This is a genomic window from Streptomyces sp. NPDC048636 (assembly GCF_040650655.1).
GTDB lineage: Bacteria > Actinomycetota > Actinomycetes > Streptomycetales > Streptomycetaceae > Streptomyces.
Map to the genome: position 1 here is coordinate 54,471 of NZ_JBEZHR010000022.1, position 43,914 is coordinate 98,384.

General features: G+C 72.0%; 36 protein-coding genes (1 of these 36 cut by a window edge). 19 read left to right on the forward strand and 17 right to left on the reverse strand.

Translation table 11 applies throughout. The features are described from left to right. Together AB0C66_RS34585 and AB0C66_RS34590 are read left to right on the forward strand one after the other, a co-directional pair. Positions 1-423, forward strand: partial view of an ABC transporter ATP-binding protein gene (locus AB0C66_RS34585; RefSeq protein WP_362448043.1) — the 3' end only. Its footprint begins 1,320 nt before the window's first position; only the last 423 of its 1,743 coding nucleotides appear in the window; the start codon falls outside the window, past its left edge; its stop codon occupies positions 421-423. 73 nt (positions 424-496) lie between these two features. Continuing rightward, a complete protein-coding gene (locus AB0C66_RS34590) occupies positions 497-2,464 on the forward strand; it encodes an ABC transporter ATP-binding protein (protein ID WP_362448045.1) in 1,968 nt (655 codons plus the stop codon). A 30-nt stretch (positions 2,465-2,494) separates the two neighbouring features. On the opposite strand, the gene AB0C66_RS34595 is transcribed toward AB0C66_RS34590, so the two are convergent. After that, positions 2,495-3,412, reverse strand: coding sequence for an alpha/beta fold hydrolase (locus tag AB0C66_RS34595; protein ID WP_362448048.1), 918 nt, complete (start codon positions 3,410-3,412; stop codon positions 2,495-2,497). 204 nt (positions 3,413-3,616) lie between these two features. On the opposite strand from AB0C66_RS34595, the gene AB0C66_RS34600 reads away from it, so the two are divergent. The 5 genes from AB0C66_RS34600 (at position 3,617) to AB0C66_RS34620 (ending at position 9,052) form a co-directional block, all read left to right on the forward strand. Further along, positions 3,617-4,435: a response regulator transcription factor gene (locus AB0C66_RS34600; protein WP_362448051.1), complete on the forward strand. Its 819-nt coding sequence runs from the start codon at positions 3,617-3,619 to the stop codon at positions 4,433-4,435. A gap of 24 nt (positions 4,436-4,459) precedes the next feature. Further along, positions 4,460-5,479 (forward strand): LacI family DNA-binding transcriptional regulator, encoded by a 1,020-nt coding sequence (locus AB0C66_RS34605; protein WP_362448054.1) that lies wholly within the window; start codon positions 4,460-4,462, stop codon positions 5,477-5,479. 114 nt (positions 5,480-5,593) lie between these two features. Continuing rightward, positions 5,594-6,733, forward strand: coding sequence for a trypsin-like peptidase domain-containing protein (locus tag AB0C66_RS34610; RefSeq protein WP_362448057.1), 1,140 nt, complete (start codon positions 5,594-5,596; stop codon positions 6,731-6,733). A 151-nt stretch (positions 6,734-6,884) separates the two neighbouring features. Continuing rightward, positions 6,885-7,622 (forward strand): response regulator transcription factor, encoded by a 738-nt coding sequence (locus tag AB0C66_RS34615; protein ID WP_362448060.1) that lies wholly within the window; start codon positions 6,885-6,887, stop codon positions 7,620-7,622. After that, on the forward strand, positions 7,619-9,052 hold the full coding sequence (locus tag AB0C66_RS34620) for a HAMP domain-containing sensor histidine kinase (RefSeq protein ID WP_362448062.1): 1,434 nt from the start codon (positions 7,619-7,621) through the stop codon (positions 9,050-9,052). The genes AB0C66_RS34615 and AB0C66_RS34620 overlap by 4 nt, the downstream gene beginning before the upstream one ends. A 51-nt stretch (positions 9,053-9,103) precedes the next feature. Here the strand turns inward: AB0C66_RS34620 and AB0C66_RS34625 are convergent, their stop codons facing one another. Both AB0C66_RS34625 and AB0C66_RS34630 read right to left on the reverse strand, forming a co-directional pair. Further along, entirely contained in the window at positions 9,104-10,552 is a 1,449-nt protein-coding gene (locus AB0C66_RS34625) for a DUF2993 domain-containing protein (protein WP_362448065.1), read from the reverse strand. Between the two features lie 69 nt (positions 10,553-10,621). Continuing rightward, positions 10,622-10,882, reverse strand: a complete 261-nt coding sequence (locus AB0C66_RS34630) for an RNA-binding protein (protein WP_362448068.1) — start codon at positions 10,880-10,882, stop codon at positions 10,622-10,624. Positions 10,883-11,408: 526 nt separating this feature from the next. Between AB0C66_RS34630 and AB0C66_RS34635 the strand changes: the two genes are divergently transcribed. Beyond that, complete coding sequence (locus tag AB0C66_RS34635) at positions 11,409-12,098, forward strand: M23 family metallopeptidase (protein WP_362448071.1); 690 nt, start codon at positions 11,409-11,411, stop codon at positions 12,096-12,098. Here the strand turns inward: AB0C66_RS34635 and AB0C66_RS34640 are convergent. Further along, positions 12,092-12,685, reverse strand: coding sequence for a helix-turn-helix domain-containing protein (locus AB0C66_RS34640; RefSeq protein ID WP_362448074.1), 594 nt, complete (start codon positions 12,683-12,685; stop codon positions 12,092-12,094). The two genes, AB0C66_RS34635 and AB0C66_RS34640, sit on opposite strands and share 7 nt — an antisense overlap. A gap of 259 nt (positions 12,686-12,944) precedes the next feature. Between AB0C66_RS34640 and AB0C66_RS34645 the strand changes: the two genes are divergently transcribed. The 3 genes from AB0C66_RS34645 to AB0C66_RS34655 all read left to right on the forward strand — a co-directional run bounded on the left by AB0C66_RS34645 (position 12,945) and on the right by AB0C66_RS34655 (position 15,572). Beyond that, complete coding sequence (locus AB0C66_RS34645; RefSeq protein WP_362448146.1) at positions 12,945-14,459, forward strand: MDR family MFS transporter; 1,515 nt, start codon at positions 12,945-12,947, stop codon at positions 14,457-14,459. 178 nt (positions 14,460-14,637) lie between these two features. Continuing rightward, the gene (locus AB0C66_RS34650) at positions 14,638-15,030 is read left to right on the forward strand and encodes a helix-turn-helix transcriptional regulator (RefSeq protein WP_362448149.1); all 393 of its coding nucleotides are present in this window, start codon (positions 14,638-14,640) and stop codon (positions 15,028-15,030) included. A gap of 83 nt (positions 15,031-15,113) precedes the next feature. After that, positions 15,114-15,572 (forward strand): VOC family protein, encoded by a 459-nt coding sequence (locus AB0C66_RS34655; RefSeq protein ID WP_362448077.1) that lies wholly within the window; start codon positions 15,114-15,116, stop codon positions 15,570-15,572. A 54-nt stretch (positions 15,573-15,626) separates the two neighbouring features. On the opposite strand, the gene cseC is transcribed toward AB0C66_RS34655, so the two are convergent. The 5 genes from cseC to AB0C66_RS34680 form a co-directional block, all read right to left on the reverse strand. Beyond that, the gene (gene cseC / locus AB0C66_RS34660) at positions 15,627-16,925 is read right to left on the reverse strand and encodes a two-component system sensor histidine kinase CseC (RefSeq protein ID WP_362448080.1); all 1,299 of its coding nucleotides are present in this window, start codon (positions 16,923-16,925) and stop codon (positions 15,627-15,629) included. A 3-nt stretch (positions 16,926-16,928) separates the two neighbouring features. Then, a complete protein-coding gene (cseB, locus tag AB0C66_RS34665) occupies positions 16,929-17,636 on the reverse strand; it encodes a two-component system response regulator CseB (RefSeq protein WP_362448083.1) in 708 nt (235 codons plus the stop codon). An 8-nt stretch (positions 17,637-17,644) separates the two neighbouring features. Further along, entirely contained in the window at positions 17,645-18,313 is a 669-nt protein-coding gene (locus tag AB0C66_RS34670; RefSeq protein WP_362448086.1) for a hypothetical protein, read from the reverse strand. A gap of 26 nt (positions 18,314-18,339) precedes the next feature. Continuing rightward, a complete protein-coding gene (locus AB0C66_RS34675) occupies positions 18,340-18,951 on the reverse strand; it encodes a SigE family RNA polymerase sigma factor (protein WP_362448089.1) in 612 nt (203 codons plus the stop codon). 225 nt (positions 18,952-19,176) lie between these two features. Then, positions 19,177-20,100 (reverse strand): A/G-specific adenine glycosylase, encoded by a 924-nt coding sequence (locus tag AB0C66_RS34680; RefSeq protein WP_362448092.1) that lies wholly within the window; start codon positions 20,098-20,100, stop codon positions 19,177-19,179. Between the two features lie 237 nt (positions 20,101-20,337). Between AB0C66_RS34680 and AB0C66_RS34685 the strand changes: the two genes are divergently transcribed. Further along, complete coding sequence (locus AB0C66_RS34685) at positions 20,338-21,171, forward strand: hypothetical protein (protein WP_362448095.1); 834 nt, start codon at positions 20,338-20,340, stop codon at positions 21,169-21,171. A gap of 33 nt (positions 21,172-21,204) precedes the next feature. On the opposite strand, the gene disA is transcribed toward AB0C66_RS34685, so the two are convergent. After that, positions 21,205-22,263 carry a DNA integrity scanning diadenylate cyclase DisA gene (disA, locus tag AB0C66_RS34690; RefSeq protein ID WP_362448152.1) on the reverse strand — a complete coding sequence of 353 codons (1,059 nt, stop codon included), beginning with the start codon at positions 22,261-22,263 and terminating at the stop codon, positions 21,205-21,207. 246 nt (positions 22,264-22,509) lie between these two features. Next, positions 22,510-23,937 (reverse strand): DNA repair protein RadA, encoded by a 1,428-nt coding sequence (radA, locus tag AB0C66_RS34695; RefSeq protein ID WP_362448098.1) that lies wholly within the window; start codon positions 23,935-23,937, stop codon positions 22,510-22,512. Between the two features lie 191 nt (positions 23,938-24,128). Between radA and AB0C66_RS34700 the strand changes: the two genes are divergently transcribed. Beyond that, positions 24,129-25,961 carry a sigma-70 family RNA polymerase sigma factor gene (locus AB0C66_RS34700; RefSeq protein ID WP_362448101.1) on the forward strand — a complete coding sequence of 611 codons (1,833 nt, stop codon included), beginning with the start codon at positions 24,129-24,131 and terminating at the stop codon, positions 25,959-25,961. A 102-nt stretch (positions 25,962-26,063) separates the two neighbouring features. Here AB0C66_RS34700 and AB0C66_RS34705 read toward each other — a convergent pair whose 3' ends face one another. Beyond that, complete coding sequence (locus AB0C66_RS34705; RefSeq protein ID WP_362448155.1) at positions 26,064-26,843, reverse strand: hypothetical protein; 780 nt, start codon at positions 26,841-26,843, stop codon at positions 26,064-26,066. Between the two features lie 155 nt (positions 26,844-26,998). Between AB0C66_RS34705 and AB0C66_RS34710 the strand changes: the two genes are divergently transcribed. The 4 genes from AB0C66_RS34710 to ilvD all read left to right on the forward strand — a co-directional run bounded on the left by AB0C66_RS34710 (position 26,999) and on the right by ilvD (position 31,568). Next, a complete protein-coding gene (locus AB0C66_RS34710) occupies positions 26,999-27,928 on the forward strand; it encodes a Ppx/GppA phosphatase family protein (protein WP_362448104.1) in 930 nt (309 codons plus the stop codon). A 162-nt stretch (positions 27,929-28,090) separates the two neighbouring features. Then, the gene (locus AB0C66_RS34715; protein WP_362448107.1) at positions 28,091-28,936 is read left to right on the forward strand and encodes a sugar phosphate isomerase/epimerase; all 846 of its coding nucleotides are present in this window, start codon (positions 28,091-28,093) and stop codon (positions 28,934-28,936) included. Then, positions 28,933-29,547: a TetR family transcriptional regulator gene (locus AB0C66_RS34720; RefSeq protein WP_362448110.1), complete on the forward strand. Its 615-nt coding sequence runs from the start codon at positions 28,933-28,935 to the stop codon at positions 29,545-29,547. The genes AB0C66_RS34715 and AB0C66_RS34720 overlap by 4 nt, the downstream gene beginning before the upstream one ends. Before the next feature lie 170 nt (positions 29,548-29,717). Further along, entirely contained in the window at positions 29,718-31,568 is a 1,851-nt protein-coding gene (ilvD, locus tag AB0C66_RS34725; protein ID WP_362448113.1) for a dihydroxy-acid dehydratase, read from the forward strand. Between the two features lie 20 nt (positions 31,569-31,588). On the opposite strand, the gene AB0C66_RS34730 is transcribed toward ilvD, so the two are convergent. Further along, positions 31,589-33,742, reverse strand: a complete 2,154-nt coding sequence (locus AB0C66_RS34730; RefSeq protein ID WP_362448116.1) for a serine/threonine-protein kinase — start codon at positions 33,740-33,742, stop codon at positions 31,589-31,591. A 92-nt stretch (positions 33,743-33,834) separates the two neighbouring features. Next, entirely contained in the window at positions 33,835-36,132 is a 2,298-nt protein-coding gene (locus AB0C66_RS34735) for a serine/threonine-protein kinase (RefSeq protein ID WP_362448158.1), read from the reverse strand. 145 nt (positions 36,133-36,277) lie between these two features. Here AB0C66_RS34735 and AB0C66_RS34740 point away from each other — a divergent pair, with 145 nt between their 5' ends. Then, a complete protein-coding gene (locus tag AB0C66_RS34740; protein WP_362448119.1) occupies positions 36,278-36,592 on the forward strand; it encodes an SH3 domain-containing protein in 315 nt (104 codons plus the stop codon). 24 nt (positions 36,593-36,616) lie between these two features. Here AB0C66_RS34740 and AB0C66_RS34745 read toward each other — a convergent pair whose 3' ends face one another. After that, positions 36,617-38,902: a PQQ-binding-like beta-propeller repeat protein gene (locus AB0C66_RS34745; protein WP_362448122.1), complete on the reverse strand. Its 2,286-nt coding sequence runs from the start codon at positions 38,900-38,902 to the stop codon at positions 36,617-36,619. 202 nt (positions 38,903-39,104) lie between these two features. Beyond that, complete coding sequence (locus AB0C66_RS34750) at positions 39,105-40,688, reverse strand: SulP family inorganic anion transporter (RefSeq protein ID WP_362448125.1); 1,584 nt, start codon at positions 40,686-40,688, stop codon at positions 39,105-39,107. An 887-nt stretch (positions 40,689-41,575) separates the two neighbouring features. Here AB0C66_RS34750 and proC point away from each other — a divergent pair. Further along, positions 41,576-42,385: a pyrroline-5-carboxylate reductase gene (proC, locus tag AB0C66_RS34755; protein WP_362448128.1), complete on the forward strand. Its 810-nt coding sequence runs from the start codon at positions 41,576-41,578 to the stop codon at positions 42,383-42,385. Between the two features lies 1 nt (position 42,386). On the opposite strand, the gene trpS is transcribed toward proC, so the two are convergent. After that, entirely contained in the window at positions 42,387-43,406 is a 1,020-nt protein-coding gene (gene trpS / locus AB0C66_RS34760) for a tryptophan--tRNA ligase (protein ID WP_362448131.1), read from the reverse strand. Between the last annotated feature and the right edge of the window lie 508 nt (positions 43,407-43,914).

Genomic DNA, 43,914 nt, shown 5'->3' on the forward strand with positions numbered 1-43,914 from the left:
GACGAGGAGCTGTGGCAGGCCCTGGAGACCGCCCAGGCCCGGGACTTCGTGGAGGCCATGGAGGGCGGGCTCGACGCGCCCGTCGCCCAGGGCGGCTCCAATGTCTCCGGCGGCCAGCGGCAGCGGCTGGCCATCGCCCGCGCCCTGGTCCGCAAGCCCTCGGTCTACCTCTTCGACGACTCCTTCTCGGCGCTCGACTACGCCACCGACGCCCGGCTGCGGGCGGCGCTGGTGGACGAGACGCGGGAGGCGACCGTCGTCATCGTCGCCCAGCGGGTTTCCACCATCCGCGGCGCCGACCAGATCGTGGTCCTCGACGCCGGGCGCGTGGTGGGCACCGGCACCCATACCGAGCTGATGGCGCAGAACGAGACCTACCGCGAGATCGTGCTCTCCCAGCTCACCGAGCAGGAAGCCGCGTGAGCGGCCCGGCGCGCCCCTCGCGCCGTAGCTTCTGCCTTCCGTCGTTTCCGCACGCGCATCCCAAGGACCGCCCATGAGTACCCCGGCGCCTCGCAGGGGCCCGGCACCCGCCGCCGGGCCCGCCCGCTTCATGGGCGGCCAGCCCACCGAGCGGTCCATGGACTTCCGCGGCTCCGGCCGGCGGCTGCTGGGCAGGCTGCGCCCCGAGCGCGCGATGGTGCTGGTCGTGCTCGCCCTGTGCGCGGTCAGCGTCGCGCTGTCGGTGCTGGGGCCGCTGATCCTCGGCAGGGCGACCGATCTGATCTTCGCGGGCATCGTCGGGCGCGAGCTGCCCGACGGCGTCACCAAGGGGGAGGCGGTCGAGCGGCTGCGCCGGGACGGCCAGGACACGGTGGCCGACATGGTCGCGTCCATGGACGTCCACCCCGGCCAGGGCATCGACTTCGGCGCGGTCGGCGATGTGCTGCTGTGGGTGCTGGCGATCTATGTGGTCGCCTCGCTGCTGGGTCTGGTCCAGGCGCGGGTGGCCACGGTGGTGGTCCAGCGGGTGGTCTTCCGGCTGCGCGAGGACGTCGAACACAAGCTGGCGCGGCTGCCGTTGTCGTACTTCGACCGCCAGCCGCGCGGTGAGGTGCTCTCCCGCGCCACCAACGACATCGACAACGTCCAGCAGACGCTCCAGCAGACCCTCAGCCAGATCATGGCCTCGCTGCTGACGATCGTCGGGGTGCTGGCGATGATGTTCTGGATCTCACCGCTGCTGGCGCTGGTGGCGCTGCTGACGGTCCCGGTGTCGGTGGTGGTCGCCACCAAGATCGGCAAGCGGGCGCAGCCGCAGTTCGTCAGCCAGTGGAAGACCACGGGCAAGCTCAACGCCCATATCGAGGAGATGTACACCGGTCACTCGCTGGTGAAGGTCTTCGGGCGGGAGAAGGAGTCCGCGGAGCTGTTCCGCGAGCAGAACGACAAGCTGTACGAGGCGGGCTTCCGGGCCCAGTTCATCTCCGGGCTGATCCAGCCCGCGATGATGTTCATCGGCAACCTCAACTATGTGCTGGTCGCGGTCGTCGGCGGGCTGCGGGTGGCCAGCGGCGCCCTGTCGATCGGCGATGTCCAGGCGTTCGTGCAGTACTCCCGGCAGTTCAGCCAGCCGCTGACCCAGGTGGCCTCGATGGCCAATCTGGTGCAGTCCGGGGTGGCGTCGGCCGAGCGCGTCTTCGAGCTGCTGGACGCCGAGGAGCAGAGCCCGGACCCCGAGGCGGCGCCGCGGCCGGGGACCGTGGACGGATCGGTGCGCGGCCGGGTGGAGTTCGAGGAGGTCGCCTTCCGCTACCAGCCGGACAAGCCGCTGATCGACGGTCTCTCGCTGTCCGTACGGCCCGGCCAGACCGTGGCCATCGTCGGGCCGACCGGCGCCGGAAAGACCACCCTGGTCAATCTGCTGATGCGGTTCTACGAGGTCAGCGGCGGGCGGATCACCCTGGACGGGGTGGACATCGCCGCGATGTCGCGCGAGGAACTGCGCACCGACATCGGCATGGTGCTCCAGGACACCTGGCTGTTCGGCGGCACGATCGCGGAGAACATCGCGTACGGCGCGGAGGGCGCGAGCTTCGAGCGGATCGTGGCGGCGGCGAAGGCCACCTATGTGGACCGCTTTGTCCGGACCCTGCCCGACGGCTATGACACGGTGATCGACGAGGAGGGCTCCAACGTCAGCGTCGGTGAGAAACAGCTGATCACCATCGCCCGCGCGTTTCTCTCGGAGCCGTCGATCCTGGTGCTCGACGAGGCGACCAGCTCGGTGGACACCCGCACCGAGGTGCTGATCCAGCGGGCGATGGCCTCGCTGCGGACGGGCCGGACCAGCTTTGTCATCGCCCACCGGCTGTCCACCATCCGCGACGCCGACGTCATCCTGGTGATGGAGGACGGCCGGATCGTGGAACAGGGCACCCATGACGCGCTGCTCGCGGCGCAGGGCGCGTACGCCCGGCTGTACACGGCGCAGTTCGCGGAGGCGGCGGTCGAGGCGGAGTAGGCGGGGAGCCCGCGCGTGAGGGGGCGGCTCTCAGGTGTGAGCCCGCGCCCAGCCCGCCACCCGCTCCAGCAGTCCGTCCGGCGCGGCGGTCTCCGCGTGGCCGAACCCCGGCTCGATCCACAGCTCTGTGGACGACGGATCGGCCGCGCCCGCCAGCATCCGCGGATGGTCGAGCGGGAAGTACGGATCCTGGTCACCGTGCACGATCAGCAGCGGGACCGGCGCGATCAGCGGTACCGCGGCCACCGGCGGCAGCGGTTCGGGGTCCCAGCCGCGGCCGTCGATCCGGGTGCGCAGACCGTAGCGGGAGACCAGCCGTCCGGCGGGGCGGGTGATCGCCCAGTGCACCCGTCGCATCGGGGCGGTCCCCCGGTAGTACCAGCGGGCGGGGGCGCTCACCGAGACCACCGCATCGGCGCGCGCGTCCATGCGCCCCTCGCGCCCGATTCCCACGGACGGCTGATTTTCGCCGTCTGATCCGTCTGATCCGTCTGATCCGTCTGATCCGTCTGATCCATCCGATCCGTACAGCGCGGCATGCCGGAGCACCACCGAGCCGCCCATCGAGAAGCCGACCGTGGCGACCCGCCGATGGCCGAGCCGTCGCGCCCAGCGGACCGCCGCGGCCAGGTCCAGCACCTCCCGGTCGCCCACCGTGGACCGCCCGCCGGACCGGCCGTGGCCCCGGAAGGAGAAGGTGATCACGGCCGTGTGCTGGGCGAACGCCCTGGCCACCCGCCGCAGCGCCGGACGCTCCAGGGCACCGGTGAAGCCGTGCGCGACCACCAGCGCGAGGCTGTCCGAAGGCGCCGCGGCAGGCGGCGGGGACGGTTCGTAACGGGCCTCGATCGGCACCCCGTCGGCCGTCACCAGGGTGGCCCTGCGGTCGCGCGCAGTGACCGACGGCACGGAACGACGAGCAGATCGGGCCTCTCCACCGGGTGTCATGTGCGTTATTCTGCTGGGGAGAGGATCCGGGCAGCGTTGCCCCCGGGTCCTTTTGTGCTTTCAGGGGCACGGTGTGCGCTTCGGCGGGCACAAGCTCCAGGGGCGCGGAGGTGCCCCTCTCGCAAGGGACCGAGGAGGAACCGAGGTAATGGGCGAGCGAAGCGTGCTCCATGTCAGAACCGTGACCGAGGCGGGTGGTGGACGATGAGTTCCCTCCTGCTGCTGACCAACGCACTCCAGCCCTCGACGGAGGTGCTCCCCGCCCTCGGCCTCCTGCTGCACAGCGTGCGGGTCGCCCCCGCGGAGGGCCCGGCCCTGGTGGACACCCCGGGCGCCGACGTCATCCTGATCGACGGCCGCCGTGAGCTGCCGCAGGTGCGCAGCCTGTGCCAGCTGCTGCGGTCCACCGGCCCCGGCTGCCCGCTGGTCCTGGTGGTGACCGAGGGCGGTCTCGCCGCCGTCACCGCGGACTGGGGCGTCGATGACGTCCTGCTGGACACCGCGGGCCCGGCCGAGGTGGAGGCCCGGCTGCGGCTGGCCATGGGCCGCCAGCAGATCACCACCGACGACAGCCCGATGGAGATCCGCAACGGCGATCTCTCGGTCGACGAGGCCACCTACAGCGCCAAGCTCAAGGGCCGTGTGCTCGATCTCACATTCAAGGAGTTCGAGCTGCTGAAGTACCTCGCCCAGCACCCCGGCCGCGTCTTCACCCGCGCCCAGCTGCTCCAAGAGGTCTGGGGCTACGACTATTTCGGCGGCACCCGCACCGTGGACGTCCATGTCCGTCGGCTGCGCGCCAAGCTGGGCCCGGAGCACGAGTCCCTGATCGGGACCGTGCGGAACGTGGGTTACCGGTTCGTCGCGCCCGAGAAGGTCGAGCGCGCCGCCGAGGAGGCCAGGGCCAAGGCGTCCGCGGCGGACACCGGCCGCGGCGACCGTCCCGGTATCGACCACGGGAGCCGTCAGGACGGTGCGCGTCCCGCGGCGAAAGCGGGTGGCGCACGACCGGCCAATACCTAGCTGGACCCGCGTAGACTGCCGCGCGTGGCCAAGGTGACGCGGGATGATGTGGCAAGACTGGCGGGGACCTCGACCGCGGTCGTCAGCTACGTCATCAATAACGGACCAAGGCCGGTCGCCCCGGCCACGCGCGAGCGGGTGCTTGCCGCGATCAAGGAGCTCGGCTATCGGCCGGACCGGGTCGCGCAGGCGATGGCGAGCCGCCGGACCGACCTGATAGGGCTGATCGTCCCGGACGCCCGGCAGCCGTTCTTCGCGGAGATGGCGCACGCCGTCGAGCAGGCGGCCGCCGACCGCGGAAAGATGGTCCTGGTCGGCAACTCGGACTACCTCGACGACCGCGAAGTGCACTATCTGCGTGCCTTCCTGGGGATGCGGGTCTCCGGGCTGATCCTCATCAGCCAGGGCCCCAGCGAGAACGCGGCCGCGGAGATCGAGGCGTGGGACGCCCGGGTGGTGCTGCTCCATGAGCGCCCCGAGGCGATCGACGACGTGGCCGTGGTGCTGGACGACGTCGGTGGCGCCCAGCTGGCGGTGCGCCATCTGCTCGAGCACGGCCATGAGTACGTGGCCTGCCTCGGCGGCACCGAGATAACCCCCACCGTCGGCGACCCGGTGACCGACCATGTCGAGGGCTGGCGACGGGCCATGCGGGAGGCGGGGCGGTCCACCGAGGGACGGCTCTTCCACGCCCCGTACAACCGCTACGACGCCTACCAGGTCGCCCTGGAGCTGCTGGCCGGACCCGACCGGCCCCCGGCGATCTTCTGCGCCACCGACGACCAGGCGTTCGGCGTGCTGCGAGCGGCACGCGAGCTGCGGATCGACGTCCCCGGGCAGCTGGCCGTCGCGGGCTTCGACGATGTGAAGGAAGCCGGGCTCACCGATCCGCCGCTGACCACGGTCGGCTCCGACCGCCCGGCGATGGCGCGGGCCTCGGTGGATCTGGTGCTGGACGACGGCGTACGGAACGGTTCGCGCCGGGAGCGGGTCAAGCAGTTCCCGTCGGCGCTGGTGATCCGGCGCTCCTGCGGCTGCGGCTGAGAACCGCGCCATCCGCGGGGCGCGGGGCGGCCCTTATCCCGGGCATACCGGTTTCTGCCGGGCTTCTCAGCGGCTCCTCACGCTGCTCTCATACTGCCGCGACACCGTCGGACCATGACGGAAAGTACGCGCCACAGCCGCGACGACGAGCCCCAGCCCTTCTCCTACGGCGGTACGCCGGGCCACCCGGCGCCGCCTCCGTACCAGCCCGCGCAGCCGGTGATCACACCGTCCGGGGCCACCGTCTGGCCGGGCGGACCGGGCGGACCGGGCGGACCGGGCGGACCGGGCGGGGCGAGAGGCGCGGGTGGTGCGGACGGTGGGGCGGGCACCGTCGCCTTCGCGGACGGGCCGCGGTCCGGCGGCCATCGCGGCCGGCGCCGCGCACCGCGCTCCCTCGCGCTGATCGCGGCGGTGGCGGTGGCCTCCGCACTGGTCGGCGGCGGGGCGTCGGCCCTGGCCGTCCGGGCCATGGACAAGCCCGCCGCCGAGATCTCCACCCCGGTCGTCAACGCCGACTCCCGCGGCGACAGCGGCGTCTCGGCGGTGGCGGCGGCGGTGAGCCCGAGCATCGTCGAGATCAAGGCCACCTCGGCCAGCGGCAAGTCCACCGGTTCCGGTGTGGTGCTCAGCCGCGACGGCGAGATCATCACCAACAACCATGTGATCTCCGGCGCCGACTCGATCCAGGTGTCCTTCAGCGACGGCAGCACCAAGAGCGCGTCGGTCGTCGGCACCGACAGCGGCAAGGACCTGGCGCTGATCAAGGTGAAGGGTGCCAGTGGGCTCAAGCCCGCGACCCTCGGCGACTCCAGTCAGGTCCAGGTGGGCGACCAGGTGGTGGCCATCGGCTCGCCCGAGGGGCTGACCGGCACCGTCACCAGCGGTATCGTCTCCGCCCTCGACCGCAAGGTCACCGTCTCCACGGAGCAGGACCAGGGGCAGGGCCAGGGGCGGGAAGGCGGCCGGTGGCCCTTCGAGTTCGGCGGCGGTCAGTACAACGGCGACGTCGGCTCCTCCACCACGTCCTACAAGGCCATCCAGACCGATGCCTCGCTCAACCCCGGCAACTCCGGCGGTGCCCTGATCAATATGAAGGGCCAGGTGATCGGCATCAACTCGGCGATGTACTCCTCGGCTTCGGAGCGCGCCTCCGGCGGCGGCGCGGGCAGCGTCGGCCTGGGCTTCTCGATCCCGGTCAACACCCTCAAGGCCGATCTCGACACCCTGCGCGACGGCGGCGCCGACTCCTGAGCCACCGCGTCCGCGGCGCCCGGCGTGCGAGGCTGGCAGCGATGCCCGACACCGTCCGGGGAGGCGGCCCCGCCACCGTCCGGCGCGGCGGCCCCGCCACCGTCCGGCGCGGCGCCCACCGCCCCACCGTCATCTGTGAGGAAACCGGCCCATGACCCCCGCCGACCACGGCGATCAGCCCGCCCGCATCCTGATCGTCGACGACGAGCCGGCCGTCCGCGAAGCGCTGCGCCGCAGCCTGGTCTTCGAGGGCTATACGACCGAGACCGCCGTCGACGGCCTGGACGCGCTGGACAAGGCCGGGAGCTGGCAGCCCGAGCTGATCGTGCTCGATGTGCTGATGCCCCGGATGGACGGGCTGACCGCGGCCCGGCGGCTGCGCGCGTCCGGGGTGACCGTACCGGTGCTGATGCTCACCGCCCGGGACACCGTCGGCGACCGGGTCACCGGGCTGGACGCGGGCGCCGACGACTACCTCGTCAAACCCTTCGAACTCGATGAGCTGCTCGCCCGTATCCGCGCCCTGCTGCGCCGCAGCTCCTACGCGGCGGCGCACGAGGCGGTGGCCGAGGACGACGCGCTCGCCTTCGGCGATCTGCGGATGGACCTGGCGACCCGCGAGGTGACGCGCGGCGGGCGCCGGGTCGAGCTGACCCGGACCGAGTTCACCCTGCTGGAGATGTTCCTCGCCCACCCCCGCCAGGTGCTCACCCGGGAACAGATCCTCAAGGCGGTGTGGGGCTTCGACTTCGAGCCCTCGTCCAACTCGCTCGATGTGTACGTCATGTATCTGCGCCGCAAGACGGAGGCGGGCGGTGAACCGCGGCTGGTGCACACCGTCCGCGGAGTGGGTTACGTACTGCGCCCGGCGGACGGCGATCCCTCGTGACCGGCGACGGCCCGCTGCGCTCCCGGCTGCCGCTGCGCTCCCGGCTGGCGCTGCTGACCGCGGTCGCGGTGGCGGTCGCGGTGGCGCTGTCCGCGTTCGCCTGCTGGTTCGTCACCCGGGAGCAGCTGACCGGCGCGCTGGACGACAAGCTCCACGATGTCTCCGGGGTCTATGTCCGCGATCTGGTGGAGGCGCAGAACACCTGCTCGTCCCAGTCCCAGCCGGGTGCCGGATCCCGGCCCGGCGCCTCCGACGTGCAGCTCGTCACGCCCGGCGGTGACCGGTGCGTGGCCCGTGGCTCCCGCGCGGTCAAGGTGACCGGGGACGATATCGCGGTGGCCCGGGGGCGGCTGAACGACGTCACCCACGACAGTACGACGGCCGAGGGCACCCGGATGCGGGTGTACACCTTCGTCACCTCCCCACAGGACGGCATCCCCTCGATGACCGTCTCCGTCTCCCGCCCGCTGAGCGAGGTCACCGAACCGCTGAACACCCTCGCCCTGGTGATGCTGCTGGTCGCGGGCGGCGGGGTGCTGGGCGCCGGGGTGGCGGGGCTGTGGATCGCCCGGACCGGGCTGAAACCGGTGGACCGGCTGGCGGAGGCGGTCGAGCATGTGGCCCGCACCGAGGACCTGGCGGTACGGATCCCCGCCGAGGGCGATGACGAGATCGCCCGGCTGTCCCGGTCCTTCAACGGGATGGCCGCCGCCCTCGCCTCCTCCCGCGACCGCCAGCGGCAGCTGATCGCGGACGCCGGTCATGAGCTGCGCACCCCGCTCACCTCGCTGCGCACCAATGTGGAACTGCTGGTGCGCAGTGAGGAGACCGGCCGCCCGCTGCCGCCCGCCGACCGCGACGCGCTGATGGCCAGCGTCAAGGCCCAGGTGACCGAGCTGGCCGCGCTGATCGGCGATCTCCAGGAGCTGGCCCGGCCGGACGCGCTGCCCGGCAGCGGACCGCCCCAGGTGGTCGCCCTGCACGAGGTGGCGCTGACCGCCGTGGAGCGGGCCCGGCTGCGCGGCGTGGGGCTGACCGTCGACGCCGCGCTGGACCCCTGGTACGTCCGCGGGGAACCGGCGGCCCTGGAACGGGCGCTGGTCAACCTGCTCGACAACGCGGTGAAGTTCAGCCCTTCGGGTGGTGTGGTCGATGTCGCGCTCAGAAGGGGAGAGCTGACCGTACGGGACCGGGGGCCCGGCATCGCGGAGGATGAACTGCCGCATGTCTTCGAGCGGTTCTGGCGATCCCCGTCCGCCCGCAGTCTGCCCGGCTCCGGTCTGGGACTGTCCATCGTGGCCCGCGCCGTCCAGCAGGCCGGTGGCGAGGTCGGGCTGCGGCCCGCGGAGGGCGGCGGCACCGTCGCCTGGATCCGGTTCCCGGGGGCGCCCACGGCCCCGCCCGGAGAGGCGGGGCCGACGGGGGCCTAGGTCGTGTCGTCCGGATCTTTCGCGGGTCCGCGACGATCCGAACGACACGACCTAGCGGTGGGTCCTGCCCAGATGCAGATCGGTGCCGACCAGGTCGGCCACGATGCCGTCCGGCCGCACCCTGATGTTCTGGATGTGGACGCCCTTGGCCTTCTTCGGCATCTGGAAGGAGAGCGACAGCTTCTCCGACAGCTCCGGTACCTTCAGCTTGGTCAGCGCGGAGGCCACCACCGGGTTGATCCCCAGCTTCTTGACCAGCTGGGGGTGGTCGGCCACCAGGTCGACGAAGTTGACCTTCATCAGCGCCGGGATGAACTTCCGCGACTTGGTGATCCGCTCCACCCGCTCGTTCTGCGGCAGTGACCGGCTCGAGGACTCCGGCTCCAGCCCGAGCTGCCGCGCCACCGACCCCACTGTCAGCAGCGCCTTGGCCTTCTCGGCGTCCCGGCTGATCCGCTCCGCGGTCTTGCGGTGCAGCTGAAGTCCCTCATGGCGGCCGGGGCGATAGGTGGCGACTCCGGGCATGTCCAGCCGCATCCCGCTGACGCTCGTGGAGATCCCCCGGTCGCCGTCGCGCCGGATCTGCGCCATGGCGTGCATCGTCACCTGCTGTCCGGCGACCGGCAGTTTGCCGTCGGCGCGTACCGACTCGGGACCGATGGCCCGGAACTGCACCTGGGAGGCGCCCAGTTCGCGGTTGAGGTCCTCGAACGCCAGCAGCACATCGCCGTTCATCTGGCCCGCCACGGCGCCGTGGATGGAGCTGGGCAGACTCCCGGTGAGCCGGACGTCCTTGGCCTTCGCGCTCACCTCGGCGAGCGACACCCGGTCGGCCGCGACATCGGGCACCGTGACGTCGACCTCGTCCAGGCGCTTGTCCCACACCTGGGTGAGGAACGGGAAGCCGTGGATCGTCACATTCGGCGCGGTGGCCAGCCCCATCTTCTGCTGGAGCTGACCCTCGGCCTTCTTCTCCGCGTACATCAGGGCACAGCGGTCGGCCAGCAGCAGCAGCGCGGTGGCCACCAGGGCGCCGATCACCAGCTTGGCCGCGATCGGCACGGCCGCGAAGCGGTTGCGTGCGCGCCGGGAGCGGCGGCGGTGGTTGGGCGGCGTCCACGGCTCGTCCTCGGCGCCCTCGCCGTCGGCGCCGTCCTCGTCATCGTCCTTGAGCCCGAGACCGAGCGGGTCGTCCGGGTCGTAAGGGTCGGCCAGCTCGGCCAGTTCGTCATACGGGTTGCTGTACGCGGAGGGGTCGGGGCCGCCCCGCGGAGCGCCCGGCGCCGGGTGGTCCGCACCGCTCTGCGGCCATGCGTGGACGTCGTCGTACGTGGGGTCGTACGAGGCGTCATGCGTGGGGTCGTCGTACCCGGTGTCGTACGCCGTGTCATACCCGGCGTCGTAACCGGCGAGGTACGCCGTGTCGTTCGGATCCGTGCTGGTTACACCGTTGTGAGAGTTTCGCGGACGCGGTGGAGATATGCGTGTGGGGGATCGCATCGGAACATCCCACCACGGCACACTGCCCCACTCGCAAGTCCTAGCGGCGATACGTGGCGAACGGCACGCTCACCGTCCACCGCGCGAGACGGAACGCGCCTCGGTCACCGTCACCGCCCGCCCGTTCATCTCTTCTCCGTCGAGCTGGGCCATCGCCTTCTCGGCGACCACGTCGTCCATCTCCACGAAGCCGAACCCGCGGGAGCGGCCGCTCTCCCGGTCGGTGATGACGGTGGCGTCGAGCACCTCGCCGATCTGCCCGAACAGGGTCTCCAGGTCGTCCTTCGTCACCTGGTAGCTCAGGTTGCCCACATGCAGTCGCTTCGACATGACCGGCTCTCCTCATTCTGGGTGAAGCGAATCGGTGCAATGCTCTCAACTCCCCACACTTCAGGCATTACGGGTGGGCCGAACCGGTCATGCCCCGGTCCTCACCCGGCCCGGCCGGGGCGGGGCGACCTCGCCCGGCCGCGATTCCCCACGCTCCGGCGGGCGGGGGCCTTGGTCCTGAACCGGACAGCCGAAAGTCCCGGTGAATGGGCAGGCGATCTTAGGTCTCGGTGATATGCCGCACAGCCCGCTACGGGCCTACTACGGGAATTAGGGGTACCGCCCCATATGTGAAGGGCAAGTTTTTCAGCTTTGATCGACTGGCCTCATCACGCCAGGTCAAGGCGCATTTTGCGACCTCTTTAACCGGTCCGCCGGCTGTCGCGGAAAAGAATCTTGACCCCGCAAATTCTACTGGTCTCCTTAGTAGAACCGTATCTTGGCGGAATCGCGGCCACGGGATACCAAGGAGCGTCTGTTCCGGCCCCCAGCCGGTACCCCCCGACGTTCTGGAGGTCGTTTCTCTATGTCGCCGCGTGCCATATTCCGCCGTTCCTCTCTCCGCTCCGTCCGGCGTACCCATGCCGCCGTCGTCGCCGCGGGCGTGGGTGCCTCGGTCGTACTCGGGGCCGGGGTGGCGCTCGCCGCCGAAGCCGCCAAGAGCACCGACACCCTGACCGTGAGCTCCGCCGCCTCCCTCGGGGAGTCGGTGAAGGCCCAGGCCGCCGCCGTGGAGAAGGCCGTCAAGGCCGAGAAGACGGTGGCCACCAAGGTCGCGACGGCCAAGGCCGTCGAGGACAAGTGGGTGACCCCGGTCGCCAAGTACACGCTCGGCGCCACCTTCGGCCGCGCGGGCGCGCTGTGGACGAACAACCACAGCGGTCAGGACTTCGTCGTGCCGAGCGGCACCTCGGTGCGCGCCGCCCACGACGGTGTGGTCGTCAAGGCGGGCCCGAACGGCGGCGGTGACGGTCCGGCGTACGGCAACGCCATCGTGATCAAGCACGACGACGGCAGCTACACCCAGTACGCCCACCTGTCGGACATCCGCGCCTGGATCGGCGAGACCGTGAAGACCGGCGAGGAGATCGCCCTGTCCGGCAGCACCGGCAACTCCACCGGTCCGCACCTGCACTTCGAGGGCCGCAGCACCCCCGACTACGGCTCGGCCTACGACACCGGCCGCTACATGAAGGACCGTGGCATCCGCTACTGACCCCTATGGGCCTGCGTCACCAGATCGAGGGCGACTTCCAGGGCGGCCTTGCGCTTGTCCTCGGGGTCGCCCTCGATCGTCTGAAGCGCGAACAGCCCGGCGTGCATGCTGAAGAGCGCGGTCACACAGCGGACCTGGTCCGACAGTGAGGCGTCGGGCTCCCGGATCAGATCGGACATCGCGAACATCCGGTCCTTGAAGAGCTGGCCGATACTGCTCAGCTCGCGCACCGTCGCCTGGTTCTCCTGCATGAAGCGGAACAGCGGGGCGGCGTTGGTCAGCGCGGCGCTGTAGCGGCGCAGCAGCTCCTGCTTGGTCTCCAGGGTGCGGGGCTGCTCCGCGCCCCAGGCGATCAGCTCGTCCAGCGGCTGTCCCAGGTCCTGGAAGAGGCTGAGGAGGATGTCCTCCTTGGTCTTGAAGTGGTAGTAGAGGGCGGCCTTGGTGACCTCCAGGTGCTCGGCGATCTCCCGCAGCGAGGTCTTCTCGTAGCCGCGCTCGGCGAAGAGTTCCAGGGCGACGTCCTGAATGCGCTGGCGGGTGTCTCCCCGGCGCGCCTTCGGCTCGCCTCCGCGCGCTGTGCTGCCCATGGTCGTCTCCTGTGTCCGTGTGCGGCTGACCCCCGGGCGGGTCGCGGCATTGCTTACTTGACGCCCGGCTAGTTGACGTCCTACCGTCTCCACTGTACGCAACTAGCCGGTCGGCAAGTAAGTGGCTGATTGCGGCCTCACGTCATCACCAGGGGGAGTGGAGATCATGTCCCAGATTCAGCCGGAAGGCGAAGCGCCGCCCGTCGCGGTGGGGCCGCAGGGCAAGGCGGAACGGAAGCCGCGCAGCACCGGTGTGGTGATGCTGGCTCTGATGATCACGATGCTGCTCGCGATGCTCGACAACATGATCGTCGGCACCGCGATGCCCACCATCGTGGGAGACCTCGGCGGGCTGAACCACCTCTCCTGGGTGGTCACCGCCTACACCCTCGCGACCGCCGCCTCGACCCCCATCTGGGGCAAGCTCGGCGATATGTACGGCCGCAAGGGCATCTTCCTCACCTCCATCGTGATCTTCCTGGTGGGTTCCGTGCTCTCCGGTCTGGCCCAGTCCATGGGGCAGCTGATCGGCTTCCGGGCGCTCCAGGGTCTGGGCGCCGGTGGTCTGGTGGTCGGCGTGATGGCGATCATCGGTGATCTGGTGCCGCCGCGGGAGCGCGGCAAGTACCAGGGCATGATGGCCGCCGTGATGGGCGTCGCCATGATCGGCGGCCCGCTCGCCGGTGGCACCCTCACCGACCACCTCGGCTGGCGCTGGATCTTCTACATCAATGTGCCGCTCGGCGTGATCGCCCTGACCGCCGTCACCGTGGTGCTGCACCTGCCGAAGAAGCGCACCGAGGCACGGATCGACTACGCCGGGGCCGGGCTGCTGACCGTCGGGATCACCGCGCTGGTGCTCATCACCACCTGGGGCGGCACCGAGTACGACTGGCTCTCGGGCCAGATCTTCGGGCTCGGCGCGATCGCCGTCGTCTCCCTGGCCGCGTTCCTGTACATCGAGCGGCGGGCGGCCGAACCGGTGCTTCCGCTGCATATCTTCCGCAGCCGCAACTTCTCGGTGATCACCTTCGTCGGCTTCCTGGTCGGCTTCGTGATGTTCGGCGCGCTCACCTTCCTGCCGCTGTACCAGCAGACCGTGCAGGGCGCCTCCGCCACCAACTCCGGGCTGCTGCTGCTCCCGATGCTGCTGACCATGCTGCTGATCTCGCTGGTCGTGGGCCGGATCACCACCGAGACCGGTAAGTACCGGATGTTCCCGATCGTCGGCGGGGTGCTGCTCACCGCCGGAATGGTGCTGCTGGGCACCATGGACACCGGCACCAGCCGGCTGACCACCGGGATCTACATGGCGGTGCTCGGCGCGGGCATGGGCTTCCTGATGCAGCTGACCATGCTGATCGCGCAGAACAGCGTGGAGATGAAGGACATGGGCGTCGGCTCGTCCTCGGCCACGCTCTTCCGCACCCTCGGCGGCTCCTTCGGTGTCGCGATCCTCGGGGCGCTCTTCACCCACCAGGTCCAGGACACCATGGTCGAGAAGGCCGGGGACAAGGGGAAGGCGATCACCTCCGGCGGCGCCCAGCTGGAGCCGTCCCAGCTGGACAAGTTGCCCACCGCGGTCCGGGACGCCTACGCCCACGCCGTCTCCGACGGCACCCACCAGGTCTTCCTGTGGGGCTCACTGGCCGCCGTGGTCGCCTTCGCGGCCTCCTGGTTCATCAAGGAGCTGCCGCTGCGCGGCGCGGAGCCCACGGCGGAGGGCGACGGCGCGGCCCCGGCCGACCGGGCGCCGGTGACCGAGACCGTCTGAGCCGTACGCACTTTCCCCGCCGGGCCGCCCGGCGCCCACCTACCCGCCCGCTCCGGGCCGGGGGAGGGCGCCGGGCGGCCCGCTGTCGGTGGGGTATGTCAGCATCGGGACCGTGGCGACCACTCCGGGCGAGGCCCGGCTGGAGCACCTGCGCCGGCTGCGGCTCGCCAAGGACGTGATGGACCGCGACTGGGCCGAGCCGCTCGACCTGGACGCGGTCGCCGCGCACGCCGGATACTCCCGCTATCACTTCCTCCGTGCCTTCAAGGCGGTCTACGGCGCCACCCCCGGGGCCTATCTGAGCCGCCGCCGGATCGAGCGGGCCGAGGAGCTGCTGCGCTCGGCCAATCTCTCCGTCACCGAGATCTGCACCCTCGTCGGCTTCAGCAGCCTGGGCACCTTCTCCGCCAGCTTCAAGAAGCAGACCGGACTGAGCCCCAGCGACTACCGCCGTCAGCACCTCGGCCGGGGCGCGGCGCTGATACCGGGGTGCTACGCGATGCTCTGGAGCGGCGGTATCCGGTGCGGCGCGGCGGACCCTTCGGAGGGCGCGCGGAACAGCAACTCTTGAGAAGCCCGGCGGGCGGCCCGCCGCATACGTTGGCGATGACGCGGAAGCGTCCATCGAGTCGGCCATCGTGCGCGGAGGCAGCAATGATCAAGGGAATGTCCATCGTCACCGTCTGGGTGCTCGACCAGGACCGGGCCAAGGAGTTCTACACCGAGAAGCTGGGCTTCGAGGTCCGCACCGATATGCGGATCGGCGGGGACGGCGGTATGCGCTGGCTCACCGTCGGCGCCAAGGACCAGCCCGACGTGCAGCTCACCCTGATGGTGCCCGGCACCCCGGGGCTGGACCCGGAGTCGGCCGAGGCCCTGAAGAAGCTGGTCGCCAAGGGCGTGCTCGGCGCGGGCGTGCTCACCACCGACGACATCCACGCGGATTACGCGGCGCTCAAGGCGAAGGGCGTGGAGTTCCTCCAGGAGCCGCAGGAGCGCCCCTACGGCACCGAGGCGCTCTTCCGCGACGACTCCGGCAACTGGTTCTCGTTCACCCAGCCCCGCGAGGAGCTGGACCTCAGCATGGACTGGGACGGCTGCGCCGCGGAGTGAGTCCGCCCGGCCCGCCCGGCGCGGGTGACGCGTCCGCGGTGGTCGCCGCGCGGCTCAGTCCGGGACCTCGATGATGGGGAAGCTGCCGGTGTTGGTGGGCGCGGACTCCGGCAGCCACAGCACCGCCACCGCGCCGTCCTCGCCCTCCGCCGTCGGCTCCGTGTTCCGGAAGGTCAGCCGGGCGCCCAGCACCCGCGCCTGGCCCGCGGCGATGGTCAGCCCCAGCCCATGGCCCTTGCCCGCCCGGTCCTTGCTGCCGGTACGGAAGCGGCTGGGCCCGTCCTTCAGCAGCGACTCGGGGAAACCGGGGCCGTGGTCGCGCACCCGCAGCACCCGCCCTTCGACGGTCACCTCGAAGGGCGGTTTGCCGTGCCGGGCGGCATTGGCCAGGAGATTGCCGAGTATCCGCTCCAGCCGACGCGGATCGGTGGAGACATGGGCGTCGCGCAGGACGGTGACCACCGCGTCCGGGGCCACCACCCGCACCCGGCGGCTGATGAACTCGCCCAGCTCCACCTCCTGGAGTTCGGCGCGCTCGGCGAAGCCGTCCAGCCGCGCCACCTCCAGCACGTCCTCGACCAGGGTGCGCATCGCCTGTGCCCGGTCCCGGACCAGCTCGGTCGGCCGCCCCGGGGGCAGCAGCTCGGCGGCGGTGAGCAGTCCGGTGACCGGGGTGCGCAGCTCATGGGCGATATCGGCGGTGACCCGCCGCTCGGCCTCCAGCCGCTCCTGCAACGCCTCGGCCATCCCGTCGACGGCGCGCGCGAGGTCGTCGGTCTCATCGCGCACCCGGCCGCCGATCGCGTCCCGGATCCGTACCTCGGAGTCGCCCTCGGCCAGTTTGCGGGCGGCGGTGGCGGCCTTGCGCAGCCGCCGGGAGAGCTGGTCGCCGATGAGCACCCCGAGCGCGATCCCGCCCAGCACCACCGACACCGAGCCCAGGATCAGCACCCGGTCCAGATCGTCCAGGACGGCGAACCGGTCCTTGAACCGGGTGTGCACGGACAGGACCTTGCCGTTCCGCAGCGGGACCGAGGCCCACACCTCGGGGGTGCCGGTGCCGGAGTCCTCCAGGTAGGTGGCGCGCTGGCCGCGCCATGCCTCCTTCTTCAGCAGCTCGGGCAGTTCGGGGTCGTCCAGTTTGGCGCCGAAGCCCAGCACCCGGGACTGCTCGTACCAGCGCTGGGCGACCTTCACCCGCTCGTCCATCACATTGCGGCTGTTCTCGAGCATGGAGACGCGGGCCGCGTTGTGCACCACCAGGCTCAGCGCGACGGCGACGAGCGCGCTCACGGCGGCGATGGCCAGGCTGACCTTCCAGCGCAGACCGGAGCGGAGAGCGAGCTTCACCACCGGTCAGCCCTTGAGCTTGTAGCCGAAGCCACGGACCGTCTCGATACGGTCCTGGCCTATCTTGCCGCGCAGCCGCTGCACATGGACGTCCACCACCCGGGTGTCGCCGCCCCAGCCGTACTCCCAGACGCGCTCCAGGAGCTTGTCGCGGGAGAGCACGGTGCCGGGCGCGGAGGAGAACTCCAGCAGCAGCCGCATCTCGGTCGGGGTCAGCGCGACCTGCTCGCCGCCCTTGCGGACCTCCATGCCCTCCGGGTCCACCTCCAGATCGCCGAACCGCAGCACTCCGCAGTCCGGCTCCTCCGGGTCGTCCGCCGCGCCCCGGCCGCCGGGACCGCTGGCGTGGCCGAAGCGGCGCAGCACCGCCCGGATCCGGGCGACCAGCACCGCGCCGTCGAAGGGCTTGGTGACGTAGTCGTCGGCGCCGGCCTCCAGGCCGAGCACCACATCGATCGCGTCGGCGCGGGCCGACAGCATGATCACGGGAACCGTGGACTCATCGCGGATCCGGCGGCACAGGCTCACCCCGTCCAGTCCCGGAACCATCACATCGAGCAGCGCGATATCGGGCCGGTGGGCGCGGAACTGCTCCAGCCCGGTCAGCCCGTCGGGCGCGGCGGTCACCAGAAAGCCGTCACGCTCCAGGGCGAGCTGGGTGGCCTCGCGAATGACATCGTCGTCCTCGACGAAGAGCACATGGGTTTCGGCCACGCCTGGGATCAGCCTTCCGTTCCGTCGGCACTCGGGGACGCATCGTCCTTGGGCGCGCTGTAGTCCGTGTGCTTGCGGGTGACTTCCGCGAACTCCTGGCGCTGCCCCGACCAACGGTAGGTGATGAGGTCCTCGCGCGAGGGACAGCAGACGGGGTCCCCGGAGGAGTAGGAGAGCCGGGTGACCTGGAGGTCGTCCTTGGCGATCACCGCGTAGACGGGGGGCTGTTCGTCCTGGAAGACATTCTGGTACTTCTCGCCCACCTTGCGGTAGACATACGACCCGATGCCGAAGCCGTCGGTGCAGGCCATGACGTTGATGACCAGGTCGGGAGAGGTGGATCCGGTCAGTCGGCCCTTGGTGACATCCACCGGATAGCCGTTGATCAGCTCGGTGCTCTTGGCCTTGGTGGCCTTCCGGCAGGGCTTGAGATTGTCCTTCAGATCCTCGCTGACCTGGGGATCCTCTTTCACCAGCCGTACCGGGTCGATCTTCCGCTCACCCGCGGTCGGCAGCGCCGAGGCACCGCCCGCCTGCTTGCCGGAGCCCGTCGAGGTCGACGCCCACTTGGTCTGCGCCGGGCCCTCGTTACGCACTCCTTGGCTGGTGGAGCCGCATCCGGCCAGCATCCAGCCGCCGGCGGCCGCGAGTCCCACGATCGCGCCGCCGGTGATCACCGCACTCCTGACGGGAGAGGCCCTGGTCAGGCCGCGCACCGTTCCTGCCCCCGCTCGTTGCGGCCGCGACGGAGCCGGGTGGGCTTCCGCACCGGGGCGGCGGCCTCGCCCGCCACACCGGGGCGACCGAGCGCACGGGCGTCCAGGTCGCGGCTCTCCAGCTCCTGCCGCAGCCGGGCCAGCGCCCGGTGCAGCGTGCTCTTGACCGTGCCGGTCGACATACCCAGCGCCTCCGCAGTCTCCTCCGTCGTCATCTGCTCCCAGTGTCGCAGCACCACGACGCTGCGCTGCTTGGGAGCCAGAACTCCGAGGATGTCGATCAAGAGGGCGCGGTTGGCGTGCTGCTCGGTGCCGTCCTCGACGCTCGCCTCCGGCAGCTGCTCGGTGGGCACCTCGTCCAGCTTGCGCGCCCGCCACCACTCGGTACGGGTGTTGATCATGACGCGTCGGAGGTAGGCGTCGGCAAGCGACTTGTCCGCTATGCCGTCCCAGCGCCCGTAGGTGCGCACCAGGGCGGTCTGGAGGAGGTCCTGCGCCTCGACGGGGTCGGGGACCAGCCGGCGGGCGCTGCGCAGCAGGGCGTCCTGCCGGTTCCGCACGTACTCTTCGAAATCCAGAACCTTGCCGCTGCCGGACATGTGCAGCCTCCATCCCGCGTGTTCCCCATGTGATTGCTGGCGGTCGTCCAGCACGGGAAGGACGCTACGGAGGCGCTGTTGCGGCGTGATGTGCATCAGCACCTCGGCCAATGCACAGCTACCCATAGGTTGTGTAACAACGGAACCCGGAGCGATGGAGTGTCAGAACCGGGTCCGTGCTGTGTCACAGCTCTGTCACAGAAGGGCTGTTGGGGGTGGGGTGGATCACGTGAGCGGCAGCCGGTAGTACCCGCCCGCCAGCGGTTCGACGAGACCGTCGGCCACCAGACCGTCCAGCGCCCGGGCCCGCTGCACCGGTTCGTTCCACACCTGGTCCAGCGACGCCTGCGGAACCGGCGCGATCGCCTCCCGCAACACCGCCAGCAGCTTGCCGCGCACCTGCCGGTCGGTCCCGGCGTAGCTCTGGGTGCGCCGCGGCGGGCCGTCGTGCTCCGGCGCCCCGGCCCCGTGCCACGCGCAGTGCGCCACGATCGGGCAGCGCACACAGGCGGGCGTACGGGCCGTGCACACCAGCGCGCCCAGCTCCATCGTGGCCGCCGCCCAGCGGGCCGCGGTGGACTCGTCGTCGGGCAGCAGGGTGCGGGCCAGCTTGCGTTCGGCGGCGGTGGTGGCGTTCGGCGGGTACTGCGCACCGCCGACGGCCCGTGCGAACACCCGCCGCACATTGGTGTCCAGGACCGCGTGGCGCTGGCCGTACGCGAAGGACGCCACCGCCGCGGCCGTGTACTCGCCCACCCCCGGCAGCGCCAGCAGCTGCGCGTGGTCGCTGGGGACATCGCCGCCGTGCCGCTCCCTTATCGCGGCGGCCGCGCCGTGCAGCCGCAGCGCGCGCCGCGGATAGCCGAGCCGGCCCCAGGCGCGGACCGCCTCACCGGGCGGCTCGGCGGCCAGGTCGGCGGGGCGCGGCCAGCGGGCGAGCCACTGCTCGTACACCGGCAGCACCCGGCTCACCGGGGTCTGCTGGAGCATGAACTCGCTCACCATCACACCCCAGGCCCCCGCTTCCGGGCGGCGCCAGGGCAGATCGCGGGCGTGCGCGTCGAACCAGTCGATGACGGGCCGGTGGAAGGTGGCACCGTCGGTGGCGGTCGGGCTTACGGCGGCCGGGAGGGCGGGGTTGGCAGTCATCACGACGATCCTGGCATGCCGAGGCCCTCGACGGTGGCCGAGGGCGCGGGCGTTCGGGTCGAGCCGCGCGCCGCCGGTAAAAAACGTGCAATCCGGGCGTCGTGGTGGGAACGGATGGCCGCTTGCCGTCCCGGGGTGCGGCCCCGGATGGCGGATCCTGTCCGATGATGAGAAAAGTAGGGGGCCGAGCGGTGATTATTGGCGGGTCGCGCCCCGGATCTCTCGTAGAGTTTCCGCGTGGGATCACTGCGCAATCCGATCGGGCCGCTCCCCTCCTCCATCTACTGGCGGCGGAGGGCCGTTGCGCTGGCCCTTCTCGCGCTTCTCGTACTCCTCGTCATCTGGGCCTCCGGCTGGGGTGGTTCGGGCGGCGGCGGACACGACGACGGCAAGCGCCCGGGCGGCGGACCCGCGTCCACCATCACCCCCGGCCCCACCTCCTCCACCCCGGTCAACAGCGAACGGCCGGGCGGGCGCGATGAGTCGGGCAGCGGCGGCGGCTCCGACGACGAGGACCCCGGCTCCGGCGGCAGCGGCGACGAGGGCGGCGACGGCGGCGGTACGGGCACCGGCTCCGAGGGCTCCGGCGGTGGCGGCGGCGGCAATGGCATCGGCACCGGCGGCGGACGGACCCTCCCGGTCGGGTCGAGCCTGCCCGACTGCCGCCGCGCGGATATCGACTTGACGGTGCGCAGCGTCAAGGACGAGAAGGTCCGCAACACTTACGGACCGGGTGAGAAGCCCACGTTCGAGATCGTCGTGAAGAACAGCTCGAACAGCTCCTGCAAGGTCGACTTCGGCCGCGCCGCCGCCTCGTTGACCATCACCGACAAGGACGACGAGCACGTCTGGGCCTCCGGCGACTGCCCGGACGGCAGCGCCACCGCCCTGGTCGAGGTACCGGGCTCGGGCGAGACCAAGCGGATCGTGGAGTGGGACCGCAAGCGCAGCGCCGAGCACTGCGCCACCCCGTCGGGGCCGTCGGCGGCCAAGGCCGGTACGTATCTGGTGGAAGCGAAGCTGGACGGCCTCGGCACCGCTCAGGTGTCGGTCCTCCTGAAGAAGGACTGACGGCCGGGGGCCCCTCGGGCCCCCGCCCCGCGGTCAGACGTAGCGTTCCAGGATCGAGGACTCGGCCAGCCGGGAGAGCCCCTCACGGACCGAACGCGCCCGTGCCTCGCCCACACCGTCCACCATCTGGAGATCGTCCACACTGGCGGCCAGCAGCTTCTGGAGTCCGCCGAAGTGCTCCACCAGCCGCTCGATGATGGCGCCCGGCAGCCGTGGCACCTTCGCCAGCAGCCGGAAGCCGCGCGGCGAGACGGCCGAGTCCAGCGTCTCGGGCGAACCGCTGTAGCCCAGCGCCCGCGCCACGATGGGCAGTTCGAGCAGCTCGGCATGGGTCAGCCGGTCCAGCTCGGCGAGCGCGTCGCCGACGGTGCGGGTGCGCTTGGCGGTCGGCTCCGGTACGTAGTCCCGCACCACGAGCTCGCGCTCCGGCTCCACACCCGCGATCAGCTCGTCCAGCTGGAGGGAGAGCAGCCGCCCGTCGGTGCCCAGCTCGACCACGTACTCGGCGATCTCGGTGGCGATCCGCCGGACCATCTCCAGCCGCTGCGCGACCGCGCTCACATCCCGGACCGTGACCAGGTCCTCGATCTCCAGGGCGGACAGGGTGCCCGCCACCTCGTCCAGCCGGAGCTTGTAGCGCTCCAGGGTGGCCAGCGCCTGGTTGGCGCGGGAGAGGATCGCCGCGGAGTCCTCCAGGACCCGCCGCTGCCCGTCCACGTACAGCGCGATCAGCCGCATCGACTGGCTGACGGAGACCACCGGGAAGCCGGTCTGGATCGAGACGCGCTGCGCGGTGCGGTGGCGGGTGCCGGTCTCCTCGGTGGGGATCGACGCGTCCGGGACGAGCTGCACCCCCGCCCGCACGATCTTGGTGATGTCCTTGTCGAGGATCAGCGCGCCGTCCAGCTTGCACAGCTCGCGCAGCCGGGTCGCGGTGAACTCGACGTCGAGGACGAAGCCGCCGGTGCACAGCGACTCCACGGTCCGGTCCGTGCCGAGCACGATCAGGCCGCCCGTATTGCCGCGGAGCACCCGCTCCAGGCCGTCGCGCAGCGCCGTACCGGGCGCGACCGCGCTCAGCGAGGCGCGCATCAGACCGTCGGCTTTGCCGGGAGCCGAAGCCCGGTCGCCTGCTGCCACTGCACTCCTCCGTCGCCAGGTCTGTCGGTACCGCGATCGCCCTTCCGCGGCCGGTGTGCGAGGCCACGTACGGGCGAGACCAGGGCAAAGTCTACCGGCGGTCACCGGCCTCCCGTGGGGCCTCCCGGCGTACGCCCGTGGCCGGGAAGCGGAGCGCGGCACTCAGCCCACCGCCCCGACGCACCGTAACCGACAGGCTCAGCCGCCGTCCTCCCCCGCGGCCGCCGCGGCCCGCTCACCGCGCTCCCGGCGCCGGGGCAGCACCCGCAGCGCGTCCCCGATGTCCGCGACCTCCAGCACCCGCATCCCGTCCGGGATCCGGCCCGGGTCGGACGGGACGAGGGCGTGGGTGAAGCCGAGCCGCGCGGCCTCGGCCAGCCGCCGCTGTACGCCGGTGACCCGGCGGACCTCGCCCGCGAGACCCACCTCGCCGATCGCCACCAGGTTCTTCGGCAGCGGGGTGTCGCTGGCGGCGCTGGCCAGCGCCAGGGCCACGGCGAGGTCGGCGGCGGGCTCGGTCAGCCGCACCCCGCCCACTGTCGCGGTGTAGATGTCGCGCTTGCCCAGCGCGTTGATCCGGCCGCGCTGCTCCAGCACCGCCAGCATCATCGACACCCGGGAGGTCTCCAGACCCGAGGTGGTGCGGCGGGGGGAGGGGATCTGGGTGTCCACGGTGAGCGCCTGGACCTCGGCGACCAGCGGCCGGCGGCCCTCCAGCGTGACGGTCAGACAGGTGCCGGGCACCGGCTCGGCGCGACGGGTGAGGAACAGCCCGGAGGGGTCCGCGAGACCGGTGATGCCCTCGTCGTGCAGCTCGAAGCAGCCGACCTCGTCGGTGGTCCCGTAGCGGTTCTTCACCCCGCGCACCAGCCGCAGCCGGGCGTGCCGGTCGCCCTCGAAGTGCAGCACCACGTCGACCAGATGCTCCAGCAGCCGGGGCCCCGCGATCGCGCCGTCCTTGGTCACATGGCCCACCAGCAGGGTGGACATCCCGCGCTCCTTGGAGGCGCGGATCAGCGCCCCGGCCACCTCGCGGACCTGCGCCATCCCGCCGGGCGCGCCGTCGATCTCGGGGGAGGCGACGGTCTGTACGGAGTCCAGCACCAGCAGGGACGGCTTCACCGAGTCGAGATGGCCGAGGACGGCGGAGAGATCGGTCTCGGCGGCGAGATACAGATGCTCGCTGAGCGCGCCGATGCGGTCGGCGCGCAGCCGCACCTGGCTCGCCGACTCCTCCCCGGTGATGTACAGCGTGCGGTGGTCGTCGTCGGCGGCCTTGGCCGAGACATCGAGCAGCAGCGTGGACTTGCCGACCCCCGGCTCCCCGGCGAGCAGCACCACGGCGCCGGGCACCAGCCCGCCGCCGAGCACCCGGTCCAGCTCGTCCACCCCGGTGGAGCGGGCGGTGGCCCGACGGCCGTCGACCTCGCCGATGGGCACCGCGGCGGAGGTGACCCGGCCGGGCGCGGTGGTGCGCACCCCGGGCGCGCCGGTCTCCTCGACCGTGCCCCACGCCTGGCACTCCGGGCACCGGCCGAGCCACTTGGCGGTGGTCCAGCCGCATTCGGTACAGCGATAGGAGGGCCGGTCCTTGGCGGATGAGCGGGAGGAGCTACGGGCAGCCATGCCGTAACGCTAGCGTCGGCCGCCGACAGCGGGGGTCCGCGGGCCCGGTCGGGGGCGTTGGGACGCATAGCAGGTTGCGGCAACCCGAGTGGGACACCTGTCCCCTTATGAGGGAGATCGTCACCCGTAAGGGTTAAAACCGCGCAAGTAGCGCGAGTAAGTCTGCATCATCCGCCTACCGTCACCGGGTGATGAGCAGCAGGTCCGAGCACTCCACACAGGCCACCGGCGGACACCGGACGCATCGGCGTGCGCCCCGCTCCGGCAATACGCGCCCCCAGCGCCCGCCGGCGCGCTACGAGCCGTACCTCGACGGCCTGTTCACGTACTGCCTCTCGGTCCTGTGCGAGCACGACGCGGCCGCCGCCACCCTGGGCGATGTGCTGGCGGTGGCCGAGCGTCGGCGCGGCCGGGGGCGCGGCCGCGCGCCCGCCGAGGGTGATCTGTGCCGCCCCTGGCTCTACGCGGTCGCCCGCTGGGCCTGTCTGCGCAAACTGGCCGAGCTCAAGGAGCGGCGCGAGTACCGGGGCATCAGGGACTGGCGGGCGGTCCGCTCCCGCCACGGCGACCAGGGGCCGGACACCCCGCCGGGCGCCGCGGACACCGCCGCCGCCGTCGTCGACACCGAGCTGCCCGAGGCGCTCGCCGCCCAGCGCCGTCGTGAACTGGCCGCGCTCGCCTGGCCGGAGGCGGCCGGGACCACCGCCGAGCAGCGTGAGGCCCTCGAGCTCGCCGTGCGCCATCAGCTCACCCCGGCCGAGGTGGCCGCCGCGCTCGGCAAGGAGCAGGACGAGACCCGCACCCTGCTCGCCAGCGCCGCCTGCGAGGTGGAGCGGACCCGCGCCGCCCTCGCCGTCGTCGAGCTGGGCCACTGCCCGGTGGTCGCGCGGCTCGCGGGCGACACCCAGGTGCTGCTCTCCGCCGCCCTCCGCCGTGAGCTGGTGCGGCATGTGGACGACTGCCGCGAATGCCGTCGGATGGCCGAGCGGGCCACGGCGGACGGCCCCTGGCCCGGTACGGCTGCGGCGCCCGCCGCCCTGCCGCTGGTGGAGGCACCGCGGGCGGCCGTGCGGGCCGCGATGATGTGCGCGCTCAGCGAGCGCCCCGCGCGCGCCGTCTCGGGGCCCCGCTTCGACCGGCGCGGCTTCCCGCTCGACCCCCAGGACCGCGCGGCGCGGCGCAGCCGGATCCGCAGCCGCGCGCTCACCACCACGGTGGTCGCCACGGTGGTGGCGGCGCCGGTGCTCGCGCTGTGGGCTGCGTACCGGGGCGCCCCGCAGGCCGGGGGCGAGCACGACACCGACTCCGTCGCCGCCGCCGACGCGGACGGCGCCGGGGAGGCGCCGACCGGCCACAAGCTGCTGGACGGCCGCTCCTTCGAGCGCACCGGCAGCGCGCAGGACCGTTCCGCCGCCCGGCTCGGCGCCGGGCGGGATCCCCGGGACCCCGAGGACGCGAGGCGCGGCAAGCGCGGCAAGCGGTCGGCGGATGTCTCGGTCGAGGTCATCGGCCCGGACGGCAGAGTGGTGCGCTACGGCACCATCGACGACGTGCATGGCGGGAAGAACGGCGACCGGCGGCCGGGCGACTCGGGCTCCCCGGGTCGCGGCGACGGTTCCGGCGGCTCCGGCCCGTCCCGTCCGGCACCCGGTCCGGGGCGGCTGACGGTCGAGGCCCAGCCCCAGGGCGACACCACCATGATCACCCTCACCGCCTCCGGTGGCTCCCCGGTCCGCTGGACCGCCTCCGCGGGGGCGGACTGGCTCCGGATGAACCACTCGAGCGGGGTGCTCCGGCCGGGCGAGACCACCAGGGTCACCGTCTGGGTGGATCACGAGCGTGAGCCGTCCGGGCGCTGGAGCGCCCGCGTCACGATCGGCCCCTCGGGCACCGTCGTGGTGATCGAGGGCCGGGGCGCGCCGTCCCAGCCGACACCCGGGCCCGGCACGCCGTCCGGCACACCGAGCCCCTCGCCGAGCGATCCGTCCCCCGCTCCCTCCGGCTCGCCGACGCCGAAGGACTGAGCCCGGCGTGGGCGACGCCGCCCACCGGCGCGGCCTGCCGTACAGCGGCCGCCGTACAGCGGGGCCGGGCGCCGGACACGCGGGGAAGGGGACGGGGTCGGATCAGTCCCCGGCGGGCCGCTGGTCCGGGTCGGCCGGATGCGGGGCCAGCAGCGGCAGCGTGGACGCCAGCCGGGCCTCGCAGAGCTCGGCCAGCCGGTCGTACCCCGCCTTGCCCATCAGCTCCGTGAGCTCCGGCCGGTAGGAGACGTACACCGGGTCACCGGCGCCGTGCGCCGAGGTCGCCGAGGTGCACCACCAGTGCAGGTCATGGCCGCCCGGTCCCCAGCCGCGCCGGTCGTACTCGGCGATGGTGACCTGGAGCACCCGGGTGTCGTCGGGCCGGTCGATCCACTCGTAGGACCGGCGGACCGGCAGCTGCCAGCACACATCCGGTTTGGTCTCCAGCGGTTCGCGGCCCTCGCGCAGCGCCAGGATGTGCAGTGCGCAGCCCGCGCCGCCCGCGAACCCGGGGCGGTTCTGGAAGATGCACGAGCCCTGGTGGCGACGGGTCTGGCGCTCACCGTCGTCGTCCTCCTGCACCCAGCCCCGGGTGTGTCCCTCGTCGTGGAACTGCCAGATCTCCGGGGTGAGCCGGGCCATATGGCGCCCGACGCGCTCCTCGTCCTCCTCGTCGGAGAAGTGCGCGCCCAGGGTGCAGCAGCCGTCGCTGGCGCGACCCGCCTGGATGCCCTGGCAGCCCTGGCCGAAAATGCAGCTCCAGCGGGAGGTCAGCCAGGTCAGATCGCACCGGAAGAGCTGTTCGTCGTCGGCCGGATCGGGGAACTCGACCCACGCGCGGGCGAAGTCGAGGCCGACCTCGTCCCCGGCCGGGGGCGAGATCTGTTCCTCGGCCCTCCGCTCCGGGGCGCCGTGCCGGCCTTTGTCCTGCTTCGCCTTTTTCGTCTTTGCCACGGTGCAAGCGTATGCCCCCGAAGCGGAAGCGGAGGTCGGGGACCCGTGCATGAGTACGCACTCTGCGCAGTAGCGTTCTGGCCATGAGACTCGGTGTCCTCGATGTGGGTTCGAATACCGTCCATCTGCTCGTGGTGGACGCGCACCCCGGCGCGCGCCCGCTGCCCGCGCACTCGCACAAGGCGGAGCTGCGGCTGGCCGAACTGCTCGACGGGGACGGAGCCATCGGCCCCGAAGGGGTGGAGCGCCTGGTCACGGTGGTCCAGGAGGCGCTGGAGGCGGCCGAGGACAAGGGTGTGGAGGACGTCCTGCCGTTCGCCACCTCCGCCGTCCGCGAGGCCGCCAACGCCGATGACGTCCTCGCCCGGGTCGCCGACGAGACCGGGGTGCGGCTCCAGGTGCTCAGCGGCGCCGACGAGGCGCGGCTCACCTTTCTGGCCGCCCGCCGCTGGTACGGCTGGTCGGCGGGGAAGCTGCTGGTCCTGGACATCGGCGGCGGTTCGCTGGAGATCGCGTACGGCATGGACGAGGACCCCGCCGTGGCCGTCTCGCTGCCGCTGGGCGCGGGCCGGCTGACGGCCTCCTGGCTGCCCGGCGACCCGCCCGACCCGGCCGACGTACGGGCGCTGCGACGCCATGCGCGGGCCGAGATCGCCCGTACCGTCGGCGACTTCAGCCGCCATGGCGCCCCGGACCATGTGGTGGCCACCTCCAAGACCTTCAGGCAGCTGGCCAGGATCGCGGGCGCGGCCCGCTCCGCCGAGGGCCTGTACGTCCAGCGCCAGCTGACCCGCAAGGCGCTGGAGGAGTGGGTGCCGAAGCTGGCCGCCATGCCCGCGGCGGACCGCGCCGGGCTGCCCGGGGTGTCCGAGGGGCGGGCGGGGCAGCTGCTGGCCGGGGCGCTGGTGGCGGAGGGCGCCATGGACCTCTTCGGCGTGGAGGAGCTGGAGATCTGTCCCTGGGCGCTGCGCGAGGGCGTCATCCTGCGCCGGCTCGACCATCTGCCGACGTGACACTCACCACGGTCCGCGGCGGCCGCACGGCGGACCGGGGGCGTCTCCGGCCCGTCACGATGTCGCCATGGTCCGGCCATGACCTGTTTGTGACCGCGCCATGACGGCGTGCTCCCGACCCGTTCTGCTCTCCGCCCTACGGGCCGCCGTACGCTGTCCTTCGTGACAGAGCCAGTGGTGCGCATCCCGGATGCGAAGGTCGCGCTGTCCACAGCCTCGGTCTATCCGGAGTCGACGGCGACGGCGTTCGAAATCGCCGCCCGCCTGGGCTACGACGGTGTCGAGGTCATGGTGTGGACCGATCCGGTCAGCCAGGACATCGAAGCCCTGCGGCGGCTCTCGGACTACCACGAGGTGCCGATCCTCGCCGTCCACGCGCCGTGCCTGCTGATCACCCAGCGGGTGTGGTCCACCGACCCCTGGGTCAAGCTCCAGCGGGCGAGAGCGGCGGCCGAGAAGCTGGGCGCCTCCACCGTGGTCGTCCACCCGCCCTTCCGGTGGCAGCGTTCCTACGCCCGCGACTTCGTCCGCGGAATCTGGCGGATGGCCGGTGAGACCGATGTGCGGTTCGCTGTCGAGAACATGTACCCGTGGCGCTACCGCGACCGCGAGATGCTCGCCTACGCACCGGACTGGGACGTCACCAAGGACGACTACCGCCACTTCACGATCGACCTGTCGCATACCGCCACCGCCCGCACCGACGCGCTCGGCATGGTGGACCGGATGGGCGACCGGCTGGGCCATGTCCACCTCGCCGACGGCCACGGCTCCAACAAGGACGAGCACCTGGTGCCGGGGCGCGGCTCCCAGCCCTGTGCCGAGCTGCTGGAACGTCTCGCCGCTCATGGGTTCGACGGCCATGTGGTGGTCGAGGTCAACACCCGGCGCGCGATGTCCACCACCGAGCGTGAGGCCGATCTCGCGGAGGCGCTGGCCTTCACCCGGCTCCATCTGGCCTCCCCGACCCCGAAGACCCGCTCCGGCAAGGCGGTGCCCGGTTCATGACCTCGCCAGCGACCCCGCGCAAGCGTGGCCGCCCGGCCCGTTCCCGCGCCGGTGACGAGCCCGCCGCCCGTGACCGCATCCTGGCCGCCGCGCGCGGCGAGTTCGCCGCGCGCGGCTACGACAAGACCTCGATCCGCGGTATCGCCAAGGCCGCCGAGGTGGACCCGGCGCTGGTGCACCACTACTTCGGCTCCAAGGACCAGGTCTTCGGCGCGGCCATCGAACTGATCCTGGCCCCCGCGATGGCCGTTCCGGAGGTCGTCCAGGGCAGCCGGGAGGGCGCGGGCGAGCGGATGGCCCGCCATATCCTCGGGATCTGGGAGAACCCGGTCACCCGGCTCCCGCTGCTGGCCGTGATGCGCTCGGCGCTGACCAACGAGGCCGCCGCCGCGGTGCTGCGCGAGCTGATCGGCCGCCGGGTGCTGCTGCGGATGGCGGGTGAGCTGGACGTACCGGACCCCGAGTTCCGGACCCAGCTGGCCGCGGGGCACATGATCGGGATCCTGATGCTGCGCTATGTGATCAAGATGGAGCCGGTGGCCTCCGCCGGGGCCGAGGACATCATCGCGATGGTGGCGCCCGCCCTTCAGCGCTACCTCATCGAGGACTGAGCCCCGGGGCCACCGGTCCGGAACCTTTCGAACCTTTCCGAGGAGTGAACCAGCCGTCCCGCGATCCGGACACACTGTCCGGATCGCGGATGTGAGGCGTAGGCTCAGAAGACTCCGATCCATGCGATCGCACCACGATCGCCACCCGTATGACGAGGGAGCCGAGTACCGTGCCCGAGCTGAGGTCCCGCACCGTCACCCACGGCCGCAACATGGCGGGCGCCCGCGCCCTTATGCAGGCGTCCGGCGTAGCGCGCGAGGACTTCGGCAAGCCCATCGTGGCCGTGGCCAACAGCTTCACGGAGTTCGTGCCCGGGCACACCCACCTCCAGCCGGTCGGCCGGATCGTCAGCGAGGCGGTCCACGCGGCGGGCGGTATCCCCCGCGAGTTCAACACGATCGCGGTGGACGACGGCATCGCCATGGGCCACGGCGGGATGCTCTACTCCCTGCCCTCCCGCGACCTGATCGCCGACTCCGTCGAGTACATGGTCGAGGCGCACTGCGCGGACGCGCTGATCTGCATCTCCAACTGCGACAAGATCACGCCCGGGATGCTGATGGCCGCGATGCGGCTCAACATCCCGACCGTCTTCGTCTCCGGCGGCCCCATGGAGGCCGGCCGGACCACCCTCGTCGACGGCACCGTCCGCAAGCTGGACCTGGTCAACGCGATCTCCGACGCGGTCAACGAGAACGTGTCCGACGAGGACATCCTCCGTATCGAGCAGAACGCCTGCCCGACCTGCGGCTCCTGTTCCGGGATGTTCACCGCCAACTCGATGAACTGCCTGACCGAGGTGCTCGGTCTGGCCCTCCCCGGCAATGGCTCGGTGCTGGCCACCCACACCGCCCGCAAGGCGCTGTACGAGACCGCGGGCCGCACCGTCGTGGAGATCACCAAGCGCCACTACGAGCAGGACGACCACACCGTGCTGCCGCGCTCCATCGGCTCCCGCGCCTCCTTCGACAACGCGATGGCGCTCGACATCGCCATGGGCGGCTCGACCAACACGATCCTGCACCTGCTGGCCGCCGCCCAGGAGGCCGGGCTCGACTACGGCCTGCGGGACATCGACGAGGTCTCCCGCCGGGTGCCCTGCCTGGCCAAGGTCGCCCCGAACGTCGCCCCCGGCGGTACGTACTACATGGAGGACGTGCACCGCGCGGGCGGCATCCCGGCGATCCTCGGCGAGCTGTTCCGCGGCGGGCTGCTGAACGAGGACGTCCACTCCGTGCACAGCTCCTCGCTCGCCGACTGGCTCAAGACCTGGGACGTGCGCGGCGGTTCCCCGTCGGCCGAGGCCGTCGAGCTGTGGCACGCGGCCCCCGGCGGCAGGCGCTCGGCCACCGCCTTCTCGCAGTCCGAGCGCTGGGACACGCTGGACACCGACGCCGCGGGCGGCTGTATCCGCGACGTGGAGCACGCCTACTCCAAGGACGGCGGGCTCGCGGTCCTCAAGGGCAATCTGGCCGTCGACGGCTGTGTGGTGAAGACCGCGGGCGTCGACGAGTCGATCTGGACCTTCGAGGGCCCGGCCGTGGTCTGCGAATCGCAGGAAGAGGCCGTCGACAAGATCCTCAACAAGCGGGTCGCCGAGGGCGATGTGGTGGTCATCCGCTACGAGGGTCCCAAGGGCGGCCCCGGGATGCAGGAGATGCTCTACCCCACCTCCTTCCTCAAGGGCCGGGGGCTGGGCAAGGCCTGCGCGCTGATCACCGACGGCCGCTTCTCCGGCGGCACTTCGGGGCTGTCCATCGGCCACGCCTCGCCCGAGGCGGCGTCCGGCGGCACCATCGCGCTGGTCCAGGACGGTGACCGGATCCGGATCGACATCCCGGCCCGCACCATCGAACTCCTGGTGAGCGACGAGGAGCTGACCGCCCGCCGGGAGGCGCTCGGCGGTGTCTACGCCCCGAAGGACCGCGAGCGCAAGGTGTCCACCGCGCTGCGTGCCTACGCGGCGATGGCCACCAGCGCCGACAAGGGCGCGGTGCGCGACATCGGCCAACTGGGCTGAGCCGCCCGGCACCGATCGCGTCAGCCCTTCCGGCGGACGTCCTCGCTCGCCACCTCCACCCGCTCGTATCCGTACACCACGTACAGCGCGTCCCCCATCAGCAGCGTGTCCGCCGGGGGGCCGCCCGGGTCGGTACGGGGTTTCCCCCGCCACCGCACCCGGCCGTCGCCCCGGTCCAGCGCCACCACCCGGCCCGCGGCGGTGGCCAGATACAGGGTGTCGCGACGCTCGGAGAGCGCGGGCAGCCCCAGGAACTCCACCTGGGTCGAGCTGCGCCACCGCTGTCTGCCGTCCAGCGTGAGGGCGGTGACCTCGCCGTTGTCCCGGACGAAGTACAGGACGCCGTCCAGCAGTTCCGGAGTGACCTGGTCCCCGCGGAACCCCGGTGGCAGCCCCACCCGGCGCGGCGCCTCCTTGCCGTGCGGGTCGAGGAACACCAGATCGGTGTAGTCGAGGGTCTTCTTCGAGCGCTGCTGGACGAGGAGCAGACGGCCCTCGTGTTCCCCGATGACCGACCCGGGGGTCCGGGTGGCGATCCGGGTGGGCGTTCCGGTGCGCGGATCGAGGGCCCACACCGACTGGCGCCCGTCGGTGTCGTCGTCCGGCGGACGGCACTGGGCGTACGGGCGCTCCGCGATCACCACTCCGCTACAGCTCAGTTGACGGCTGATCCGGTGCGACCACCGGATGTCACCGGTGGCGGCGTCGACCGCCTGGAAGGTCTCGGCGTCCCAGTTCTGGGTGAGCACGGCGTGGCCCCCGCCCCGGGCGAACACCGAGCTCACAAAGGCCCTGCCCACGTCGGTGCCCCAGACGCGCTTCCCGTCGGCGCGCCGGTGGCCCTCCAGCCGGCTGGTGCCGTCCGTGCGGTCGACGGCGCTGATCACCTGCTTCCCGGCCAGCCCGACGACCTGGTCGGCGCGGTCGTCGGCGGCGCGGCGCCACACCTCGTGCCCGGTGGCGGTCAGCCGGGTGAGGAGGGCTCCCGGACCGCCGCAGTACAGCTCGGTCCCGGTGTGCGCGCACCGGCTGTCGGGCATGCCGTTGCCGGAGCCCAGCCCGCTCCGGTCGGCCGACGGCCCATCCGCGGGGAGCGTACGGTGCCACGGCCGCCAGCCGTCCGGCAGCGATCCGGTGGTGGTGGACGAGGGCCGGGGCTCGGCCCGGCGCTGCCCGGAGCCCGAGGACGACACCGCGAGACCGGCCAGGACGAGCGTTCCGGTAACGGCCGCGGCCACGCCCGCCACCACCGCGCCCCGCACCGCCCGGCGCCGTGGGCGGCCGGAGACCGATAGGGGCCCGGTGTCCTCGTCCTCCGTGCGCTCGGCGGTCTCCTCGCCCCGGGGCGCGGTGCTGACGCGGCTGTCATCGGCGGGCAGCGCCCGCAGCCGCGCCAACAGCGTGTCGAGACCGGGCCGTTCGGCGGGCTCCTTGGCCAGACAGTCCGCGAGCGCGTCCCGCAGCGGACCCCGCACCGCCTCCAGATCAGGCGGTTCATGGACGACGTGGTACGCCGTCATATACGGGCTGTCCGCGTCGAACGGGCTCTGCCCGGTGGCGGCGAACACCAGCACCGTGGCGAGCGAGAACACATCCGACTCCGGGCCGACCTCGCGCGGATCGTTCAGCTGCTCCGGGGACATGAACGGGGGCGTGCCCATCACCCGGCCGGTCATGGTCAGGGTCTGGTGGTCCGCGGCCCGCGCGATGCCGAAGTCGATGACGCGCGGACCCTCGTCCGCCACCACGATGTTGGCCGGTTTGAGATCGCGGTGGATCACGCCCGCCCGGTGGATGTCCCGCAGCGCCTCGCCGAGCCCTATCGCCAGCCGCCGCAGCTCGGCGCCGCGCAACGGCCCGTCCGCGGCGACCCGTTCGGCCAGGGTGCGGCCGGGCACATAGGAGGTGGCCATCCAGGGGAGCGCGGCGTCGGGGTCGGCGTCCACGACCGGTGCGGTGAAGGCGCCGCTGACCCGGCGCGCGGCCGCCACCTCCAGCCGGAACCGCACCCGGAACTCGTCGTCGTCGGCGAACTGCTGGTGGACGACCTTGAGCGCGACCCGGCGGCCGGACTCCGAGCGCGCCAGATACACCGTGCCCATACCGCCCCGGCCGAGCCGCTCCTCCAGGGCGTACCCGCCGATGGACTCCGGGTCTCCCGCGCGCAGTGCCATCCGCCCTTCCCCTGCCGACCCACGATGCAGCGGTCACTCTAAGCGGTCACTCTAATCGGGCGGATGGCGCGGCCCGCGGGCGCACCCGGGGGTCACCAGCGCGCCGGGTGCCGCTCGTCCACCCCGAAGACGGTGCCGTCCGGGGCCGCCGCGAACACCTTGCCGTCCGCCGCCACCGGCGCGGGCACCAGCTCCAGATAGCTCCGCCCGGCGCCACTCGCGCGCGGCTCGGTCTGCCCGATCAGCGTGCCCCGCGCGGCGTCCACCGCGAGCAGCCTGCCGTCCGCCGACGAGAAGTACAGCCGTCCGTCCGTGGCCACCAGCGGTGAGGCGTTGGCCACCGAGGTCTCCAGCCGCCAGCCCCGTCCGCCCCGCTCGGTGTCCACGGCCACCAGTCCGCCATCCGCGCACAGCAGGTACACCGACCCTTCCCGGGCGACCGCGCTGGACGCCGACACCGGCGCGGTGAGCCCGACGCGCCGTACCCCGCGCCGCCCCGGCTCGAAGCGCACCACGGCGGTGGTACGGGTCTGGATGTCGGTCTCGGTCAGCAGCAGGACCCCGCGCGGCCCCGTTCCGGCCGGGGTGAGGTGCCCGGAGAAGGTGTGCCGCCAGAACGTCGTCCCGCGCACCGCGTCCACCGCGGTCACCAGGGTGTGCGCACCGTCGGGTGAGGTGGTGACGGCGTACGCGGTACGGCCGTCGCCGTACGCGAAGAAGCTCGGCCGGGTGTGGCCGGAGAGCCGGTGGCGCCAGCGCTCCCGGTCGGTGGCCCCGTCGACCGCGCGGACCGTGCCGTCCGCGTCGACCAGCAGCACCATGTCGCCCGCGGGGTAGACCCGGCCGTGGTACCGGGACACATCACGGCTCCAGCGGACCCGGTGGGTCGCCGGGTCCAGCGCCTCCAGCCGCGCCCCGTCCGGCGAGACCACCCGCAGCAGACCACCGGAGAGCACCGGGGCGGTGGGGAGGCCGTCGTCCGCACCACGGGCCGTGGCGGGGCGCGACCACATCACCCGGCCGTCGGCCGGGTCCAGCCGCGCGGCGCCGACGCCCTGCCCCGCGCAGTACAGCGCCCCGCCGCCGTAGGAGCAGGAGGCGGGACGTGCGGTGCCGGTGCCCGCCGCCCCCTTGCCGCCCAGGGTGGCCCGCCACGGCCGCCACGGTGTGGCGGTGGCCGCGCTGTTGCGCGGTCCGTGCCCCGCGCGGGTGTCCGTCCCCGGGCGCGGCTCGGCGACATGGCGCATCGCCACGACCGTGCCCGCGCCGATCAGCACGGCGGCCGTGAGCCCGGCCGTCATCCAGCGGCGCACTCGGCGGCGGCGGGCCGGGCGGGGGCCGGGCGCGCCCTCCTTGACGTGGGTGTCGGTGCCCTCGGCCCCGGTGTCCCCGGCGTCGGTGCTCCTCGCCTCGCGGCCCGTGCCGTCGTCCTGGTCGCCTTCACCGGAGGGCTGCTCCGGTACGGCCACGGCCACCGCGCCCCGGCCGGGCAGCGACACCGGATCCGGTGCCCGCTGCGCCGGTACCAGCGGCACCGCGGTGCGCGGAAGCGACGGCGGCGCGCCGCCCCTCGCGCGCAACACCGTCATCAGGGCGTCCGGAGTGGGACGTTCACGGGGGTTCTTGGCCAGACAGCGCTCGACCAGCGGCAGCAACTCGTCCGGCACCCCGGCGAGATCGGCCTCGTCGTGCACCACCTGGTACGCCACCAGATAGGGGCTCTCGGACTCGAACGGGCCGCGTCCGGTGGCGGCGTGCACCAGCACCGACCCCAGCGCGAACAGATCCGCGGCCGGGCCCACCGTACGCGGCCGCTGGAACTGCTCCGGCGCCATGAACGGCGGAGTGCCGATCAACTGACCCGTCTCGGTGCGCAGTTCACTGTCGGCGGGCCGGGAGATCCCGAAGTCGATGACCTTCGGGCCGTCCGCCGCGAGCAGGACGTTGCTCGGCTTGAGGTCGCGGTGCACCACCCCGGCCCGGTGGATGTCCCGTAGCGCCTCGGCCAGCCCCGCGGCCAGCCGCACCACCTCACCCGCCGCCAGCGGACCGTTCCGCTTGACCTCTTCGGCAAGGGTGGGCGCGGGGATGTACTGGGTGGCCATCCAGGGCCGCGGATCGTCCGGATCGGCATCGATCACCGGTGCGGTGAAGGCACCGCTGACCCGCCGCGCGGCCGCCACCTCCTGCCGGAACCGCGCCCGGAACTCGGGGTCCTGGGCATAGTCGGCATGGACGACCTTGACCGCGAGCCGCCGCCCCGACGTCGAACGCGCCAGATGCACCACACCCATACCGCCCGAGCCGAGACGTGCCTCGAGCCGGTACTGCCCGGCGAACTCCGGATCCTCCGTTTCCGGGTCCGACCCGGGTCTGCGCACCGGCGGCATGCCCCACCCCCGCGTCATCGGGCCCCAGTTGCGACTCGGCGAGCCTAGTCGATGACATGTACGAGCCTTGCTAGCCTCCGCATGTCGTGGCAGGTCGCACGACATCCACACAACTCGGGAAAGCAGTTCGACGGGGGAGGGCCACATGGCCGACGAGAACACCACCATGGACGAGAGTGCCGTCGAGACCGACGTCGAGACCGCCGCGGGGGCGGTGACCTATCCGACCGCACCCGGTCACCAGGTCAACGTCCGCAGTGGACCCGGCACCCACCACAGACTGATCAAGGTGTTGCCGTACAACACCCGGGTGCCCATCCGCTGTCAGCGGCACGGCGAGAAGGTCTCCGGCCCGTACGGCACCACGGACATCTGGGACAGCATCGCGCCCGGTCAGTATGTCTCCGACGCGTATGTGCGGACCGGAAGCGACGGCATGGTCACCGTGCCCTGCGGCTGACCGGCCGTCCTGGCCGGGCGCGGCCTACTCGCCGGTGAAGGTGGACCGGGCCACGCTCTCCGGCGGCTCCGGGGTCCCGTCCGGCACGGGGCTCTTCGTGGGGCCCTCCACGGGTTTCGCGTCCGGCCGCAGCGGGTCCACCGCGAACAGCGTGCCGTCGCTGGCCAGCGCCACCACCGCGCCGTCCACCCGCAGCACCTGCGCCGACCCGGCGCCGCCACCGGTGCCGCTGGACAGACTGCGAGCCCTGCCCTGCCAGCGCTCCTCACCGGTCCGCTGGTCCAGGGCCAGCAACCGGCCGCTGGAGCTGGCGAGATAGACGGTGTTCTCGCGCTCCGACCTCAGCGGCGGCCCCAGCCGCTCCACCGTGGTCGGCTCGCTCCACAGCTGCTTGCCGTTCTTCGCGTCGACCGCGGTGACCCTGCCGCTCTCCTGGACGAAGTAGACCCGGTCGTCGAGCAGGGTGGCAGTGCCCCGAGCGTTGTCCGGGAACCGCACCGTACGGGTGGCGCCGGTACGCAGATCGACCAGGATCGCGGACGAGTACTTGCTCGGCCCGTACTCCTCGGCCAGCCGCGGCACCAGCAGTTCATGACCGACCACGCCCAGCGGATTGTCGACGTTCTTCAGCCGGATCAGCTGCTCGGTGGTGCCGTCGCGCGGGTCCAGGCGCAGCACCCGGTACCGGACGTCACCACCCCCGCCCTGGAAGTTCTCCGCGCACAGCGCGTACGGGCGGTCGTCGTACGCGGCGGCCGCGCACACCTGCCCCTGGGGCACGGGCGTGCTCCACAGCTTCTCCCCGTCGGTCACCCGCCAGGCGGTCAGCGAACGGTCGCCCGGATCGCTGACCAGCACTCCATGGCCGAACAGCGCCGTGTCGGTGGTGTCGCTCGTCTGCCGTGACCACTTCTTCCGGCCCGTCCCCGCGTCGAGGGCGACCACCCGGGTGTCGTTGTCGCCCGGGGTGTCGTGGACGATGACGCGGCCGTCCCGCACCCCGCTGGGCTGGCTGCCGAGCGTCGCGTCCTCGCTGTCCGACGACAGGCCCCGGGCACGCCATTCCACATGCCCGGTGGCCCCGTTCACCCGTACCGCCGGGAAGCCGTAGCCGCCGCAGAAGAGCGCGTTGCCGACGCGTTCGCAGCGCCCGGACACATCGTCGCCCGCGACCGAAGGGCGGCTGGCCCGGTCCCCCAGCGAGGCCGCGACCAGCGACAGCTGCCACGGCTGCCAGTCCGCCGGAAGCGCGATCACCCGCGTCGGACGGGACGGCTGTCCCTCCGGATCGGCCGCGCCGCCGGAGCGCACCCCGCCGCTGGGGGCGGTCACCAGCGCGACCGTGCCACCGCCGAGGGCGAGCGCCGCGGCGGCCGTCACCGCGGCGAGGACGGGTCTGCGCCGACGGATCCCGCTGAGCGTCGTCGACCAGGTGTGCCGCGCCCCCTTCCGGCCGCGCTTGCGCCGCTTGGCACCGCCCACCACCCGGACCGCGCCGCTCGACGGCAGCTCGCCCAGCAGCCGCTCCAGTTCGGGCAGTTCGGGGCGGGCGGCCGGATCCTTGGCGAGACAGCGCTCGACGACGCCGCGCAGCGGCTGCGCCACCTCCTCCAGCGCGGGCGGTTCATGCACCACCTGGTACGCCGTCATATACGGGCTCTCGGCGTCGAACGGGCTGCTCCCGGTCGCCGCGTAGACCAGCAGCGCGCCCAGCGAGAAGACGTCCGAGGCGGCGGTCACCTCGCGCGGGCGGCTCAGCTGCTCGGGCGACATGAACGGCGGAGTGCCCATCACCCGGCCGGTCACCGTCAGCGCCTGGTTGTCCCCGGCCCGGGATATCCCGAAGTCGATCACGCGCGGACCGTCCTCGGCCATCAGCACGTTGGCGGGCTTGAGGTCACGGTGCACCACGCCCACCCGGTGGATGTCGCCCAGCGCCTCGACCATTCCCAGCGCCAACTGCCGCAATTCCCGGGCATCCAGCGGACCGCCGTCGGTCAACCGCTCGGAGAGGGTGGGCCCGGGTACGTAGAGGGTGGCCATCCAGGGGCGTCGGGCATCCGGGTCGGCGTCCACGACGGGGGCGGTGAACGCGCCGCTGACCCGCCGCGCGGCCGCCACCTCCTGCCGGAAGCGGGTGCGGAACTCGTCGTTCTCGGCGAACTGCGCGTGCACCACCTTGACCGCGACCCGTCGCCCCGAGGCCGACCGCGCCAGGTGGACCACGCCCATACCACCGGAGCCGAGCCGGTCCTCCAGCGTGTAGTCGCCCACCTTCTCCGGGTCTCCCGCGCTCCGTGGCACCGCCACCCCTCCCCTCCGTCCCCGGGTGACCGTACGCGCTGTTCGGTCACTTGAACCCCATCGGCCCCAGCGTCCCCCTGGGGACAAAGCCTAGAGGGCGCCTCGGGCGGGCGGCAGGGTCGTCCCCGCCCGGCCGCCGCGTGGCCCCTCACGCACCGGGCCCCCGACGCGCATGGCGCCGGGGGCCCGTCAGCGAGGTGCGGCGGTGTTACGCCAGGACCTTGTGCTCCTCGGGGGCCTCGGGAGAGTCGGGGGCCCCGGGGGTCTTGGAGCCGCGCGCGGCGGTGGATCCCACCGCATGGCTGACGACCGCGTTATGCCGCTCGGTCCAGGTGGCCAGGGCCATCCCGCAGGCGTGGTCCACATGGCGCAGCCCGCTCAGGTCCAGCTCCACGACCCGCTCACGGGGCAGCGCCTCCAACTCGTCGACCAGCTTGGGCAGTCGCAGGAAGGTCGCGTTGCCGAGCACCCGGACGCGCAGCGGCTCGTCGTCCGCGCCGTCCAGCCCGTTGACCTCCACATGGACATGCGAGGTCTCCCAGGCCGTCTTGGCCACGGCCATCAGCAGACCGATGATGACGCCCTCGAACATGTTCGTGATCACGATCGAGCCCGCGGTCACCACGAGCACCACGGCCTCACCGCGGTGCTCCCGCCACAGCGGGACCAGGTCCTTGACCGGGATCAGCTTCCAGCCCGCGTGCACCAGCACACCCGCCAGCGCGGCCACCGGGATGACGCCGAGCGCCGACGGGAAGAGCACCGCGAAGACCAGCAGCCACACCCCGTGCAGCACCCGCGAGACCTTCGTCTCCGCGCCCGCCTGCACATTGGCCGCGCTGCGCACGATCACCGCGGTCATCGGCAGCGCGCCCAGGGCACCGCACAGCGCGTTGCCCGCGCCCTGCGCCATCAGCTCCTTGTCGTAGTCGGTCCGCGGACCGTCGTGCAGCCGGTCGACGGCGGCGGCGCTGAACAGGCTCTCGGCCGAGGCGATCAGCGTGAACGCGAGGATGGTGCCGATGACGCCGACCTCGGCCAGCGCCGCGAACTCCCCTCCGCCGGGCGGCTGCACCGCCTCCAGCAGCCCCTTGACCTCGACCCTGGCCACCGGGAGGTCGAGGACCGCGGTCGCGGTGGTCGCGAGGGCGACCGCCGCCAGCGGGGCGGGGAGGAACCTGGCCCCCTGGCGGAAGCGCGGCCACAGGATGAGTGTCGCGATCGTCCCGGCGCCCACGGCCACCGCCTTCAGCGCGGTGCCGGACCCGGCCACCTCGCCGATCAGCTCGGGGATCCCGCCGATCTTGCCCAGACCGCTGCTCGGCGCCTTGGCGTCGGCGAGCGCGTACAGCTGTCCGGCGATCAGCACCAGGCCGATGCCCGCGAGCATGCCCTGCACCACCGCGACCGAGATCGCGCGGAACCAGCGGCCCAGGCGCAGCGCGCCCATCGCCAGCTGGAGCAGCCCGGCCGCCAGGACGAGGACGCCCAGGGCGGCGAGGCCGTACTTCTCGACCGCCTCGTAGACGAGGACCGTCAGCCCGGCGGCCGGGCCGCTGACCTGAAGGCTGCTGCCCGGCAGGAAGCCGGTGACCAGCCCGCCGACGATGCCGGTGATCAGGCCGAGCTCGGCCGGTACACCGGAGGCCACGGCCACGCCCACGCACAGGGGCACGGCCACGAGGAAGACGACGAGGGAAGCGGTGAAGTCGGCACGGAGTGTTCCGGTGCCGAATCCGGAGCCTGGCGGAGTGGATCCGGCTCCACGGAAACGATCAAGGATCTTTCGCATGAGGGTTGCCTCCAGAGCGCCCCGTCGACCTGCGCGCGGGCAGGCGGGGGCACGGCATAGCGCCACGTCAGTGGGATCGATGGAATCGGTCGCTGGCGGTTGGGTCGCTTGCTGAAGAGAAGCGTGAGAGCTGTGTGTCGTCGCGTCGGCAGCACCGGGCTACGACGGTGTGGCTCTCAGCAGCGGAAGATCTGCAAGAGGACGGGCAGTTCGCCCGATCTCACAAGAGGAACGGTCTGTCGTTCCGGGAGGGATGTGGTGACGGCGGTACGCGGTGCCGACGGCACCGCGTCGCACCCGCACACACATCCGTATTTGCCGCTCGGTGTGGGGGCGGTGAACGGGGCCCGTCCGCCACGGAGCCCGTGGCAGTCCTCTGCCCCGGTGTCATGGTGCGAGGAGAGGGTCCCGAAGGCCGGCCGGGTATCGGCGGATACGGTCGTTGTGACCGTCTCGGGGTGTGTGACCTGCGCTGACGCGCAGTCTGCCGCGATGAAGAGGGCAACTAAGACGGAGGCCACGGCAAGCATTCCGCGTGCGGCGCTCCGGAGCGTCCTCACCATCGCCCCCTCCATGCGCGTATCGACACCGACACCCATTGTCTCCTGATGGGCGTGACCGTTTGCAAGTCGATATGTAACTGAATTGTGAACACGGGATTATCGAACAGGAGGATCGGACTCCGTTCACCCCGGCGAGCGCTGGCGCGATCCACTTCCGCCGATGCGCCGGACGGCGGGGAAAAAAGTTAATTCCTCGAACGATGAATAATGGGCCGGTAAGCGCAGCGGCCCATGGGAGGATGGCGGAGTAGGCCCTGTTGGGCGCGGCACGCCCGGACGTGGCCCATCGCATCGCTCCATACAAGGCATGAGGAGAGCCGCACCATGACGGAGAAGGTCGCCGTGCTCGGCACGGGAAAGATCGGCGAAGCCCTTCTCGGCGGAATGATCCGGGGCGGCTGGTCACCGACCGATCTGCTGGTCACCGCCCGCCGTCCGGAGCGCGCCGAGGAACTGCGATCGCGCCACGGCGTCGAGGCCGTCTCCAACGCCGAGGCCGCCAAGTACGCCGACACCCTGATCCTCACCGTCAAACCGCAGGACATGGGGACGCTCCTCCATGAGCTCGCCCCGCACGTCCCCGCCGACCGGCTGGTCATCTCCGGCGCCGCGGGCATCCCCACCTCCTTCTTCGAGGAGCGGCTGGCCGCGGGCACCCCGGTCGTCCGGGTCATGACCAACACCCCCGCCCTGGTGGACGAGGCCATGTCGGTGATCTCGGCCGGCAGCCACGCCACCGAGGAGCACCTCGCCCACGCCGAGGCGATCTTCGGCGGGGTCGGCAAGACCCTCCGCGTCCCCGAGAACCAGCAGGACGCCGCCACCGCCCTGTCCGGCTCCGGCCCCGCCTACTTCTACTTCCTCGTCGAGGCCATGACCGATGCGGGCATCCTGCTCGGCCTGCCCCGCGACAAGGCCCATGACCTCATCGTCCAGGCCGCCATCGGCGCCGCGGTGATGCTCCGCGACAGCGGTGAGCACCCGGTCAAACTGCGCGAGGCGGTGACCTCCCCGGCGGGCACCACCATCAACGCCATCCGCGAACTGGAGAGCCACGGCGTCCGCGCCGCCCTCATCGCCGCCCTGGAGGCGGCCCGCGACCGCAGCCGCGAGCTCGCCTCCGGCAACGGTTGACTCACCCCGGCGGCAGCAGCCCCACCGCCGCGTACGCCGCGTCGACCCGGGGCCGCGCCAGCCCCCGCGCCCGCTCCGCCCCGGCCCGCAGCACCCCGTCCACATAAGAGGGGTCGGCACACAGCTCGGCGTGCCGGGCGCGGACCGGCCGCAACAGCTCCACCACCGCCTCGGCCACCGCACCCTTCAGCGCCCCGTAAGAGGAGAACTGCTCGGCCAGCACCTCGGGCTTGTCATCGGTGCACGAGGCGAGCACAGACAGCAGATTGGCCACCCCGGGCCGCTCCACCGGGTCGTACACCACATCCGTTCCGCTGTCCGTCACCGCACGCATGATCTTCTTGCGGACCACATCCGTCTCATCGAGCAGATAGATGATCCCCGCCGTCTCCGCGTGCGACTTCCCCATCTTCGACAGCGGGTCCTGGAGGTCCATCACCCGCGCGGCCACCGCGGGGCGCGTCGCCCGCGGCACGGTGAAGACCGCCCCGTACCGCTGGTTGAACCGCTGCGCCAGATCCCGGGCCAGCTCCACGTGCTGCACCTGGTCGTCGCCGACCGGCACCTCGTCGGTGCCGTACGCCAGGATGTCGGCCGCCATCAGCGCCGGATAGGTGAGAAGGGACAGCCGTACGCTGCCGCCGCGCGCCCGCTCCCGCGCGACCTTCTCCTTGTACTGGATCATCCGCCGCATCTCACCGTCGGCCGCGGTGCACTCCATCAGATAAGCCAGCCGGGTGTGTTCGTCCACATGGCTCTGGACGTACACGGTGCAGCGCTCGGGATCGAGACCGGAGGCCAGCAGCAGGGTGGCCGCCTGCCGGGTGAGCCGCCGCACCCGGGCCGGGTCGTGCTCCACCGTCAGCGCGTGCAGATCGACGGCGCAGAACAGGGCGTCGGCCCGGTGCTGATCGTCCTGGACCCACCGGCGTACGGCGCCCAGGTAGTTGCCGAGGGTCAGATGGCCGGTCGGCTTGATCCCACTGAAGATCCGTGGCCGTGCGGTGTTCGGTTGTGCCATCTCGGGTTCTCTCCCGCCGTCTCGGGACCGCCGGACCTGCGGCCGGAGTGCGCGGGGAGGAGATACGCGAACGGCCGCCGGAGCGGCGGCCGTGGAAGTGCATGCGCTGGGCGGCCGCCGTCAGGCGGCCCACCACTGCTGGGTGTGCGCATGCTTCGTCATGACGTCGACAGTACGCCGTCGCGGGGGGTTCGGCCACGGTTTGGTGGCCACGGGAGCGTCGTGTAGTGTTCTGCGGGTTGTCACGGAGCCCCCAGGGGAAACGGGACAGCACTTGCGCCGCACCGGCGGCAAACCACTACTGCACGGCCCCTGATCGGGATGGATTTCGGCATGCCGAAATTCGGTTCGAAAGCTCGATTATGAGCATCGGGGGGAATCCGCTAAAGTAGTGATCACGCCGGAAGGCGCGAAACCCCGCTCCAACAGGGGGCCGGAATCGGAATTCGGTTCGGAAACGGACTGGAAAACGGATCTGGTAAGGTTGGAAACACCGAAGGGAAGCGCC

What these genes read in the sequence shown, in the direction of transcription:
- proC (WP_362448128.1), top strand. Translation starts at nt 41,576, where the DNA reads ATGACGGAGAAGGTCGCCGTGCTCGGCACGGGAAAGATCGGCGAAGCC.
- disA (WP_362448152.1), bottom strand. Translation starts at nt 22,263, where the DNA reads ATGCGCGCCTCGCTGAGCGCGGTCGCGCCCGGTACGGCGCTGCGCGAC.
- AB0C66_RS34680 (WP_362448092.1), bottom strand. Translation starts at nt 20,100, where the DNA reads ATGACTGCCAACCCCGCCCTCCCGGCCGCCGTAAGCCCGACCGCCACC.
- AB0C66_RS34645 (WP_362448146.1), top strand. Translation starts at nt 12,945, where the DNA reads ATGCTGGCTCTGATGATCACGATGCTGCTCGCGATGCTCGACAACATG.
- AB0C66_RS34610 (WP_362448057.1), top strand. Translation starts at nt 5,594, where the DNA reads ATGACGGAAAGTACGCGCCACAGCCGCGACGACGAGCCCCAGCCCTTC.
- AB0C66_RS34730 (WP_362448116.1), bottom strand. Translation starts at nt 33,742, where the DNA reads ATGGCACTGCGCGCGGGAGACCCGGAGTCCATCGGCGGGTACGCCCTG.
- AB0C66_RS34600 (WP_362448051.1), top strand. Translation starts at nt 3,617, where the DNA reads ATGAGTTCCCTCCTGCTGCTGACCAACGCACTCCAGCCCTCGACGGAG.
- AB0C66_RS34740 (WP_362448119.1), top strand. Translation starts at nt 36,278, where the DNA reads ATGGCCGACGAGAACACCACCATGGACGAGAGTGCCGTCGAGACCGAC.
- AB0C66_RS34750 (WP_362448125.1), bottom strand. Translation starts at nt 40,688, where the DNA reads ATGCGAAAGATCCTTGATCGTTTCCGTGGAGCCGGATCCACTCCGCCA.
- AB0C66_RS34655 (WP_362448077.1), top strand. Translation starts at nt 15,114, where the DNA reads ATGATCAAGGGAATGTCCATCGTCACCGTCTGGGTGCTCGACCAGGAC.
- AB0C66_RS34625 (WP_362448065.1), bottom strand. Translation starts at nt 10,552, where the DNA reads ATGCGATCCCCCACACGCATATCTCCACCGCGTCCGCGAAACTCTCAC.
- AB0C66_RS34640 (WP_362448074.1), bottom strand. Translation starts at nt 12,685, where the DNA reads ATGGGCAGCACAGCGCGCGGAGGCGAGCCGAAGGCGCGCCGGGGAGAC.
- AB0C66_RS34700 (WP_362448101.1), top strand. Translation starts at nt 24,129, where the DNA reads ATGAGCAGCAGGTCCGAGCACTCCACACAGGCCACCGGCGGACACCGG.
- AB0C66_RS34630 (WP_362448068.1), bottom strand. Translation starts at nt 10,882, where the DNA reads ATGTCGAAGCGACTGCATGTGGGCAACCTGAGCTACCAGGTGACGAAG.
- AB0C66_RS34710 (WP_362448104.1), top strand. Translation starts at nt 26,999, where the DNA reads ATGAGACTCGGTGTCCTCGATGTGGGTTCGAATACCGTCCATCTGCTC.
- AB0C66_RS34675 (WP_362448089.1), bottom strand. Translation starts at nt 18,951, where the DNA reads ATGTCCGGCAGCGGCAAGGTTCTGGATTTCGAAGAGTACGTGCGGAAC.
- AB0C66_RS34720 (WP_362448110.1), top strand. Translation starts at nt 28,933, where the DNA reads ATGACCTCGCCAGCGACCCCGCGCAAGCGTGGCCGCCCGGCCCGTTCC.
- AB0C66_RS34635 (WP_362448071.1), top strand. Translation starts at nt 11,409, where the DNA reads ATGTCGCCGCGTGCCATATTCCGCCGTTCCTCTCTCCGCTCCGTCCGG.
- AB0C66_RS34590 (WP_362448045.1), top strand. Translation starts at nt 497, where the DNA reads ATGAGTACCCCGGCGCCTCGCAGGGGCCCGGCACCCGCCGCCGGGCCC.
- AB0C66_RS34650 (WP_362448149.1), top strand. Translation starts at nt 14,638, where the DNA reads ATGGACCGCGACTGGGCCGAGCCGCTCGACCTGGACGCGGTCGCCGCG.
- AB0C66_RS34615 (WP_362448060.1), top strand. Translation starts at nt 6,885, where the DNA reads ATGACCCCCGCCGACCACGGCGATCAGCCCGCCCGCATCCTGATCGTC.
- radA (WP_362448098.1), bottom strand. Translation starts at nt 23,937, where the DNA reads ATGGCTGCCCGTAGCTCCTCCCGCTCATCCGCCAAGGACCGGCCCTCC.
- trpS (WP_362448131.1), bottom strand. Translation starts at nt 43,406, where the DNA reads ATGGCACAACCGAACACCGCACGGCCACGGATCTTCAGTGGGATCAAG.
- AB0C66_RS34595 (WP_362448048.1), bottom strand. Translation starts at nt 3,412, where the DNA reads ATGACACCCGGTGGAGAGGCCCGATCTGCTCGTCGTTCCGTGCCGTCG.
- AB0C66_RS34735 (WP_362448158.1), bottom strand. Translation starts at nt 36,132, where the DNA reads ATGCCGCCGGTGCGCAGACCCGGGTCGGACCCGGAAACGGAGGATCCG.